46 protein-coding genes (2 of these 46 running past the window's edge) are annotated in these 57671 nt (G+C 62.3%); 16 read left to right on the forward strand and 30 right to left on the reverse strand.

The window, feature by feature from the left end:
• On the reverse strand, nt 1-1048 hold the 5' portion of the coding sequence (locus GRB80_RS08850) for a zinc-binding metallopeptidase family protein (RefSeq protein WP_161423313.1). It extends 560 nt beyond the left edge of the window; only the first 1048 of its 1608 coding nucleotides appear in the window; its start codon is at nt 1046-1048; its stop codon lies beyond the left edge, outside the window.
• A gap of 93 nt (nt 1049-1141) precedes the next feature.
• Here GRB80_RS08850 and GRB80_RS08855 point away from each other — a divergent pair, with 93 nt between their 5' ends.
• From GRB80_RS08855 to GRB80_RS08870, 4 genes are all read left to right on the forward strand, one after another.
• The gene (locus GRB80_RS08855; protein WP_161423314.1) at nt 1142-2065 is read left to right on the forward strand and encodes a LysR substrate-binding domain-containing protein; all 924 of its coding nucleotides are present in this window, start codon (nt 1142-1144) and stop codon (nt 2063-2065) included.
• A 113-nt stretch (nt 2066-2178) separates the two neighbouring features.
• On the forward strand, nt 2179-3909 hold the full coding sequence (locus tag GRB80_RS08860; RefSeq protein WP_237561949.1) for an amidohydrolase: 1731 nt from the start codon (nt 2179-2181) through the stop codon (nt 3907-3909).
• A 72-nt stretch (nt 3910-3981) separates the two neighbouring features.
• Complete coding sequence (locus tag GRB80_RS08865) at nt 3982-5613, forward strand: 5-guanidino-2-oxopentanoate decarboxylase (protein ID WP_161423315.1); 1632 nt, start codon at nt 3982-3984, stop codon at nt 5611-5613.
• Nucleotides 5610-7058 carry an aldehyde dehydrogenase family protein gene (locus GRB80_RS08870; RefSeq protein WP_161423316.1) on the forward strand — a complete coding sequence of 483 codons (1449 nt, stop codon included), beginning with the start codon at nt 5610-5612 and terminating at the stop codon, nt 7056-7058. Before GRB80_RS08865 ends, GRB80_RS08870 begins: the two co-directional genes overlap by 4 nt.
• Here GRB80_RS08870 and GRB80_RS08875 read toward each other — a convergent pair.
• Entirely contained in the window at nt 7055-7618 is a 564-nt protein-coding gene (locus GRB80_RS08875; RefSeq protein WP_161423317.1) for a DUF1415 domain-containing protein, read from the reverse strand. The two genes, GRB80_RS08870 and GRB80_RS08875, sit on opposite strands and share 4 nt — an antisense overlap.
• Nucleotides 7619-7721: 103 nt before the next feature.
• Nucleotides 7722-8420: a deoxyribonuclease V gene (gene nfi / locus GRB80_RS08880; RefSeq protein WP_161423318.1), complete on the reverse strand. Its 699-nt coding sequence runs from the start codon at nt 8418-8420 to the stop codon at nt 7722-7724.
• 73 nt (nt 8421-8493) lie between these two features.
• Here nfi and GRB80_RS08885 point away from each other — a divergent pair, with 73 nt between their 5' ends.
• Both GRB80_RS08885 and GRB80_RS08890 read left to right on the forward strand, forming a co-directional pair.
• Nucleotides 8494-9813 carry an exonuclease SbcCD subunit D gene (locus GRB80_RS08885; RefSeq protein WP_161423319.1) on the forward strand — a complete coding sequence of 440 codons (1320 nt, stop codon included), beginning with the start codon at nt 8494-8496 and terminating at the stop codon, nt 9811-9813.
• Nucleotides 9810-13136 (forward strand): AAA family ATPase, encoded by a 3327-nt coding sequence (locus GRB80_RS08890; protein ID WP_161423320.1) that lies wholly within the window; start codon nt 9810-9812, stop codon nt 13134-13136. Before GRB80_RS08885 ends, GRB80_RS08890 begins: the two co-directional genes overlap by 4 nt.
• 175 nt (nt 13137-13311) lie before the next feature.
• Here the strand turns inward: GRB80_RS08890 and GRB80_RS08895 are convergent, their stop codons facing one another.
• The 8 genes from GRB80_RS08895 to GRB80_RS08930 form a co-directional block, all read right to left on the reverse strand.
• Complete coding sequence (locus GRB80_RS08895; protein WP_161423321.1) at nt 13312-14454, reverse strand: AlbA family DNA-binding domain-containing protein; 1143 nt, start codon at nt 14452-14454, stop codon at nt 13312-13314.
• Nucleotides 14455-14671: 217 nt separating this feature from the next.
• The gene (locus GRB80_RS08900) at nt 14672-15196 is read right to left on the reverse strand and encodes a hypothetical protein (RefSeq protein WP_161423322.1); all 525 of its coding nucleotides are present in this window, start codon (nt 15194-15196) and stop codon (nt 14672-14674) included.
• Nucleotides 15197-15375: 179 nt separating this feature from the next.
• Nucleotides 15376-16761, reverse strand: coding sequence for a hypothetical protein (locus GRB80_RS08905; protein WP_161423323.1), 1386 nt, complete (start codon nt 16759-16761; stop codon nt 15376-15378).
• Between the two features lie 499 nt (nt 16762-17260).
• A complete protein-coding gene (locus tag GRB80_RS08910) occupies nt 17261-21145 on the reverse strand; it encodes a hypothetical protein (protein WP_161423324.1) in 3885 nt (1294 codons plus the stop codon).
• Nucleotides 21146-21294: 149 nt separating this feature from the next.
• Nucleotides 21295-22314, reverse strand: a complete 1020-nt coding sequence (locus GRB80_RS08915; protein WP_161423325.1) for a nuclease-related domain-containing protein — start codon at nt 22312-22314, stop codon at nt 21295-21297.
• A gap of 207 nt (nt 22315-22521) precedes the next feature.
• Nucleotides 22522-23997, reverse strand: coding sequence for a sodium:solute symporter family protein (locus GRB80_RS08920; protein WP_237561950.1), 1476 nt, complete (start codon nt 23995-23997; stop codon nt 22522-22524).
• On the reverse strand, nt 23990-24214 hold the full coding sequence (locus GRB80_RS08925; protein ID WP_161423327.1) for a DUF3311 domain-containing protein: 225 nt from the start codon (nt 24212-24214) through the stop codon (nt 23990-23992). Before GRB80_RS08925 ends, GRB80_RS08920 begins: the two co-directional genes overlap by 8 nt.
• 57 nt (nt 24215-24271) lie before the next feature.
• A complete protein-coding gene (locus GRB80_RS08930) occupies nt 24272-25468 on the reverse strand; it encodes an amidohydrolase (protein WP_161423328.1) in 1197 nt (398 codons plus the stop codon).
• Between the two features lie 170 nt (nt 25469-25638).
• Between GRB80_RS08930 and GRB80_RS08935 the strand changes: the two genes are divergently transcribed.
• A complete protein-coding gene (locus GRB80_RS08935) occupies nt 25639-26604 on the forward strand; it encodes a LysR family transcriptional regulator (protein ID WP_161423329.1) in 966 nt (321 codons plus the stop codon).
• A 192-nt stretch (nt 26605-26796) separates the two neighbouring features.
• Here GRB80_RS08935 and GRB80_RS16525 read toward each other — a convergent pair whose 3' ends face one another.
• Nucleotides 26797-27129: a TIGR02450 family Trp-rich protein gene (locus tag GRB80_RS16525; RefSeq protein WP_309663503.1), complete on the reverse strand. Its 333-nt coding sequence runs from the start codon at nt 27127-27129 to the stop codon at nt 26797-26799.
• A 73-nt stretch (nt 27130-27202) separates the two neighbouring features.
• Here GRB80_RS16525 and GRB80_RS08945 point away from each other — a divergent pair, with 73 nt between their 5' ends.
• The 3 genes from GRB80_RS08945 (at nt 27203) to GRB80_RS08955 (ending at nt 29591) form a co-directional block, all read left to right on the forward strand.
• A complete protein-coding gene (locus GRB80_RS08945) occupies nt 27203-27574 on the forward strand; it encodes a putative quinol monooxygenase (protein ID WP_161423330.1) in 372 nt (123 codons plus the stop codon).
• Between the two features lie 53 nt (nt 27575-27627).
• Nucleotides 27628-28491, forward strand: coding sequence for an SDR family oxidoreductase (locus GRB80_RS08950; RefSeq protein ID WP_161423331.1), 864 nt, complete (start codon nt 27628-27630; stop codon nt 28489-28491).
• Between the two features lie 188 nt (nt 28492-28679).
• On the forward strand, nt 28680-29591 hold the full coding sequence (locus tag GRB80_RS08955) for a homocysteine S-methyltransferase family protein (protein WP_161423332.1): 912 nt from the start codon (nt 28680-28682) through the stop codon (nt 29589-29591).
• A 79-nt stretch (nt 29592-29670) separates the two neighbouring features.
• Here the strand turns inward: GRB80_RS08955 and GRB80_RS08960 are convergent, their stop codons facing one another.
• Together GRB80_RS08960 and GRB80_RS08965 are read right to left on the reverse strand one after the other, a co-directional pair.
• Nucleotides 29671-30345 carry an SDR family oxidoreductase gene (locus tag GRB80_RS08960; protein ID WP_161423333.1) on the reverse strand — a complete coding sequence of 225 codons (675 nt, stop codon included), beginning with the start codon at nt 30343-30345 and terminating at the stop codon, nt 29671-29673.
• 91 nt (nt 30346-30436) lie between these two features.
• Entirely contained in the window at nt 30437-33007 is a 2571-nt protein-coding gene (locus GRB80_RS08965; RefSeq protein ID WP_237561951.1) for an EAL domain-containing protein, read from the reverse strand.
• 291 nt (nt 33008-33298) lie between these two features.
• Between GRB80_RS08965 and GRB80_RS08970 the strand changes: the two genes are divergently transcribed.
• Nucleotides 33299-35254, forward strand: a complete 1956-nt coding sequence (locus GRB80_RS08970; protein ID WP_237561952.1) for a sensor domain-containing diguanylate cyclase — start codon at nt 33299-33301, stop codon at nt 35252-35254.
• A gap of 124 nt (nt 35255-35378) precedes the next feature.
• Here the strand turns inward: GRB80_RS08970 and GRB80_RS08975 are convergent, their stop codons facing one another.
• Nucleotides 35379-35645 (reverse strand): DksA/TraR family C4-type zinc finger protein, encoded by a 267-nt coding sequence (locus tag GRB80_RS08975; protein ID WP_132041297.1) that lies wholly within the window; start codon nt 35643-35645, stop codon nt 35379-35381.
• A 213-nt stretch (nt 35646-35858) separates the two neighbouring features.
• Nucleotides 35859-36956, reverse strand: a complete 1098-nt coding sequence (locus GRB80_RS08980; protein ID WP_161423335.1) for a YkvI family membrane protein — start codon at nt 36954-36956, stop codon at nt 35859-35861.
• 330 nt (nt 36957-37286) lie between these two features.
• Here GRB80_RS08980 and GRB80_RS08985 point away from each other — a divergent pair, with 330 nt between their 5' ends.
• Nucleotides 37287-37568 carry a DUF503 domain-containing protein gene (locus tag GRB80_RS08985; RefSeq protein WP_161423336.1) on the forward strand — a complete coding sequence of 94 codons (282 nt, stop codon included), beginning with the start codon at nt 37287-37289 and terminating at the stop codon, nt 37566-37568.
• A gap of 104 nt (nt 37569-37672) precedes the next feature.
• On the opposite strand, the gene GRB80_RS08990 is transcribed toward GRB80_RS08985, so the two are convergent.
• From GRB80_RS08990 to GRB80_RS09015, 6 genes are all read right to left on the reverse strand, one after another.
• Nucleotides 37673-38137 (reverse strand): hypothetical protein, encoded by a 465-nt coding sequence (locus GRB80_RS08990; RefSeq protein ID WP_161423337.1) that lies wholly within the window; start codon nt 38135-38137, stop codon nt 37673-37675.
• A 23-nt stretch (nt 38138-38160) separates the two neighbouring features.
• Complete coding sequence (locus tag GRB80_RS08995) at nt 38161-39030, reverse strand: PhzF family phenazine biosynthesis protein (protein ID WP_161423338.1); 870 nt, start codon at nt 39028-39030, stop codon at nt 38161-38163.
• Nucleotides 39023-41428: an EcoAI/FtnUII family type I restriction enzme subunit R gene (gene hsdR, locus GRB80_RS09000; RefSeq protein WP_161423339.1), complete on the reverse strand. Its 2406-nt coding sequence runs from the start codon at nt 41426-41428 to the stop codon at nt 39023-39025. The genes GRB80_RS08995 and hsdR overlap by 8 nt, the downstream gene beginning before the upstream one ends.
• A 118-nt stretch (nt 41429-41546) precedes the next feature.
• Nucleotides 41547-42554, reverse strand: a complete 1008-nt coding sequence (gene rhuM / locus GRB80_RS09005) for a virulence RhuM family protein/type II toxin-antitoxin system death-on-curing family toxin (RefSeq protein ID WP_161423340.1) — start codon at nt 42552-42554, stop codon at nt 41547-41549.
• Entirely contained in the window at nt 42551-43723 is a 1173-nt protein-coding gene (locus GRB80_RS09010) for a restriction endonuclease subunit S (protein ID WP_161423341.1), read from the reverse strand. The genes rhuM and GRB80_RS09010 overlap by 4 nt, the downstream gene beginning before the upstream one ends.
• The gene (locus GRB80_RS09015; RefSeq protein ID WP_161423342.1) at nt 43720-45192 is read right to left on the reverse strand and encodes a class I SAM-dependent DNA methyltransferase; all 1473 of its coding nucleotides are present in this window, start codon (nt 45190-45192) and stop codon (nt 43720-43722) included. Before GRB80_RS09015 ends, GRB80_RS09010 begins: the two co-directional genes overlap by 4 nt.
• A 199-nt stretch (nt 45193-45391) precedes the next feature.
• Here GRB80_RS09015 and argE point away from each other — a divergent pair, with 199 nt between their 5' ends.
• On the forward strand, nt 45392-46546 hold the full coding sequence (gene argE, locus GRB80_RS09020; RefSeq protein ID WP_161424292.1) for an acetylornithine deacetylase: 1155 nt from the start codon (nt 45392-45394) through the stop codon (nt 46544-46546).
• A 49-nt stretch (nt 46547-46595) separates the two neighbouring features.
• Nucleotides 46596-47333 (forward strand): glutamine amidotransferase, encoded by a 738-nt coding sequence (locus tag GRB80_RS09025; protein ID WP_161423343.1) that lies wholly within the window; start codon nt 46596-46598, stop codon nt 47331-47333.
• Nucleotides 47334-47491: 158 nt separating this feature from the next.
• Here GRB80_RS09025 and GRB80_RS09030 read toward each other — a convergent pair whose 3' ends face one another.
• On the reverse strand, nt 47492-48475 hold the full coding sequence (locus GRB80_RS09030; protein WP_161423344.1) for a DMT family transporter: 984 nt from the start codon (nt 48473-48475) through the stop codon (nt 47492-47494).
• Between the two features lie 113 nt (nt 48476-48588).
• Complete coding sequence (locus tag GRB80_RS09035; RefSeq protein WP_161423345.1) at nt 48589-50289, reverse strand: DEAD/DEAH box helicase; 1701 nt, start codon at nt 50287-50289, stop codon at nt 48589-48591.
• 448 nt (nt 50290-50737) lie between these two features.
• On the opposite strand from GRB80_RS09035, the gene GRB80_RS09040 reads away from it, so the two are divergent.
• Nucleotides 50738-51190: a YaiI/YqxD family protein gene (locus GRB80_RS09040; protein WP_161423346.1), complete on the forward strand. Its 453-nt coding sequence runs from the start codon at nt 50738-50740 to the stop codon at nt 51188-51190.
• Between the two features lie 46 nt (nt 51191-51236).
• Here the strand turns inward: GRB80_RS09040 and hslR are convergent, their stop codons facing one another.
• A complete protein-coding gene (hslR, locus tag GRB80_RS09045) occupies nt 51237-51623 on the reverse strand; it encodes a ribosome-associated heat shock protein Hsp15 (RefSeq protein WP_161423347.1) in 387 nt (128 codons plus the stop codon).
• Between the two features lie 41 nt (nt 51624-51664).
• Nucleotides 51665-52336: a GMP/IMP nucleotidase gene (gene yrfG, locus GRB80_RS09050; RefSeq protein WP_161423348.1), complete on the reverse strand. Its 672-nt coding sequence runs from the start codon at nt 52334-52336 to the stop codon at nt 51665-51667.
• Between the two features lie 73 nt (nt 52337-52409).
• Between yrfG and nudE the strand changes: the two genes are divergently transcribed.
• A complete protein-coding gene (nudE, locus tag GRB80_RS09055; protein WP_132041284.1) occupies nt 52410-52991 on the forward strand; it encodes an ADP compounds hydrolase NudE in 582 nt (193 codons plus the stop codon).
• Nucleotides 52992-53008: 17 nt separating this feature from the next.
• On the opposite strand, the gene GRB80_RS09060 is transcribed toward nudE, so the two are convergent.
• The 4 genes from GRB80_RS09060 to GRB80_RS09075 all read right to left on the reverse strand — a co-directional run.
• The gene (locus GRB80_RS09060) at nt 53009-54094 is read right to left on the reverse strand and encodes an oxidoreductase (protein ID WP_161423349.1); all 1086 of its coding nucleotides are present in this window, start codon (nt 54092-54094) and stop codon (nt 53009-53011) included.
• A gap of 60 nt (nt 54095-54154) precedes the next feature.
• Complete coding sequence (gene ilvD / locus GRB80_RS09065; protein WP_161423350.1) at nt 54155-55999, reverse strand: dihydroxy-acid dehydratase; 1845 nt, start codon at nt 55997-55999, stop codon at nt 54155-54157.
• A gap of 99 nt (nt 56000-56098) precedes the next feature.
• Nucleotides 56099-56659, reverse strand: coding sequence for a hypothetical protein (locus tag GRB80_RS09070; protein WP_161423351.1), 561 nt, complete (start codon nt 56657-56659; stop codon nt 56099-56101).
• A 19-nt stretch (nt 56660-56678) separates the two neighbouring features.
• Nucleotides 56679-57671, reverse strand: the 3' portion of a protein-coding gene (locus GRB80_RS09075; protein WP_161423352.1) for a TRAP transporter permease. It continues 831 nt past the right edge of the window; only the last 993 of its 1824 coding nucleotides appear in the window; the start codon falls outside the window, past its right edge; it ends in the stop codon at nt 56679-56681.

Genomic DNA, 57671 nt, shown 5'->3' on the forward strand with positions numbered 1-57671 from the left:
CGCCCAGCCGGGGCGGTCCAACCCGTTCCAGATTGCGGTAGGTCAGCTCGGCCAGGGCGTGGTTGGGCAGACCGGGGCGCGACTTGGCCACCCAGTGGCGCTCCACGCGACAGTGAGTCAGCCCGGCGACATGCTCGGCAATATGGTCGAGCCCGCGCACCACATGCTCGGCCTGCTCGACCGACGCCACCCGGATGAAGTACTGAATCTCGGCCATCTGGGCGGGCAGATTGTCGGCGGTCGCCTGCCCAGCGTTGAGGATCGCCTCGTTCATCGACCAGTTGAGGCCACTGGCCAGCACATGCTCGCGCAGCGCCTTGGCATTGAGATACATCTGGGTGACCGCATCATTGGCTCCCGGCGCTCGCGCGCTGGCGTGGGAGGCGGCGATGGGTGATTGCACCGCGCTGGTCAACCAGGTCTCGGGGCTATCGCACACGAAACGATAGATAACGCCGTAGGCGGCACCGCAGTGGGTATCCCAGCGGGTGGTGTTACACAGCGGCAGCATGTAGAAAGGATGGAAGCTGATCGCCGCATCCAGGTCATCGTAGTACCCCCGGGCGGCGTGAATCGGCTTGGAGCCACGCACCTTCTCCGCCGGCTCACCGAAGAATTTCAGGGTGCCGCCGATGCCCTGCTCCTTCATCAGCGCCTGCACGGCCAGAAACCCGCCCAACGAACCGATACCCAGCGCCGAGTGTGGATCGGTATGCCCGCCGGCCCAGGGACTCAGGCCATCACGGGGCCGCTGAACCACATCGGCCGCCTGACAGTTGCCTGGCACGGCGTCATACTCGGCATAACCACCCAGCGTGGGCCCCTCGCCATTGCTCCAGGTAGCGCAGAAGGCGGTAGGCATACCGCCCGAGCCCTCTTCGACGGTGAAGCCATGCTGGCGCAGTAGATCCACGTAGAAGCGCGCCGAGCGGTACTCCCGCCAGGCCGTCTCGGCGTAGTGCCAGATCGTCTGGTTCCACTCCGACAGCCTCGGCATCAATGCCTCGACCCCCTGAATGAGCGCCTCGCGTTGAGCGGGTGTGGTCATCTGACTTCCTCGATCGGGAATGATTGATTTGCCAATCACTATAGATAAAAATCCGCTCATCAAAAGCCAAAATTAATCACCCGATTGGTTAAAATGACTCAACAAAAAATCTCGCACCTGCCCTCCCTTCAGGCGCTGCGCGCATTCGAAGCGCTGGCCCGACTAGGCAGCCTGACAGAGGCCGCCGACTACCTTAGTCTCACCCGCAGTGCCATCAGCCATCAGCTTCGCCTGTTGGAAAGCCAGCTTAATCTGCGACTCTACGAGCGGAGGGGGCGCGGGGTCATTCTGACACCGGCAGGCCAGCTCTATGCCGGCGAGGTACGCGAGGTGCTGCAGAGCCTGGAGCGTATTCATGCCAACCTGCCCGACCAGGAGTACAACGGACACCTCCATGTATGCATGCCGCCAGGCTTCGCTTCCAGCGTTATCAGCCGCCATATCAACGACTTCTATCGCAGCTATCCGACGATTCGTCTGCACCTGAGCACCAACCGCGAGGACGAGACGGTCCACCAGCCCAACTTCGACCTGTTTGTGGTGTTCAGCAAGGGCATTCACAGCGATCACCACGTCGAACGCCTCACCCAGCCCACCTACCAACCGGTATGCAGCCCCAGGCTGCTCAACGAACTGAACATCTTGCATCCTCGGGACCTCAACCGTGCCACCCTGCTGCACCTGCACAGCGCTCACGACTGGCAGCTGTGGCTCTCCGGACGCACCGGCAAGCATCCGGTCAAGGTAGATTCCGGGCTCTATTTCTCGAACATTCTGCTGGTGCTCCAGGCGGCCATCTCGGGTCAGGGCATTGCCATCGGCGACGATGTGGTGTGTGGCGAGAGTCTGCGCCAGGGTCAACTGGTACGCCCCTTCGGTGAAAGCATCCCCGGCGATCGTGCCTATTATCTGGTGACGCCCCACAGCCGGCTCGAAGATCCCAATGTCCAGGCCTTCAGCGAGTGGATAAAAAGACGGCTCAGCGGCCTGCTCAGCGCCTCTGCCGTGATGCCGTAAGTTGCATTGCCACACGCCAACATCGCTCACCTATGACGCAAGAAATTACCACCTCATGGCCATATCAGGTGGTTTATGGTGAATCCTACACGACAATCAACGAGGTGATAGCGATGTTCGACCCATGGCGTTCCAGCCACGCTCCCGCCCCGCGTCATGCCGATATCGTGCTGACCGGCGGCGCGATCTACACCCTCGACCCTAGTCGCCCCTGGGCCGAGGCGCTGGCCATGGCGGGCGGACGGCTGTGTGCCATCGGCGACGCCAGCAGCATGGCCGAGTGGATCGGACCCCACACCCGCGTGGTAGAACTCGGCGGTCGCTTCGTCATGCCCGGCCTGCACGACATGCATACCCACCCCGACCTCGGTCTGGCGGCCAAATATGACGACACCCTCACGATCGGCGTCGAGGACCCCACTCCTGAGCAGGTCAAGCAGGCGATTCTTGACTACGCCGAGAGCCACCCCGGGGACGGCTGGATCCATGGTGCCTACTTCGTACGCTATACCTTCCGCCAGGCGGGCCTGGTGCCGGGGCGGGCCTGGCTCGACAGCGTGATGCCCGACCGGCCGGTGGCGCTCCTCGATCGCATGTGGGGCACCATGATGGTCAACAGCAAGGCGCTGGCCCTGGCCGGCATCGACCGTCACACCCCGGATCCGCGCAATGGCTACATGGAGCGCGATCCACTTACCGGCGAGCCGACGGGGCTGATGATCGACGGTGCCTACGCGATGATCCACGCCGCCATGCCACCGACACCGGTGGCCGCACTGCGTCAGGCCTATGAGGAAGGACTGCATTTCCAGACCAGCCGGGGTGTCACCGCCACCAAGTACGTGCATGTCTGTGAACAGCGCCTGACCGCACTCAAGGAGCTCGACGATACCGGCCGGCTTAGCCTGCGTGTCGAGGCCGCTATCAGCTGGCAGGACGACATCTTCCCGGTGGCACGGCGTTGGGAGCTGCTTTCTGGTGAGCGGCACTACTACGCCAGCAGCCGACTCAGTGCCAACGCCGTCAAGTTCCACTTCGATGGTACCGTGGAGCCACGCTCCTCGTTTCTGCTCACCCCCTGGGAGAGCGACGATGACTGGCGTGGCAAGATCAACCTGACCCCCGAGCACCTGCGTGACATGCTGATCGACATGGATCGTCGCGGTATCCGTGTCATTGCCCACTGTACGGGCGACGGTGCCTCCGACCTGTTCCTCGATGCGGTGGCGGCCACGCGACGTGCCAACGGCCCCGGGGTGCGTCACCAGTGCGCCCACAGCACCATCCTTCACGATGCCAACCTGGCGCGCTTCGCCGAACTCGACGTGATTGCAGAGTTCTCTCCCGCCGCCTGGTACCCCTCGCGCTTCACCTCCGGGGCGCGCGCCGGCTATGGTGCCGAGCGACTGTCACGCGCCTATAACCTGCGCGGCGTGCTCGACGCCGGCGGTGTGGCGGTATTCGGTACCGACTTCCCGGTAGCCTCCATCGATCCCTGGCTGGCACTGGAAACTCTGGTGACTCGGCAGAACCCCTGGGAGCCGGGCGAGGAGCGCTTTGGCACCCCCATTTCCCTGGAAGAGGCGCTGCGCGTCGCTACCCTCAACGGCGCCTACGCCATGGGGCTGGAGCAGGAGAGTGGGTCGCTGGAGGTGGGCAAGTCGGCCGACCTGATCGTGTTGGATCACAACCCTTTCGCCCGTGAGGTGCGCGGTAACCTGCACCGCACCCAAGTCGAGCTTGGTTTCCTGCAGGGACAGCCGGTATACGATCGCTCCGGCGAGCTTGACGCCCATGGCCTCACCGCCACCTGGCAGGGTGAATCGCCCACGCTGCAGCCTTGACAGTCGGCCCCGCCTGCCGCGGGGTACGACATTCGCCCCCTTGTTACCTCTTCTGTCCCTCGGAGTCATGACATGACCTGTGCTGAACTGCTGCTTCGCCTGCTGCGCGACCGCTATGGCATCGACACCCTCTTCGGTATCCCCGGCGTGCATACCGTCGAGCTCTACCGTGGCCTGAGCCACAGCGGCGTGCGCCACGTGACCCCGCGTCATGAGCAGGGTGCCGGCTTCATGGCCGACGGCTACGCCCGCGCCACCGGCAAGCCCGGGGTATGCCTGATCATCACTGGCCCCGGCATGACCAACATCACCACCGCCATGGGCCAGGCACTGGCGGACTCGGTACCGATGCTGGTGATCTCCAGCGTCAACCGCCGCGACACCCTGGGGCGCGGCCAGGGCCGTCTGCACGAGTTGGAGAGCCAGTCGAACCTGGTGGGCAACGTGGCTCGTTTCAGCCATACCCTGCTCGACCCGGACGGTCTGCCCGAGGTTCTGGCCCGCGCCTTTGCCATCTTCCAGGGGGCCCGCCCGGGGCCGGTGCATATCGAGATTCCCATCGACCTGTTCGATGCCCCCGTCACCCCACCCACCCACTGGCCCGCCCCGCAGCTGCACCCTGCCGCCCCGGACCCGGCCGGCCTCGACGTTGCCGCCGAGTGGTTGCACGCTGCCGAGCGTCCGTTGGTGCTGCTTGGCGGCGGCTGTGTGGCGGCCCCTGAAGCCGCTCGAGAGCTGGTCACCCGCCTCGATGCTCCCACCGCCACCACGGTCAACGCCAAGGGGCTGCTGGGCGATGCCCATCCTCTCGACCTGGGCGCCACCACCGGCCTGCCGGCAGTGCGCGAGCTAGCCCGGGAGGCCGATGTGATCCTCGCCGTCGGCACCGAGCTTGGCGAGACCGACTACGACGTGGTGTTCGACGATGGCTTTACCCTCAACGGCCGACTGATCCGCATCGACGTGGACGCCCAGCAACTGGTGCGCAACCAGTCACTGGCGCTGGGGCTGGTCAGCGACGCCGCCCGTGCCCTGGAGGGGCTGCTCTCCCGGGTGCCCGATACCCTGGCGCGAGATGGCGTAGTGCGTGCCACCGCGGCTCGCAAGGCTCTCGCTCTTCATCAGGAGCCACTGCTCGCCCCCTTTGTGCCGCTGTGTGCCACCCTCCGCGAAGCGCTGCCCGACGCAGTCTGGGTGGGTGACTCCACGGCACCGGCCTACGCCGCCAACCACCTGCTGTCACTGCCCGCGCCACGTCGCTTCTTCAACGCCTCCACCGGCTACGGCACCCTTGGCTACGGCCTGCCGGCGGCGCTGGGTGCTCAGCTCGGCAAGCCTGAGCAGCCGGTGATCGGCCTGGTGGGCGACGGCGGAGTCATGTTCAGCCTGGCGGAACTGGCCACCGCCGTGGAAGAGCGGCTGCCGGTGGTGATCCTGCTGTGGCACAACCACGGCTACGAGGAGATTCGCCGCTACATGGATGAGCACGGCGTCGAGCGGCTGGGCGTGGATATCCAGGCGCCCGACTTCCAGACCCTGGCCCAGGGCTTCGGCTGCGCCGCCACCCGCGTGTCCAGCCCCGCCGAGCTGGGCCAGGCACTGCGTGAGCGCCCGCCCCAGGCGCCCTATCTAGTAGAGATCGACGCCGCGGCCTGGTGCCGTCAGCTCGAACTACCGCCACCCGCTGCTCAGGAGGCCCCATGACACGTCTCGACCAGCAGTTTATCGACAACCGCTGGGTGACCTCCCGGGCCCATCGCTGGCTGCCGGTCACCAACCCTTATAGCGAGGCGCAGATCGCCGAGGTTACCGCCGGCCACCCGGCCGACGTGGACGCCGCCGTGGACGCCGCGCGTCGCGCGCTGCCCGCTTGGCGCGCGCTCCCCGGCGCCCAGCACGCCGATTACCTGGAGGCCATCGCCAGCGCCCTGAGTCTGCGCCGCGAGGCACTGATCCTCGCGTCCGTCACCAATAACGGCAAGGTGCGTGGCGAGGCTGCCATCGACCTGGACGACGCCATCGCCTGCTATCGCTACTACGCCGAACAGGCTCGCCAGCTGGACGCCCGCCAAGGCACGCCGGTGGCGCTGGCAATGGCCGGGGCCGAGGCACGCTGCTATCACGACCCGGTTGGCGTGGTGGGACTGATCACGCCGTGGAACTTCCCGCTGGTGACCAGCGCGTGGAAGATCGCGCCGGCGCTGGCCGCGGGCTGTACGGTAATTTTCAAGCCTTCCGAGGTGACGCCACTGCCTGAACTCGCCCTGGCCGAGATCGCCATGGAGATCGGCCTCCCGGCGGGAGTGCTGAACCTACTCAACGGCGACGGCGAGGGCATCGGAGCCCCGCTCAGCCGCCACCCAGGGGTCGACAAGCTATCGTTCACCGGTAGCAACACGGTCGGCGAGGCGGTCATGCAGGCCGCCGCCTCTCATACCGCCAACGTCTCGCTGGAGCTGGGCGGCAAGTCGCCGATCATCGTGATGGAAGACGCCGACCCCGAACAGGCCGCCGACTGGGTGATGGCGGGCATCTACTACAACGCCGGCCAGATCTGTTCGGCCACCTCACGCCTGCTCGTCCATGAAGCACTTGCCGAGTCACTCTACGCGGCCCTGGCCACACGCATCGACGCCCTGACGCTGGGCGACCCGCTGCAGGCAGAAACCGATATTGGGCCACTGACCCGCGCCCAGCAGCGCAGCAGCGTCCAGCGCTACCTCGATATCGCTCACCAGGAAGGGCTAGTGGCGGTACGCGATGGACGCCACCGCACGCTGCCCGACACCGGCTTCTTTATCGCCCCGACCCTCTATCGCGACGTGCCGGTTGCAAGCACCCTGTGGCGTGAAGAAATCTTCGGTCCGGTGCTGTGCGGACGCAGCGTCGTCGACGAGGCCGAGGCCATCACCTTGGCCAACGACAGCGACTTCGGCCTTGCCGCCACGGTGATCAGCGGCGACGCAGAGCGCGCCCGACGCATCGGTCGCCAGCTGCAGGCCGGCAGCATCTGGTACAACAGCGAGCAGCTGGTGCTGCCACAGACCGGCTGGGGCGGCTTCAAGCGCAGTGGCATCGGTCGTGAGCTCGGCCCGTGGGGGCTTTCTGCCTATCTCGAGGTGAAGCATCTCATCGGGCCCAGCGACTAGGTGTCTTTGATCTGCCCGCGCAGCCTGGCGAGGGCCGTGCTGAGTCCAGCATGGCCCTCCTCGCGTAGCGCCGTCACATTACGCTCGGGTATCGCCTCGGGGTCGGGGTAGCGGGCAAGCGCCTGCTCGAGGCCCGCCTCACGCAGCAAATGCAGCATCGGCAGGGGCGAGCGATTGGTATAGTTGGCGGGATCTTCCGGCTCGGCATCGGCGAAGCAGTAGTCCGGATGAAAGCTGGCCAGCTGATAGACTCCTTCATAGCCTTGGTCCACCAGCAGCGTCTCGGCTATCTCGAGAAAATCCAGATAGTCATCGAAGGCCGCTAGCCCCGGTGTCAACACCAGCAGGGTCGTCTCGATGCCGGGCGTCTCGTCGAGACGCTCACATTCGGCCACCAGCGCCAGCAGGGCGGGCTCCCAGTCGCCGGCATCCTGTACCACATAGCGGATGGTGTCGCGGGCCACCTCTCGGCCGGCAAAGGGGCAGATATTGCGGGCGACCACGAAGGTCTCCACCCACTGGCGGGTCGCGGCAATGGGATCAACGGTTGTGGGACACATGGCAAGCTTCCGGCAGCAGGAGGAGACCCGCCATGGTCCGCCGAACTGCATCGGCAGGCAAGTCGACCGAGACCAAGCCACCTGAGGACGAATCGAGCCTCGCCTAGCGCCGCTTCTGGTCGCGACGCGAGGCCAGACGATCCGCCAGCCGGGTCGGCTCCGGCAGCTTGGTACGCCGCAGACACGCCGCCACCCACCCGAGCGCCGTGGGCAGCGAGACCCTGTGGCCGATGGAGACGAAGATCGGCTTCACCCTGGGCCGCGAGCGCAGCACCGCCGCGATCACCTCATCGTCAGGACCGTCGACCAGCGGCGTCCACTCTCCCCGTTCGGCGCCCGGCTCGGCGTGACGACCGCACAGCCGCGACTTGGCCACGCCGATGGTGGGCAGGTCGAGCCACAGCCCCAGGTGACTGGCCACCCCGAGCCGCCGGGGATGCGCGATGCCCTGGCCGTCCACCATCACCAGATCCGGTCGTACGCTCAATCGCTCGAATGCCTCCAACGCCGCCGGCACCTCACGGAACGACAGCAGCCCTGGGATATAGGGCATCCGTGTCGGCTCGCGATGGACCACCCGCTCCACCAGCGAGAGTTCACCTCCCTCCTCCGGCGGCCAGGCCAGCACCACCACGGCGGCTCGGGTGATCTCACCGCCCTGCTCGAAGCCGATATCGACGCCGGCGAGATGGCGCACCTCGGCCAGGCGATCCTCCCGCTCGACACGCCCGGCCAGGCGTTTCTGCAGGGCGATGGCGTCCTTCGGCGACAGATTCCAGTCATGGAGTGGGGTCGTCGTCATCAGTACTCCTGAACAGCCGCTGTGAGTCACGTAGACTAACGCCTTCGGGACGCTGGATGGAAAGGGAGAGACCATGAAGTTGATTCACACCGCCGACTGGCACCTGGGCCAGAGCTTTCACGGCCAGGAGCGCCACACCGAACACCGCGCCTTCCTGAACTGGCTGCTCGACACCCTGGAGGAGCGCCAGGCCGACGCCCTGCTGGTGGCCGGCGATATCTTCGATGTGGTCAATCCCTCGCTGCGTGCCCAGGAGCTGTTGTTCCACTTTATCGTCTCCGCCCACGAGCGGCTGCCGACCCTGGATATCGTCCTGATTGCCGGCAATCACGACAGCGGCAACCGCATCGAGCTACCCGCCCCGCTGATGCGTCGTCTACGCACCCACGCCCTGGGCCGGGTCAGCTGGCTGGACGACGGCACCCTCGACGCCGAGCGCCTGCTGGTGCCGCTCACCGATTCTTCGGGTGAGACGCGTGCCTGGTGCCTCGCACTGCCCTTCCTGCGCCCCGCCGAGGTGACCGGCGCGGCGCTGGCGAACGACGACGACGGCCCCGACGATACCCCCAACGACTATGTAGCCAGCATCACCCGGGTACACCGACAGCTGATCGATGCCGCCGGAAAGTGCCGCGAGCCTGGCCAGGCGCTGGTGGCCATGAGCCACGCCCACCTGCACGGTGCCGCGGTGTCCGAGGCCAGTGAGCGCCCCATCGTGATCGGCGGCGAGGAGTCGATCTCCGCCGCCCTGTTTCCGGACTCTATCGCCTATGTTGCCCTGGGCCACCTGCATCGCGCCCAGCAGGTCGGCGAAGCACGCATCCGCTACAGCGGCAGCCCCCTGCCGCTGGACTTCAGCGAGGTGGCCTATCCCCACCAGGTGGTGGAGGTGGTGCTCGACGACGAGACACTGGCCGCCACCGAGGCACTTCCCGTGCCCCGCCCGGTGGCCATGCACCGCGTCGGTCCCGCGCCGCTGGAGCAGGTGCTGGCCGAACTTGAGGCCTTAGAGGACGCTCCCGCGTTATCAAGAGATCGCTGGCCCTGGCTGGAGGTGCGTGTGGAGCTCGACTCACCGACTCCCGACCTGCGTGCCCGCGTGGAGGCCGCCCTCGAGGGAAGGGCGCTGCGTCTGCTGCGCCTCGAGCGGCGCCTGCCCCGGGTCGGAGACGACGACCAGAAGACCCGAGCCGACCTGGAGACCCTGGGCCCACGCAGGCTATTCGAGCACACCTGGGAGAGGCGCTGGGGCCAGCCACCGGAGGAGGACGTGCTCGCCGACTTCGACCGCCTGCGTCAGGACGTGCTCGACGCCGATGACACCTCGGACGACAACACGTCGGCCGACCGCACATCGGCCGAACAGCCATCAACCGGGGAGGCGCATCAATGAGAATCCTCGCCCTGCGCCTGGAGAACCTGGCCTCCCTGCCCGGCCCCCTCGAACTCGACTTCACCACGCGCCCCCTCAGCGAGGCCGGCCTGTTCGCCATCACCGGTCCCACCGGGGCCGGCAAGAGCACCCTGCTCGACGCCCTGTGCCTGGCGCTCTACGGCGGTACACCGCGGCTGCGCCAGGCGCCGGCCCGGGACAGCCAGGTCGAGGACACCGCGGACACCAAATTGACCACCAGTGATCCGCGCACCCTGCTGCGCCGGGGCACCGCCTCGGGCTTCGCCGAGGTCGATTTCCTGGGCCGCGACGGACACCGCTACCGTGCACGCTGGGCGGTACGACGCGCCAGGGAGAGGGTCACCGGCAAGCTGCAGAAGGCCGAGCAATCGCTGCGCGACCTCGAGGATGGCCGCCTGCTCACTACCCAAAAGCGTGAATTCGATCGTCTGCTGCCGGAGCGCCTGGGGCTCACCTTCGACCAGTTCACCCGCGCCGTGCTGCTCGCCCAGAGCGAGTTCGCCGCCTTCCTGCAGGCCGACGACAACGCCCGCAGCGACCTGCTGGAGCGCCTGACCGGCACACGCGAATACTCCGAGATCTCGATGGCCGCCTACCACCGCGCCAGCCAGGCAAGAAAGGGAGTGGAGGCGCTGGAAACGCGACTCGCCGAGGACCTGCCCGCCGACGCCGAGGCCCGTGCCGAGCTGGAGCACGCTGCCCAGGCCAGCCGCCAGGCCCTGAACGAGCTGCAGCAGCAGGCGGAGTCACTCAAGGGCAAGCAGCGCTGGCTCCATGAGGACGCCCGGCTGCACGAAGGCTATCGGGACGGTCATGCCGAGCAACAGGCCGCCGAACATGCGTGGCAAGCCCTCGCCGAGCAGCGGGCCGACCGCGAGTGGCGCCGGCTGATCGCCCCACGGCGCCACGCCCTCGTCCGTCATGCCGAGCTGCCCGACGAGATCGCCGAACTGCAGTCGACCCACACCAGGACCGTCACGGCTCGCGAGACCGCCGACGCCGAGCAGCAGACTGCCTGCACGGCGCTCGAACAGGCCGAGCAGGCCATGAACGAGGCTCGTGAGAGCTACCGCCGCGCCGTGCCCGAGCTGTGCCAGGCCCGCGAACAGGCCCAGAGCCTGGCGACTCTGGATCAGCGCCTCGAGGAGCTGGAAGCGGCACGCGACAAGCAGCAACGACTCGCCGACGACATCACCGAGCAGCACCGCCACGCCCAGGCCACCCAGCATAAGCGTCAGCGCCAGCGCGACGAGTGGCAGGCAAGGCTGCACGAGCTGATGGGCACTCACACCGACCTCGACGCCGCCCGCCAGGACTGCCAGCAGGCCCATGATCGGGCGGCCCAGCGCCATCTCGCCCTGGAGGAAATAGTCAGCCGCTGGCAGGAACTCGCTCGCGCCCGGCAGGCCCATCAGAGGCTCGCCGCCCAGCTGGGTCAGGAGCGCGACCGCCGTGACAAGCTGCTGGCCGAGGGTCAGGCCGCCCGTGAACATCTCGACCGTACCCAGGCACACTTCACCACCGTCTCCGCACTGGTCGAACGCAGCCGCGCGGTGCGCAGCGAGAGCGTGGTACGTCTGCGCGAGGCCCTCGAGGAGGACACTCCCTGCCCGGTCTGCGGCGGCCTCGACCACCCCTGGCGGCATCACCCGCCGTCGACGCCGGAGGCGGCCCAGCTCGAGGCCCAGCAGCAGGAGGAGACCCGCCAGCTGGAGGAGGCGCGCAGCGCCCTGGATACCGCCCAGCAGCAGCGCGATGAGCTGGTCGGCGACTATCGCGCCCTGGAACGCTCCCTCAAGCAGCTGGAGCGCGACCTCAAGGCCGCCGAACAGTGCCGCGACGACACCCTACAGGCGCTGACCCAGCATTCGCTTTACGGGGAGCTCGAGGCCATCGACGAACCCGACCGCGACGCCTGGCTAGAGGCCCAGCGCCGGCAGAGCGAAGAGCAGCGTCAGCGGCAGCGCCAGTCGCTGGAGGCCCTGAACCGGGCCAGCGCCGAACTGGCCCCGCTGGAGAAGGCCCTCCACGAGGAGCAGCTCGCGCTGACCCGCCTGGAGACCGAAACAACCAGCGCCACCAAGCGGCTGGCCGAACTCGACGCCCAGCTGCCTCCGCTGCGCCAGCAGCGCGACACGCTCGCGCGGGCCCTTGCCGAGCGGCTCGGCGAACACGCCTCGCCCGACGCCTGGCAGCAGCGGCTCGACGCGCACCTGGAGAGCGCCCGCCAGGCCTATGACGCCGCCCTGGCTCGGCTGCATCAGGCCCAGCGTGGGCAGCAGCGGCTTGCCCAGCAGACAGAGCACGAAGCCAGACAGCTGGAGCAGCAAAAGCGGGAACAACAGCGCCTGACCCAGGAACTCGACGCCTGGCGCCAGGCTAACCCCGGGCTGAGTGATGCCACCCTGGCACGGCTGCTGGCCCAGGGCGACGACGCGGCTCGCGACCAGGAGCGGAGAATCGAGGCGGCCGACGCCCAGCGCCAGCGCGCCGCCGCCACGCTGGTGGAGCGCCGCACCGCCCTGCTGAATCATCGTCGCGGTCAGGGGCTGGTCGAGGACGAGAGCCGGCAAGAGGGCCGACAAGAGAGCGACCAGGCACTGCTGGACGAGGCCGTGACCGCCGAGCTGCAGCGACGCCATGAGGCACTGGAGAAGGCCCAGACCGAACTCGCGCCCAGGCTGGAAGCGGCCCAGAAGGCACGGGACGAGGCCACCTTCGCACTCAACGATGACGACCGTCGACGCGAGCGCCAGCAGGCCGGGCAGAGCGAACTGGAGGCAGCCCGCGCCGAGTTCCGTCGCTGGGGGCGTATCAGCGAGCTGATCGGCTCCGCCGACGGCAAGGTGTTCCGGCGCATCGCCCAGGCCTACAACCTGGAGCAGCTTCTCGAGCACGCCAACGCGCATCTGGCGGGCTTGAGCCGCCGCTATCGACTGGTACGCGGCGGCAGCGAGCTGGGCCTGCTGGTGGAGGATCTGGACATGGCCGACGAGCGCCGCTCGGTGCACTCGCTCTCCGGCGGCGAGACCTTCCTGGTCTCGCTGGCCCTGGCGCTGGGGCTCGCCTCCATGGCCTCCGGCGAGCTCACCATCGAATCGCTGTTCATCGACGAGGGCTTCGGCAGCCTCGACCCGCAATCCCTGGCGCTGGCCATGGAAGCGCTGGATGGCCTGCAGGCGCTGGGCCGCCGGGTGGGCGTGATCTCCCACGTGCAGGAGATGCATGAGCGCATTCCGGTACAGATCCAGGTGGAACCTCAGGGCAACGGCACCAGCCGGGCGAAGCTCGTGAGCCAGTAAGGATGAAAGCGGGCTCGCTGACGTTGATAAACTCATCGTCAGCGAGCCGGTTTTCGCAGTATCGAATTGTCAGCTTTCGGCCAGAAGCGGACAGCTAGTACGCTCGACGACTCTCTTGTAGATACCTACTCGACAGCCAAAATAACAGGAATTTCGCATAAGTCTGTGTCCACGATTACTGGGCCAGATCACCCGAGGCATAAAGGTCCGACACACCAGCTACCGTCACTGGGCCAGCAACATCAAACGAATGTTCGATCAATAGCGGGGCCGGTATCTCGTTGGCTAAGATGCGAACCTGAAGCACATAGTTGCCTGGGCCTGATGGCAGGATTGCCAGATCCTCCTCAGCGCGAGTCGTTTGGCCTGGCCGCATCGTTTCTATTGTTACGTGCGCCACCGGTTCGCAACCTCGTTCATCCACGCTCACCCGCTGATTGGCACGTTCGAATATATTTTGCATGTTGGCAAGGTGGCCGAAACCAGACGAGTCAGGTTCCTCAGGCATATGATCAGCACGAAGTAGCGAAACGGATTCACCCTCCGGACAACGGCACACCATTTCTATGTGTGTGTCCCCGAGAGAGAAGTCCGATTGGTTAGTCAGGGATAACCTCACCTGGATCACACGCTTCCAGTTGGCACGATAGTTGGCGACGTCCCGCAAGTAGTTTTTGTTGACATGCTGATATGAAACGGAAAACATGTCGCTTCGCCTCACCGAATAGTCTGGCAAGTCGTCCGGAAAGTTCAGGAATTCCCTTTCGAAGGAGTGTGGAAGGGGCTGGTTGTCCGGTGTTTGAAATAACAGCTGGATCTCGGCTTCGCCCCTCACCATATTGGCCGCCCCCATCATCGCTATCTCTCGAGGTGAGGCTATCCCAGTGGCGCTACCCCGGCGAACATAGACCGTATCCTTGGACAATTTACCGTAGTCCTTCTTGAGGTAGAACGGCCGTTGCTGCTGCGGAATGGAGATCACAGCAATATGCTGGCCATCGAACAAACGTTCCTCGTAGCGAAAGGTCAGTTTAGTCTCTAACTTCCCGTTCACAAACTCCTGGAGACGGGCATCGTCGATAACGCCTTCTGGAGACAACCCTACTACGTCTGCCGGATGGGGTGGGTTCTCCTTGAATCCCAGCAGGATGTATGCAGTGCTATCTCGATGCGTGTTGGCTAAGGCGAGAATGTCCTTCAAAATCTCTGATTTCTCTTCGTCACTGGCCTTGGCGAACGGGTAGCGTTCGGCTTTGTAGTCCAGATCAGAACCTTCTCCTCTATAACGTAACTCCTCAAGAAACGCATCGGTGAGCATTTGTTTCCTCCCCTCTAACCACACTGCTGCCCGTAAGTGCTGGGTGAATCTCCACTAGTCCATCAGCGTATACTCAATTTCCCAATTCGGCCAAGAGCGGTTGTTCAGAGAAAGCTCATACAATGCCAACGGCAGGGGCGCAAAGTAAGGAGCGTCCCTTGACCGCATTTGATACTGATTGAGCCTTCTCCCCAGCCGTCGGCTTTGCTACCCACATCTATATGAGCTCGCAGTGTACTCGGCGTATCACCTCTGATACATCGCTAATCACGTCGCCGCAATGCTGGACGAATGCATCATCAACCTCGACCAATGTCGATACCTCTGATACATCACCCTCGAAGAAAAAAGACTCGTCTGGTAGCTTTATTCTGAAAGGCAGCGCCTTAGCCTTCGCAACAAGAGCATCGTAACTTCGACCACGACCATGCTTGAGCACGTTGATAGCAAGATAAAGGTCGTCAAAGCGTTCTTTAGTATCTATTTCTCCTTCGTCACCCAGTATCTTCTTGGCCCTATCAAACCCATTAGAACAGCCAAGACCATCTTGCAGATTGGCTTCAAAAATAGAAAACATCCCAACCGCCAAGATCGCTTTTTGAAGCTGTATCATTGTAAGAGCTTTTACTAACGAGGTGGAGCTGCTTGTTTGGAGTTTTTCAACCGTACTCTCGTTTGCCTCCCTTAGAGCTTCAAGAGTAAAAGCTGCGCACCTATCAACGAGTTCGGTAAAACCATGCATAGTAACTCCAAAATAGGCAAGTCATTTTTAAAGCGGTGCACCAGCACAGGGGCCCGCACTGTCAAGCTAGTTGGAACCTCAGCGGCTGTTAGACTCTGAACCATGTGGGGCGTGACGAGGTTCCGATGAAGTACTCCGACGAGCGCCGAGAAAAGGAAAGGAAAGGAAAAAGGTGCTCCTTATTCTAGCCTCTCTCCCCACTCACATCCAGGACCGTTGAAGGCGAGCTGATCGAAATCCCACTCCCATTCACAGTTTCCCAACGTCTTCTCACACTCATCTTGCTGGCAGAGGGTAATGACTGGATGGGCTTGTTGAATCCCTGCCTGTAATGTCAGGCCTGCGCTTAGCGAGGGTCCAAAAGGATCGGAGTGCCACCCCAGGGTCGTGGTTCCCGCCGCCTGTATATAGGGGCCGGCAAGTCCGTAAAGGATAACCTCGAGTTGCGGCACCAGTTTGCTGGTTGTCTCGACGTCAGTGTATAACGAAGGATCGGGAACATGAAAGGCTGGTGGGGTGAGTTCGGGGCCGGTAAGGCTCCAGCTACCCTGTGATCGGCTAACTTGTCGCTGCAGGTGGTGTTTCAATAGTATGGGATCCTGCTGCTCGAGTTCAGCGCTCGCGTTAAGCCCATAGGTTAAGCTGCCCCCTGCCCGAGCAACGATCGGTAGCCAGCCCACCCTGAATACCTTGGGGCGAGATCGCCCCTTCCAAAGCAGCCACTCCTTATCGACCTCGTTATCCGCGCGCAATTTCAGGCTGCCCGCCTGACAGATCTCAGCGTCGAGTTCGGCGTGTTCCGTCTGGCCGTTATCAAACATCAATGCATATGTCATATGAAGCACTGCACTGTAGGCGATGTCGGCATTGACGCCATACGGAAGTTCAATATTTTCTACGGTATCAACTTGGAAGCGGCCGGGAGTGCAGTGCATATTGGCTGTATTCCAGCTGACCTTTCGGTAATGACCACCTTCCTGGTAAATATAGGACTCCAAGCCGAACATCTCTTCTCTTGACCTGATCATCGTACTTGCCTCGACAACCAAGGTGCCCTGCTTGATGGCATCGGCTAACACTGCCCGTTCCAGCCGAAGCTGCCAGCCGTCGTCAGTTTCCTCCAAGGCGTTAACGTGGTGCAGCAACCCATCCCAGGCTAATCGTTCTTTTGCGTTTGGCTGCCACAGCGTGTCATCCCAGAGATCGTGGTACAGACTCTCCGGTGGTGTCACCGCAGCAGCCAGAATGTTGCCACTGTTCAATCCTTCAAGCGATAATGGGAGCCTTTCGAGATACAGAGTCAGAAAAGGGCTTCCCGGTTCCGTCTCGTCTTGCCCGCTGACAAAGGAGAATAGTTCTTCCGATTCTTCATTTGTCAAGTACACGACATGGTCGAACAGTTGAACCTCGTCATCTTCTGCTGAGTAGAGGTCAAGATGCTGTGACTCGTCACTGCCATCATGAAAGGCGGTCGCCAGTGGGCTGAATGAGACCTGAAGTGAGAGAATCAGCAGGCCTATCATGCGTTGGACGGGAGCAAGCCAGTGGTAGTCTCGAGGCGACATTGTGGTGCCTCCCAAGTGGCGAAAATAGTCTGATCAGTGTAGTCCGAATTGCTGGATAGTCGACTGGCTCAGGAGAGAGAAAGGAAAAGATTCATGCAAATGTATGAGTCGCCTGATGTCCGTGATAATGGCTGCAGCGGGCCCTATGTCCTTGTGTTTCCGCTGCTATTGTGAGTTGATAGGGGTACGTCCTCTATTTCTTTGAATGCGAGTTTTCTCTGTAGCAAGGATAGGGGTTAAGGACAGCATTCGGCCAGAAGCGGACATGCAAACTGTGATGTGACGGTATTCACCTGACAGTCGGCCGCCGAAAGCAGCGGCGCATTAAGTATCCTCCGAAAAAGCCGCAGGATACTTACTCGAACATGGGGTGAATGAAGATCTTAACACCTTCCACTATTGGATTATGAACCCGTACTCTTCCTGATTTACTTCACGCACCTCGTTTTGATAGCCATACCGCCCCATTAACGCTTAATAACCAAAACCACCCACCGCCTCATGCTCGATAATACGCTTCTCGATTTCCATCTCGTCTTTGTTCTTCAATAATTTGCTGCCCTATCCTTGACACTATCTGATCAACCCACCGATGGACATAAGTACTTTTCGACATAGCTCTTAATTGGAGCAATTGGTCCCGCTCACTCTCAAGCTTGTTAGCATATGAGCCAACCCAGCTGCCTGTGGTTAGTCTAGTACACAGAACATCAAGCCTGTCTGGTCGATCCACATGAGAGTCGACAAATTCCACAAAACATGGATCCCAATTACGTTCATCATCGACCTTGATAAAGAGCTGAATCCAGCCCAAAATAAAAGGAATTCGTCCTTCTTTATCTTCAATCATCCACGGTATGTAGATATCTTGCGGAATACTATTAAGCACACCTGGCTTTGAAGGGCTTCCACTATTCGCACCAAATAAGCTTTCTAGCCTGTATCTGGCCCTACTATCTGAGGCCACCCGTATTTCATGGTATTTCTCCCAAACCAGGCAGGGCGAGCAAGAAATCAGACGGCGGAGTATCTTTTGTGCATAATCATCAAATGCGAGTTGAACACCGAACTCTTCAACAGCAGTTACGCTGATAATGAAGTCCACCAGCTGAGCCTTGAAGTGGTCATCGATACGGCCACTATCCAGCAGTTTCTCGACTAAAACACACCAGAGGTACCAATCCATGGCTGAATAGCGCCCTTTATCGAACAAAGCAGGATTAGTTACAGATTGAGCAAGGCTTTCCAACAGCCATCCTTCTTTAGGATTGGAACCATACAATACGCGGCCTAGAAAATCGATTGCTGCCCATGCTCCTTGCTCGCCCTTTGTCTGCAACGTGCTAATCAATTCTTCGATTAAGGTGTGATCAATTTTCTGGAGAAGCTCACTGAAGGCAAATGCTGAAACTTGATGCGGCTCGGCCGTATCGTTTTTTACAAACTCAACTGCGCGCCGCATGAGCGCATCATCTAACCCTACAGCGGCAATAAATTCAATTGATGACTTACTCAGACTCTGCGCACTAAGCGCGAGCTCTAGACACTCTAGAGCTTTTTTTCTATCCGTTTGTGCTGCGCCAGAAATGACATTTCGCACAAGGTTAGAAATGACGACAATGTCTCTATCCGCAGACGCCATTTCTAAAACGTATCTTAGCAGTCGGTCAGGATCATTGACGTGCTTCGCAATGCGAACAATGGCTATCCAGGCTGAATTCGTCGGCTTAGCCAAAAACTTATCCACTAACGGAAAGAAATATTCTGCATGATTCGGGCTTGCATCTACAAGCTCGTTGATCTTGTTTAATCCATAATCGTGATCGTTATCACCACCAGGGCTATAACAAACATCCGGATCATGAATATCGGTTGCCCAGCCACTGCTGTAGTAATACATTTGTTCGATTTTATCGATGGGAAGAAGCTCATCGTAAAAAGCACGAAGTTTTTCACGATGCTCATAGCATGCATCATTTCTATCAAAATACAACCATTCATTTACCATGAGCGCTGCATTATTCCACTGAGGATAAACTTCACGAAGTCGGGCTATCATGGCTTTAACTTCATCAAGCATTGGTTCAATAGAAAACAGACTCCTAAGATGTGAACCAATATTGTTTAATGTAATTTCTCTGCTTGGGTCGACGGCACTAAGGGCAATTTTTTCGAGGCGTGTTAAAGCAGCACGGTAATAATCGAAAATCTCTTCGTATGTTTTGGGCTGCCAGTCTTCCAAAGCTTCTCCAGCCCCAATATGTTCCGATCCTCCGGATCTAGAAAAATGCCCCGATTGAAGCATGCGATCCAACGCACCAACACAGAGCTTACGGACCCGCTCGTCTGTGTTAGCTAAGCCATCGTCCAGTACTAATAGCTTTTCTTCCGGCGTGGCCTCTGTTCCAGACAGATAAAGCTGAAACAAACCTATGAACTGACCGGAAGCATTATTGGACCAACCCTCATTTTCTGCTGCACCTAGTTTTAAGAGCAGCCTTGCTGCGGGATCAAACGTTTGACGGCGGAACACCAACTTCTCTAATGCCCAAATTGTATAGCGTCTACCTGAATCAAAGGCTGCAAGCTCATCGATTGAATTACTCGCAAGTAGGCTATCCAAATGCTCCATCGTTGCATCAGGGGCAAGATGAACAAACCGATCAAGAAGCTTTGACCCAAATTCGCTATCCAATGCTGTCTCGTCAGGCAATGCCTCGGCGAGTAAAGCGCGGGCGAAGCTTGTCACTTTATCTGACCACGACACCCAACGCAGACGTCCGACCATCTTCAGCTTCATCTCTTCACTGAGCGAACGGAATAGAATTTCCAGTGCGCCCGAAGGATTGCTTTCCAACCACTGGTTTGACAAACGCATAGCGAGGGGAAGAGGCTGGACCTCGCCATAATCTCCCTGACGAAACAGGACACCCCGCTCGGTAAAGCGACTTAACTCCCGATACATTTTTTGCCCAGTCTTACTGCAATAAGACGCAATTTGTTCGAGTTCGTGAGCCGCATCGTTCTCTAATCCAACGATTGTGAAAAGGCTAATAAGTTGTAGGCTTTCAAAAGCTGACAGGTCTTCTTCGCGCTCACCCCAAACGAGCCGGGATATCAGAGTTTCAACCGAACTCAGCTTTTCGTCGCCATCTTCTAAAGCTCGAGATGCAAAAACCGCCATTCTTGGAAACCCTTGAGACATATCACGGATTAAGGAAGCATTCCTGCTACTTGCCTCTTTGTTTGTTGCCTCAGCGATATGGCTGATCAATGCGTTTGAAGCAGCATTAAGCTCAACTATTAGATTTTGGTGTATGCCATGAGACTTGGTTTCCACTCCTATCGTCATAAGATGACAGCGGGAACCTTCTCGATGTACTGTTTCACTCAGCCGCGCATGAATTTCATCGGGACAATCATCCACAATGATAAGTGCTCGGGATCTGGTGTCGGCAATTTCACGTGCAATGTTGAGAAGTTGATCTTTGACGTCCTCGTATATGCAGTAGATTATCTGGCTTTCATCAAGGATGTCCTGAGGAAAAGAAGATTGGCTTGCGATAAGCTGATGTACGAGACGAGTCTTTCCGTATCCTGATGGCCCGATCACACGAACAGCATTTCCCCGCGTGAGTAAAAACGTAGATATGATCTCTCGAATTTCATCAAAAGACTTTTCTTGGGAAATCGAGGTATCCTCATTTCGCCAAGTTTGAATTTCCCTTCCCTTGGCGACGAACCTTGTGTCATCACTTTGCTGAAACTCAATTTGGGAAATCTCTGGAGTGCGCCCCCAATCTTCGAATGTTTGAAAGCCACCAAGATAAACATCTCGCAGCAAAGCGTTGAGCCATAAAGCGACCGATGGATGCGTATTTGACCACGCGGCAAGCCTGTTGCAATCATATATTTGGATCGACGATAGCAGGGATGGGTCATTTCCTGTCTCGCAGATCCCCTCCTGAATTGCTTCAATACGGCGATCAATTTTGGTGCCAACTACCGGCGTGTTCGTCACAATGAGATATGCACCGCTTTTTGACAATGCCTCCTCTATAGCTTCGTTAATGCGTGGATTGCCAGAACCTTGAGAGGACTTTGACTGAGTTTCTGACTTAAGCCCGGAAGGAGAAGTTCTTCCTTTCTTACATTGAAAAACAGTAAAGCGGCTTTGCAGCCAATCCGTCTCATTTGGCCCGCCAGTCCACGAGACCCGTGCATCGTCACCACCATCAGGAATGGTTATTTGCGCAGGAGCTGTACCGGAACGTAACGGGATCGAATTCTTGTTTAACTCAGCATAAATCAATCTTCGGAGGAGGTTTACAAGCTGCTCTTGATCTAGTCGTTCGATTTGGCCGGCATTGATTTCAAATATCATTGTTTTTTCACTTCAGCTGCCTATGAAACAGTGATAAATTAAAGCACCATTTGCATAGAGAAAATGTTTTCGCTTATTCTCTATAATTGCTGCTCATTACCCTTAAAATGTCCGCTATGGGTCGGAAGCTGTCATATCAGTACCCCCCCCTATTCCTGCCGAAAGACCAGAAACTGCTGCGTACATTTACGACAAGTTCCGGTGTACTCCGGGCCATCCTTGGACACGCGTACGCTCTTCCAGCCACAGGCGGGGCAAGACTGCTTCATCGAGGTGTTGGTGCTGCAGTGGCCGCACTTCACGTAGTAGCCGTACTGGCCATACAAGCCGGTGAGGCTATTGGCCTCGCCGCACTGCTTGCAGGTCATCAAGCCTTGGACCTGGGCAGGGGGCTCGGTCGGTGAAGAGCTGGTATCTGGCGTCGGCGCAACCGAATAATTCGGCACGGGCTCGGCAACGGAAGCGGAAGCGGCCGGTTCTGGCGTGACAGGGGCGCTATCGCCGTCTCCCCTGGCAGCGCTCACCTGGGCGGTATGTTCGAGCAGAAAGTTACCGATATTGTCCAGCTCTCGCTTGGAAAACTTGGGCTTGGCTTTTAGATACTCCGTGAGGGTATTGCCTACTACTTCTCGAATCTTCTTGGCTAGGAACTCTGTCTTGACCACCCTATCGGCAACATCCTTGGGCATCTTGTCCCGATGTAGAATGGCGGTGCTGGAGACAGCACAGAGCACCTGCCAATCGCGCCCGCCTACCTTGCCCTGTATGCCCAATATCTTACCAAGCAACTTCCCGACGTTATCCCTGATCAAATGATGCAAGAGTTGCTTTTGTAGCTCCGCCTGACGGATCGGCGACGGAATCCCCATCCAGTTGCCCTGATAGCTGCGCGACCACTCGCCGGCGGCATTGACTGTCACCTCACCGACGATGCTTTTGGACTCGACGATGATGAAACCGTAGGGGTGAAGAATCAGATGGTCGATCTGCGCTCGCTCACCGCGATGTTCGATACGCAGGTCGTTAATGACGTGGATCTGCTTGTGCTCGCCGAACTCGCGGCGTAGCTGAAAAGCGACGTCCTGTTCCTGCTTGTGGCCGTAAAAGGCGCGCTCGTCGCCGCCACGGCTGCTTCCGTATAGCGAGGCATCCTTTTCCTTAAGGATCATAGATTTATTCCTTAACACCCGCCCGACTAGCGGGCGATCACTAATAATTTGCAAGATTTTGTTACGGGCCAGCTTGACACCGAAGTGGGCTCAGAGCCAATTGTGCGAAGGTCTCGCATTTAACAGGTAATGCCATATCGCGAACCTCAAGAGCGAACAAAAAAGGCCAACTCCCTTAGGAGCTGGCCTCGTCAGCAGTAGTTATGATCAGACTGACGTGGAAAGACTCTCCACCGGGGAGCGGGATCCACTGCCCTTGCGCACCAGGCTGATGGCGACGAACAGCGCGGTGTTGACGACCAGCCCGCAGAAGCCCGGATGCCAGTCGAACGGCGCCGTACCGCCAAACTGCAGATAGAGTGTCACTACCGAGCCCACGGTCAAGCCAATGAAGGCGGCCGTCTGGGAGGCGCGTCGCCAGAAGAGTGCACCCAGCAGCATCGGCAGCAGCTGCACGATGATGCCGTAGGCTCCCAGCAGCAGGGAGACCAGCGACCCCGGGTTGGCCAGCGCCAGCAGGTAGGCCGCCAGTGAGATGGCGACGACGCCGTAGCGCGTGAAGGAGAGCGCCTTTTGCTCCGGCCAGTCACGCAGGGTGGGGTGGAACTGGGCAATGTCGCGAACCAGGATCGTCGCCGAGGTGTGGGCCAGGTTGGCGGCAGTGGACATGGCCGCCGCCAGTGCCCCGGAAAGGGCCAGGCCGATCACCCAGGCCGGCAGGTCTGCCAGCTCTACCACGATGGTCAGCAGCACCTTGTCGGGGGAATCCAGCGGCGTATCCTTCAGCAGCACCACGCCGGCGAAGCCGATGATCAGCAGCGGCACCAGCAGGTAGCTGTAGAGCGGATAGAGAATGAACACCCGCTTCAGGGTGCGCTCGCTGCGCGCGCTGTAGAACTTCATGAAGATGTGGGGCCACATCACGCAGCCGAGCGCGCTGACCAGAATGGCGGTAGAGAAGGCGCCCCATCCCATGCCGCCGGCCCCAGGCATGGTGAGATACTCGGGCGCCTCACTCTTGATTTGCTGGAACATCTCGCCTACGCCACCGAAGAACTGCTCGGCGGTGGTTAGCCCCAGCGCCCAGGCGATGACGACCATCATCAGCCCCTGGAGCAGGTTGGTCCAACCGATGCCTTGCAGGCCGCTGGCGTAGACATAGGCCGCAACAACGCCGCAGGCGAGCAGACTGCCCAACCAGAAGGGAATCATGCCCGAGGTAGCGGCCTCAAAGAGCATGCCCGCGCCGGCGATCTGGATAGTCAGATAGGGAATCATCGCCAGTACGCTGATCACCCCGATTACCAAGCCCAGCACGTTGCGCGGCGTCGGGTAGCAGGCCGAGAGGAACTCGGCCTGGGTGAGGAAGCCGTGCAGACGACCAAGCCGTGAGATGTGCGGGGCGATCAGCCACCAGACGATCACCGCCAGGGTCAGGTAGGCGACGATGTAGATGGCCGGTGCGCCCTTGCTGTAGGCCCAGCCCGGGGCACCCAGGAAAGCGAAGGCCGAGAACACCTCTGCCCCTAGAATGAAGAACAATACAAGAAGGCCCATGTGCCGGCCTCCCGCCACATACCCCTCTAACGATGAAGACTGCCCCTGGCGAGCGCGTAATCCAACCAGCAGGACGATACCCAGGTAGCCCACCGTCATGGCGGTGATCAGTATCGAATCACTCATCATCTGTGGCCTCCTGTCCTTCCTGGCGATAGGTAATGATCAAACCAATGAACATCACGAATACCCACGCCACGTACCAGAAGATGAAGAATGGTAGCCCCATGATAATGGGGTCTATTCGATTAGCGATCAGCGCACCGGGCCAGACCATGGCGAGAGTGCAGATAGCAAAGTAAAGCAACATGCCTTTGGAGGGCAGCCGTTTAAGGTTGGACATCGTGATTAGCTCCCGTTATGCACGGATTTTTCGTTGTTGTGATGGCGTACGTTGTCGTCACGACACGCCCTTCAAAGCACCGAGCCCCAGCGCGGCGAGCAATCTGCACCCGGTGGGGATGATGGCATCGTTGAAGTCGTAACTGGCGTTATGAAGAGGTGGCGTTTCATCGCCAACCGCGGTTCCAAGGAAGAAGTACGCCCCCGGGCACTTTTCAAGCATGAAGGCAAAATCTTCTCCGCCGAGACTCGGCTTAACCTCGGTTTCCAGGGCACTCTTGCCAAGAACTTCGGCTACAGTCGCCTCGACGAAGCGCGCGGCCTTCTCGTTATTTATAGTTGCCGGAAAGATCCGCTCGTAATCGACCTCGACCTCACCGCCATAGGTAGCAGCGACCCCGTCGCAGGTCCGGCGAATGGCGTGCTCTATACGGTTCTGGGTGGCCTCATCGAGGGTGCGCACGGTGCCGCTCAAGCGGACCTCGCCCGGGATAATGGCGAAGCCGTCGAGCTCGCCACCCCGGATACCACACAGGCTAAGAGCCGCCGGCGACAGAGGATCAGCATCCCGCGAAACCACACTGTGCAGGGCCTGGATCAGCGCGCCAGTCATGCGTACCGGGTCGATGGCGAGATGCGGGTTGACACCGCCATGGCCTCCCTTTCCCTTGACGCGGATATTAATCTTGTCAGTGGCCGCCATGATGGGCCCCGGGCGGACCGCGACCTGTCCCTGCGGCAGGGCGGGCCAATTGTGCAAGGCGAAGATGGCATCCATCGGAAAGCGCTCGAACAGACCCGCCTCCACCATGGCACGACCACCCCCCAACCCCTCCTCCGCGGGCTGGAAGACCAGGTACAGGGTGCCGGCGAAGTCACGATGCTCGGCCAGATAGCGCGCCACGCCCAGCAACATGGTGGTGTGGCCATCGTGCCCACAGGCATGCATGACGCCGGGCGTCGAGGAGACATGGTCGTGCTCGCCGAGCTCCTGAATCGGCAATGCATCCATATCAGCCCGCAGACCGACGCGCCGGCCGTTGTCCTCTCGTTTCCCCTTCACGGTGGCCACGATGCCGGTACCACCGATGCCCGCTTCGAAGGGCAGGCCCAGGCGTGTCAGCTCATCGGCGATAAGCGATGCGGTGGCATGCTCCTCGAAGCCCAATTCTGGGTGGCGATGCAGATCGTGGCGCAGCGTGGTGAGGCTCGTGTGCTCCGCGTCGAAGAAGGAGGGATCAATGAAGTCGGTCATGGGTTATCGCTTGTTGTGTATGACGTCTTTGAGTATGGGCAGCGAAAATGTATAGATAAAATAGTTTTATCTTTCTCTTTCCATGCTATTAAAGTATGGAAAGAGAGGGCGGCGACGGCACAGCAAAGCGTTTGGTCCGCGTTATCCGTCAGTCAGAAGAGGAAGACAACATGGATTTCAAACAGCTGCGCTACTTTCTCAGCGTCGTGGAGGAAGGGGCCATCTCGAGTGCCGCCAAGCGGATCCCCATCGCACAGCCGGCGCTGACCCGGCAACTCAAGCTGCTCGAGGAGACCGTCGGGGCGACCTTGCTGCTGCGCTCTCGGCAAGGCATCAGGCTGACGGCAGCGGGCGAAGCCTTCCACATCGAGGCGAGCCGGTTGTTGCGCGAGTTCGAGCAAGCCAAGGAGAATGCCCGACGCATCGCCGCGGGGCAGCTCGGCCAACTGCGCTTGGGCGTCACCGTCATGCACCTCTGGGTGCCCCAGGTCGTGCAGCTGCTCAACACCTTTCGCGAGCAGTATCCCGACGTGACGCTCAAGGTCATGTCCCTGCTCTCCGCACCGCAGATCGACGCGCTGAGGCGTCAGCAACTGGACGCCGGGCTGCTGTTTTTTCCGCCACCGGATGATGCCGACCTGTGCAGCCACGAGCTCTACAGGGATCGGCTGGTACTGGTGGCAAGCGCAGGATCGCGGCTGGCCAGCACCCCCCCACAGCGGCTGGCAGATCTGAACGGTGAGGACTTCATCTGGTTCGAACGCAGCGCCTCACCCGCCTATCACGACAAGCTGATCCATGCCTTTCAGCGGCGTGGCTTCACTCCCCATGTCGTTCAGGAAGGCACCGACAATGCCACCATGCTGTGCCTGGTCGCCGCGGGCATGGGCTGCACCATCCTTCCAGAGATGACCATGTCGGGAGCGCCCGCGGGGGTGGTCTGCCATTACCTGGAGGATCTCGATCTACCACTGCCGTTGAAGCTAGTGTGGCGGCGCGACGCGAGCCTGCCAGCGGTACACCGTTTGATCGATGTCGCCACCCGCATCCTGGCGACGAACAGCGGGGGCATGGCGCCCTGGGCGGGTCACACGGGTCAACCGGCCTCCTCCTCCACGACGCCAAGCGACTCGTGACGCCCCTCCGACAGGTTCGGTGGTTCAGGGCTCGCGCAGCGTCTCGTAGTGCTCGACGCTCCCCAACACTCACTGATAACGAAGGTTGCCCACATCGACCGCCTCAGCCTGAGTAGAGACCAGCTGGGTCTAATGCACGTAGCCGATCACCAGGTACTTACCTGACGCATGACCTGTGATGTTCAACAGGTGCTACTTCCATCCATGAAGCCATTGATCCGCATCTTTCAGCTCGGTCCACTCGATTGGGTACTCATTTCTGGAAAGAACTGCCTCCAAAGTACAGGAAATCACAGAACCATCCTCATCATATTCAACCTCGGTCACCATAAAGTGCTTTTCTCGATTTAACGGGGTTACGGCTGTCCACTTGCTGTTTCTCAATTTAGCTGGATTGATTCTATTCATGAAAGCTCCAACGCTTGGGTTGATCGTGAGGCCTCGGATCATGTTCTCTACGTCATGCTCCAGCGCACCGTCGTGTTTAGGCCTTCCATCCCTGAGTTCAAGCAGTAAGCGCGGCATGCGGCACTCACGATTATGCCGTCGAGGCGGTCGATGGTATCGTCTGCGCACCTCTCACCACAGGACACCACCGATGTCACAGAAGATCTACTGCATTGCCAGCTTCAAGCCCAAGCCCGGGCGGGAAGACGCCGTGTTTCGCGCCCTCCAGGCGCTGGAGCCCAACGCCCACCGCGAAGACGCCTGCCTGCACTACACCGTGACCCGCCAGATCGACAATCCCTTCGCCCAGGGCACGAGCTACCCCATCGTCTTCCACGAGGTATGGGCCAACCGGGCGGCCTTCGAGGCTCACTGCCAGCGCCGCGAGATCCGCGAGTTCTTCGCCACCCACCTGGAGGCTGAGGACGGCGATATCGAAGACGCCAACGTCTGCGTCTATACCGACGAGCCGGCCGACTTCGACGCGCCGGAGCTGGGTTCGGCCGGGCTCAAGGAGGGGTGACATGGGCCGGCGTCTCGGACGGATCACGCTCGCCGGTCGCTAGGGAGAACCCCATGGCCCTGACTCAAGAGACCCCGACACGCAGCATCCTGATCACCGGCTGCTCGAGCGGTATCGGCCATGCCGCGGCTCATGCCCTGGCGGCCCGGGGCTGGCGGGTGTTCGCCACGGCCCGCGCCGAGGCGGACGTGGCCAGGCTCGAGGATGAGGGCCTCGAGGCCCTGAGGCTCGACCTCGACAGCAGTGCCTCCATCGAGGGCACGGTGGCGACAATCCAGGAGCGCACCGGAAACCGGCTGACGGCACTGTTCAACAACGGTGCCTACGGTCAGCCCGGTGCGGTGGAGGATCTGTCGCGGGAGGTACTGCGGGCCCAGCTGGAAACCAACCTGCTCGGCACCCACGAGCTCACCACGCGGGTGTTGCCGATGATGCGTGCCCAGGGGCACGGGCGCATCGTGCACAACAGCTCGGTGCTGGGCTTTGCCGCCCTGCCCTATCGCGGCGCCTATGTATGCTCCAAGTTCGCCCTCGAAGGCCTGACCGACACCCTGCGTCAGGAGCTTGTCGGCAGCGGCATCCATGTCAGCCTGATCCAGCCGGGGCCGATCACCAGCCGCTTTCGCGACAACGCCTATCGCGCCTTCAAGGCCAATATCGACCCCAACCATAGCGCCCATGCGGATACCTACCGCCAGGTGGAGGCGCGCCTGGCCAGCCAGGATGGCAAGGCCCCCTTCACCCTGGGTCCCGAGGCAGTGGTCAAGAAGCTGATCCATGCGGTGGAGAGCAATCGGCCGCGGCCGCGCTATGCGGTCACGCTGCCGACTCATCTGTTCGCGGCACTCAGGCGTGTACTGAGCACCGGCGGCATGGATCGGGTGCTGCTGCGCTCGACCCGGGACGAACGCGAGTAGAGAGCCTCTCCCCTCACCAGGGAGCAGGCGCTCATCGCGCCCTGATCATGCCCCGGAAGCTCTACTCATGGCGTTCCGAGCACCTCTCGGCGGCACTAGCCTTGAGCGATTCCCCCTGAACGGCTAGGGTCATCGTCCCGACCCATCGCCAGCATCGCGCTGGCCATTCACGAGAAGGACTGCGCACCATGAGCCCCGAACAACATCGCCTGATACTGCTGGATGGAGGAATGGGGCAAGAGCTCAGGCGGCGCAGCGAGCATCCCGCCACGCCGCTGTGGTCCGCCCAGGTCATGCTCGACGAGCCCCACCTGGTGACCGCGGTGCATCGCGACTTCATCGCGGCCGGGGCCCGGGTCATCACCACCAACAACTACACCGCCACGCCCCAGCGCCTGGCTCGCGACGGCGACCCCGCCCTGTTCGATGCCCTGCATGCCGCCGCGCTCGGTGCCGCCCACCAGGCGCGGGAGCAGAGCGGCCGGGCGGTACGCATCGCCGGCTGCCTGCCCCCGCTGGTGGCGAGCTATCACCCCGAGGTGGTCCCGGACGATGCCACCTGCCGGCGTGACTACCGTCGTCTGGTAGAGGTCCAGGCCGATGGGGTCGACCTGTTTATCTGTGAAACCATGACCCTCACCCGCGAGGCATTGGCCGCGACCCAAGCCGCGGTAGCGCGCGCCCTGCCGGTATGGGTCGCCTTCACGGTGGATGATGCCGACGGCAGGCGCCTGCGCTCAGGCGAACCGCTGGCCGAGGCGGCACAATCAGTGGTGGCAGCGGGGGCCTCGGCCGTGCTGATCAACTGCTCGGTGCCCGAGGCAGTCACCACCGCCATGGACGAACTCGCCGACCTTGGCGTGCCGTTCGGCGGCTACGCCAATGCCTTTACCTCGGCCGCGGATCTGACCCCCGGCGGTACGGTGGATGGGCTCGAGGCTCGCCTGGACCTCGACCCCGCGGGCTATGCCGCCCACGCCTGTGGCTGGGTCGAGCGGGGAGCCACGATCGTGGGTGGGTGCTGCGAGGTCAGCCCGGCACATATTGCCCATCTCGCCGAGCGCCTGAGCGCGCAGGGCTATCGCCTGTTACCCGACTGAGCGAAGAGCAACGCCCTCAGTCGGCTGGCGCGACGCCCCCTTGAACCCAAGCAATACGCGCCAGTCGACTCCGCCGTGGTTACCAGGGCAGCGTCTCGCCATTGCTGTGCCAGAACCCGCCGCTGTTCTCCAGTGTCAGCGCCTCAATACGCTGGGCGATGCCCGTGGCGGCCTCCTCGGCGCTGATCATGCCGCCGAAGTTGACCATGCGCGTCTGCACATAGCCCGGATGAATCTGGGCCACGGCGATACCCCGCGGCTTGAGATCCACGGCCAGCGACTTGCCGAAGGCGTTGAGCGCCGCCTTGGAGGCACGGTAGCCATAGCGCCCGCCGGAATCGTTATCGGCGATGGAGCCCATGCGGCTGGTGATATTGGCGATCCTGGTGCCCTTCCCCAGATTGTCCAGCAGCATCTCGGTCACGCGCAGCGGTGCATAGGCATTGATCTCCATCTGCGTGCGGATGGAGTCGAAGTCGAGTTCGCCAAGCGCCTCATCCTGCAACAGGCCGGCGTTATTGATCAGCAGGTCGAGGCGGCGGCCCGCCAGCTCCTGCTTCAACCGTGCCACGTCCTCCTTACGGGTCACGTCGATGCCCTCGATCAACGTCTCGGCGATCTCACGCAGCTCGGCCACCTCCTCGCCGCCACTGCGGCACACGCCGATCACCGCCCAGCCGGCGGCATGGTAATGGCGAGCCAGGGCGAGTCCGACGCCACGGTTGGCACCGGTGATCAGTACGCTAGCTGACATATCAACTCCAGAGCAGGAAGTGTGGGTACATGACTATAGGTGGGGCCTCAGTCCCGCACTTCAACCCGGACCAGTACCCCTTTGATGCCGCTCAGGCCGAGGCGGGAAGCCGGTCGGGCAACTGCATGACGGCCTCCCTCGGCATCGGCCTGGCGAAGTAGAACCCCTGCAGCAGGTCGCACTGGCGACGATCGAGGTCCTGCTGCTGTGCCTGCTCCTCGATGCCCTCGGCGACTACCAGAAGACCCAGATGGTGGGCCATGGTGATGATGCCCTGCACGATAGCGGCATTGTTGCGGCTAGTGGTGATGTCGTGGATAAACGCACGGTCCAGCTTCACCTTGTGGATCGGCAGGTCACGTAGATAGCTCAGGCTCGAGAAGCCGGTGCCAAAGTCATCCAGGGCGACCCGCACCCCCATGCCCTTGAGAGCCTCGATCAGTTCGATGGCTGACTCGGCCCCGTTCAGCAACACGCTTTCGGTGATCTCCAGCTCCAGTAGCTCGGGGGGCAGGCCGGCGTCGTCGAGCGCCGATTGAACATCGGCCAGGAAGCCGCTGCGCCGAAACTGCAGCGAGGAGATATTGACGGCTACCGGCAGATCACGTCTGCCTGCCCTGCACATGATCGCGGCATCCCGGCAGGCACGCCGCAGGACCCAGCGGCCCAGCGGGATGATCTGTCCCGTCTGCTCGGCGAGGGGGATGAACATCCCTGGCGCGATCATGCCTTTCTTCGGATGTCGCCAGCGAATCAGCGCCTCGAGCCCACGTAAGCGACCGCTGACCGCCTCCACGATAGGCTGGTAGAAGAGCTCGAACTGGTCGTCATGCAGGGCGGTATGCAGATCGTGTCTCAGCAGCACCATGTCCTCGGTGACCCGCTGGATATCTCCCTGATACCAGTGCCAGGTATTGCGGCCCTGCTGCTTGGCGCTGGTGACCGCCAGATCGGCACGCTGCATCATTTCAAAGGCCTGTGCCAGGCTCTCGCCATTGCAGGCGATACCGATACTGGCACTGATGTGCAACGGCCTCTCTTCAATCACAAAGGGGGTGGACAAGGCATCAAGTATCTTCTCGGCCATCTCGATAGCGGCCTGGGGCCTATCGAAGTCAGGAAGAAGCAAGGCAAACTCATCGCCGGTCATGCGGGCCGGGGTATCGCCTTCGCCTATCCACTGTCGGAGTCGTGAGGCGATCTCGATCAGCAGTTGGTTACCGATGTGGTGGCCCAAACCATCGTTGATCGCCTTGAAGCCATCCAGATCGACATGCATCACCACCAGCAGCGTCTGGTCCTGCTGCGCCTGGTCGAACGCAGCCTCCAGCCGCTCATCGAAGGCGGACCGGTTAAGCAGACCGGTCAGTGGGTCATGCGTCGCCTGATACGCGATCAGGGCTTCCTGCTTACGCTGCTGGGTGACATCCTGCTGGATTCCGATGTAGTGGGTACAGATGCCGCGGCCATCGAACAGTGGGCTCAGCGACAGGTGGTTCCAGAAGGGGGTGCCATCCTTGCGGTAGTTGAGCAGCGTGGTCTCGATCGGTTGCCGTGCGGCCACGGCGTGACGGATGGCGGTGACGGTATCTCCACAGGTTGCCTGCCCCTGAAGAAACCGGCAGTTACGGCCCAGCGCCTCCTCAGATGTGTAGCCGGTCAGTTTATGGAAGGCGGTGTTGACATAGACCAATGGCATATCTGGCCGTGTGGCATCAACCATTAATACGCCATTGGGTGTCGCCTGAATACCACGCTCCAGCAGCGTCCGGTCCGCTTCCTGACGCTTGCGGTCGGAGACGTCCTTGCAGATGGCATACATGCCGACGATGCCTTCGGCCGACGTCACGGGAAAGGTGGTCACTTCAAGGGGGAACTTGCGGCCCGCGGCATCACACCCGCGCATTTCATTCTGCCGCGACTCACCGACCAGAGCCGCCTCGAAGGCGGCCTTGGCCGCCGGGCGATCATGGGACGACAAGAGATCGGTGTAGTGGCGCCCCTGCAGCGTCTCCTCGGTGTAGCCGGTGAGCCGTTCCAGCGCCGCGTTGGCGCGCTTGACGCGGCCATCCAGGCCGAACTTGTAGACTCCATCGGGATGGTTGGTGAACAGGGAGTGATGCCATACCGCCAGGCGGGAGAACTCCTGGTTTTCACGGTCGCGCATGATCGCGAGTGCTGCCAGAGAGGCGGCCTGCCTCAATATGGCCTGACTGGCTGGAGAGGGCGCCGCTGGCTGGCGATGGTAGGTGGCGAAGGTGCCCAGCAGCAGCCCCTCCTCGGTCAGAATCGGCGTCGACCAGCAGGCACGCACACTCTCCAGCCGAGCGGCATCACGAAAGGGCTTCCAACGCGCATCCGTCAGAATATCCTCGGTGACGGTCAACCGTCGTCGGTAGGCCGCCGTGCCACAGGTGCCGATCTCATCTCCGATACTGAGGTCCTGCAGGCGCTGGATATATGCCCTCGAAAACTGCGAGTTGGGCATCATGCTCAACGTATTGCGCTCGGGATCGTGGCGCATGACCGACACCAGCGCGTCGGGCAGCAGTCGACTGATCCACGCGGCGATCGTCTCGAGCGTCTCCTCGAGGGGTACCTGATGCGCGATCAACTCGTGGATATCCTGCTGCGCCTCCATCAGCGCCTGTGGGTCGGGCAAACCGCAGCCTCCATGCTCTCGAGGGGGAATGATTATTCTTGTCGCCAAGCCGTGCCGCAAAATGATGAATGAGCAAGATGATATGAGCAAGGGAAACCGTTGCAGAGGTATTGCCCACGATAACAGATGACGCTGCAGCCCTTTTACCTGATACTGCGCTCCGTAGGGTGGCAGTCCCCAACTCTCTATTTCTCGTGCCACTCCCCTCTGGCCCCTGCCGGATACCGCCACTATCTGGCCTGACTCGAGACTTCACCATTGATCGTCAAAGCTCTCTGGGCCCGACTGGGCATGGCCACTTTGCTTCCGGTGACCCTGGTCACCATGACGCTGACGCCGATCTTCACCTCTCACCTCGACAATCAAATCGACAGCAAGCGTCTGGCGACCGAGGCAATACTGACCTCCGAGTATGACAAGCTGCTTCAGGGCATGAACGAAAGCTTCAACCAGATATTGGCCATCTCAGAATATCCGATGCTGCGGCGTTTTCTGGAGAGCCAGGTAGCGTCTCAGCCTCCGGAACGAGACACCGAGACTCAGCAAGACTGGCGGCAGCTAGAATCGCTATTCGAGACACTACTGACCCACTTTGGCCGCTATACGCGAATGGCCGTGATCGACAGCCATGGCCAGGAGTGGGTCAATACAACGCAGGCTTTGCTGCTGCCTCGACCGAGGGTCATTGACCATGACGCCAACCCCGCCTTCCAGAGGGCCATGGCGCTAAAGCCACGCGATCTCTATATTTCCTCGCCACGCCTTGGCGCCACCAGGGAAGATGGCTCACCCGCGAGGCCCGTCATCGATATTGCGGCACCGATCTTCGATCATCAGGGGGAGCGCCTCGGAGTGCTGCTGTTTACCCTCGATTGGTCACGTATCACCGCATCTCTCTCACGCGTCTCGCTGGAGGAAGGCGCCAGAGTTCTGATGGTGGATGCTCAAGGCAGATCGCTGCTACCCGAGGGCGATGGCGGCGTGAAAGATCGCTTCGGTCACTCATTGGCGAGTGAGTGGCCCGCCATCTGGGCAACCATGGCGCCCAACCAGCAGGGGGTCATCACCCTGGAGGAGCATCTTCTCGGCCTGCGCACTCATGACATCCGCACTCATCACTACCGTAGCCAGGCCGTGACGATCGTCAGCGACGCCGAAACCCAGCCCTGGCACCTCGGCATCTTGACACCGCGGCCCAGCCTGATGAGTCAACTCATCAAGACCCCTACGCAACTGCTGGCCATCGTGCTGGTCTATCTGCTCTCGGTGGCCTTCGGCATCTTCTGGGTGCTCAATGAACATCGACTGCGCGGGCTGCGACAGCGCGCCCTGGCGTTTTCCCGCAAAGCCTATCAATACGCCGGCGAGGTTCAGGACCTCTATGAGCACGCCCCCTGTGGCTACCACTCGCTGGATAGCGATGGCCGGGTGATCAAGATCAACCTCACCGAACTCGACTGGCTGGGCTATCGAGGTGACGAGGTGATCGGCAAGCGCTACTACCGCGATTTCGTCACCGCTGAGACCCGTGCGGCTTTCGATGCGGCCTTCCATCAGGTGCTGGGGCAGGGAAAGGAGGGGTCCGCCGAGTGCGAGCTTCTTCGCCGTGATGGCAGCCATCTGCCGGTCGCGATCAAGGCCACCGCCCATGTGACCGAGGATGGCTTTCAGTACTCCCGCGCCATGGTGTTCGACCTGAGTGAGCGCAAGAACCTGGAGATGCGACTGGAGCGGCAGGCCTTGACGGATCCCCTGACCGGGCTCGGCAATCGTCGCTACCTGGAGAATCAGGCGGCCATGGAGATCGCCCGTGCCGAGCGCAACGGGGCCCCCCTGGCCCTGATCGCGATAGATCTCGATCATTTCAAGCGCATCAACGATGCCCATGGTCATGACGTGGGTGACCTGGTGCTGCAATCTTTTGCCAACACGGCTCAACAGCAGCTGCGTGCCGGCGATGTGCTGTGCCGTATGGGGGGTGAAGAGTTTGTGGTACTGCTGCCGGACACCTCACGTGACCAGGCGCTGTTGATCGCCCAGCGACTCCGCGAAGCGATTGCCGCGACACCCGTCGAGGTGGGTCACCTGGCCCCGGAGAGCGGAACGCTTGCCTATTCCGCCTCGCTGGGCGTCACACTGGTCAGTGCCGGAGAAAAAACGCTGCGCCCGGCAATCAAGCGCGCGGATCAGGGGCTCTATGCCGCCAAGGAGGCCGGGCGTAATCGCGTGGAGTGGGAGGAAGCATAGTTAGGAAAAAGCATACTCAGGAGGAAGCATGGGTGGGAGAAAGCACAAGTGGAAGAAAACCTAGGGGCGCTGACGTGGCGCCCCGACCGGAACGCTCATAAGAAAAGCGCCACCCATCGGCTCATCACCTGAGCTGGCTGTCCTTGCTGGCCCGCCGATTGATGGCAGCGACATCCACCCCCTTGGCTTCCAGGCTCGACTGGCAGGCGACACAAAGCTGCACACCCGGGAGTGCCTTGCGTCTCCCCTCCGGGATGGGTGCATCACACTCCACGCAGAACTCGGCGCTATCTCCTTTGTGCAAGCTGGTGCGTGCCCTCTCGACCGCCTCCTCCACGGTGGCGTCAATCTGATCCTGCACGGCTCCATCTCGAGTCCAACCACCGGCCATGATGCATTACCTCCATATCGCTACATAAGCCATTGAGTGCCCAGCACGGGAAGGCAGGGCTGGGTTCTCATCAACGACGCCACCCAGCAATCCCAAGATATGAGAAAGGCCGACCACGGGCAACCGTGGCCGGCCTGGCACTCCGGGTAGAACGGCACCCCACCGCTGGCGGCACCACAGCCCCGGCGTCCCTACGGACACCGGGCAGAAACATCAGCGGCTGGCGGAGCTCGCCAACTGCGCCTTGCTGCGCTGGCGTGTGCTGTACCAGCGAATGCCCAGGGCAACGATCAGGATCAGGCCCACCACGCCCAGCATGGGATAGACGGTGCCGATCAGGGTGCTGAACCCGAACTGGCTGAGCACCAGCCCCACCAGGGTGAAGATGACGCTGAAGAGCTTGAAGCGGCCCGACTCGGGCGCGGCGAAGCGGGCGCTAAAGGCGAAGAACATGCCCACGGCGGTGCTGTAGATCATGCAGATCAGCGCCACCGACATCACCATGGCCACCACCGGCGAGACCGCCGTGGCAAGCATCAGCGAGGGCATATCCACGCCGGCCAGGCGCTCGAGATTGGCGAACAGCCCGATATTGAGCAGGAAGATCAGCACACCGAGCCCCACGCCGCCGAGAATGCCGCCCAGGGAGGCCTCTCGTGTATCGCGAGTCAGGCCACCAATCACCGAGAGCATGGGGAAGCCGACGGCGATATTGAAGGAGGCATAGAGCAGAGCGCCGATAAACCAGTGCGAGAACGACCAGCCATCACTGATGGTGGGCACCTCGGCGGCCGCGGCCTCCAGTGTCTCCAGAGACGCGCTGCTGGTGAAGAAGGAGTAGACGGTGATCGTCAGCACCAGCAACAGCAGTACCGGCATGATAAGGCTGATCAGGTTGATGATGCCGCGAACGCGCAGACACAGGGTCAGGATGACCAGCACACTGAGTAGCACGCCGCCAAACAGCGGTGGCAGGCCGTATTGCTGGGCGAAGATGGAGCCGCTACCGGCCAGCATCACCACCCCGACACCGAACAGGAAGAAGGAGAGCACCAGGTCGATGACCAGCCCCGCTCGCTTGCCGAAGAGCGCCTCCAGCACCTCCTTGTGAGAGCTCGCCTGCATGGTGGAGCTCATCCGCGCGATCTGCATGCCGAGAAAGGCGAACAACAGGCCGCTTACCAGGGTGCCGGCGATGCCGATCGCCCCATAGCCGGTGAAGAACTGCAGCACCTCCTGTCCCGAGGCGAAGCCGCCACCGATGATGATCGACATAAAGGTCATGGCGATCAGGAAAGGCTGTTTGCTCATGGAAAGACACCTCAATACAAATGGCTTCTATGGCCCGTCCCAACCGCGGGCCGGCTCATCGGAAATCAATACAAGCACTCCGCCGGGTCCATCGCAGACGGACCCGATTCGGGAGCACTGGCGTTGCTGTAATGATCAGATGCGCGGGAGTATACGATAGGAAACTTAGTTTATTATCGGGAATATAGGCGCCAATCAGAAAAAAATAACCCGCAATACGCCTTTGGTCTCATTTTACTGATTTTACTATGGTATTCAGGGACTAGAGCGGCCATCCACGCCATGACGTATGGTGGCTTGCCTCCCTTTCACGGTACGAATGGAGACCCCATGCACCTTGGTATTCTCACCCTGACCATCTCCCTGCCCGGTTGCCGTTCCCTGAAGGAGAAACGCCAACGCATGGGTGGCCTGCACGAGCGCTTCGGGCGCAACCCCGCCATCGCCGTCTGCGAAAGCGGCGAACTCGATCGCCTGGACGCCAGCGAATGGACCTTCGTTGCCGTCGCCCCCGCCAAGCCCCAGGTAGAGGCCCTGCTCAGCGAGATCGAAGACAAGATCCAGCGCACCGTGGATGGACGAGTGATGGAGGCGACCCGAGAGATGCTGTAACGGTGCTGTGCGGCGTGACTAACGGGCAGCGATGTTACGGCGATACTTCATCGACGCAAGGCTGGCATCGCGGGCCATCGTCTTGCCGATGACCAGGGGCCGGCCTAACGCCGGTCACCGAAATACTTGACCCGGCGGTACACCGCCGTGACGGCTCCTCCGCCCAGCATCATGCCCAGGCCCGCCACCACGACGACCAGCGCGTCATGGGCCACGGTGCCGGTGGCTGAGTACACCCCCACCAGCATGCCGATATGGCGTACCACCAGGTAAACGCCGATCAGGAAGGTGCCGGCGCGCACCAGGTCGTCATCCCTGACCCGAGCGCCGGCATCGTCATCTGCAACGCTACTGCCATGCAGCCTTTCTGCCAGGCGGCCGGCAAGGCACCAGAGCAGCACACCGCCCACCACCGGCACGCCTACGGTGGCCAGGAAAACCGGTAGCAGCTCGGCTGACCAGAGCTCTCCCGTATTGGGGCCCAGCAGCGCCGGCAGCACCGAAAACAGGGTCTTCAGTAAGAGATAGAGGCCCATCAGGCGGATCAGCAGGATGGAGAAGGGTTTCATGGTGGCTCCCGATCATTGGGTCATCAGCCTGGAAGGTGCAGCGAACCGCGCCCCACGATGACGGCCTCTCCCGCAATTCGGATGGTCAGATCATCTTCAGCGCGCTCGGCTTCGGCAAGGATGCGGCTCGGGCGTCCCATCTCGATGCCCTGCTCGATCTGCCAGCGCCATCGACCAACTCGCCTGTTCTGCGCCAGGTGCCCAGCCAAGGCCGCCGCCGCACTGCCAGTCGCCGAGTCTTCGCGCACGCCACCCTCGGTAGAAAACATCCGAGCTCTCACGACGCGTGATGCACCAGTCTCTTTACCGACCACATAGAGATACACCTGATCGTGGCCGCTGGGTGAGACCCACTCCGCCCAGGCACTCGGCGAGGGTCGTGCCCTCTCCAGGGCCTCCTGTGACGCAAGCTCGATCAGGTGATAGGGCAGCCCACAGGAGGCGAGCACCGGTTCACTCAGGGTCTGCTGCGCTGCCAGTCCCAGCAACTGGGCGACGGCGGTCTGGTTCAAGGTGCTGCTCGAGATGCTGAACGGCGCCGCCGTGGTGAAACTGGCCAGCGTCCGATCGAACTCCACGACCAGGGGGCCAACGCCGGCGTCGAGGGTGAGCGATCTATCACGCTCGGCCATGCTCAGTTCCACCAGCAGGTGTGCCGTACCTATCACCGGGTGGCCGGCGAAGGGCAGCTCCCGGGTGGGGGTAAAGATGCGGACGGGATAGCGGTGCCAGCCGGTTGCCTCACCGACGAACACCGTCTCGGAGAGATTCAGCTCGTTGGCGATGGCCTGCATCGTGTCGGTCGCGAGGCCTTCCGCGCGGGGGAACACCGCCAGCGGGTTGCCGGCGAAGGCGCGGTCGGCGAACACATCGAGGAGGAAGTACTCAGCCATACAGCCGCTCCTGGAATCCGATGAAGACCTCGCGGATATGCTCGACGCTGCCCAGCTCGGCGATGGCTTCGGTGGGCGTGTGGTATTTGAGCTCGATCAGTCGGGGCAGCTTGTCCTGGGCGAGCTCGCCGACGCCGTCCTGGATGTAGTGGCCCAGCACGAAGCCGAGGAACTCCCGCTGGCGATAGTCGTAGCCGGAGAGGAGCCGTTCGCGGTGGGCGGCCACCCGCTCCTCGCGGCTGAGCGGCGGCAGCGCGAAGGCGATGTAGGCCAGCACGTCGAAGAGGTCACTGTTCTCGGCATCCACCAGGCGACCGATCTCCTTGAGCTGTTCGACGCCGTACCCCCTCTCGGCCAGGCTATCCAGAAGGCCCTGGCGAGTATCCGGTCGGCTCCAGAGCTCGCGCAGCGTCTCCTCATCCTGAAACAGCGCCGGCAGGTCGCCATAGAGCCGGCGGATGAAGTCGGCGGCGCTGATCGGCGTGCCGTCCGGACTCCAGAAGGTGGTCGCGCTCATGTACTGCAGCTGGCGCACCTTGCCCGGCGCCAGCTCGATCTCCACGACCGAACGTCCACCCGGGCCGCCCTCGCACAGACAGGGCGCTTCGCCGCACACCGGGCAGGGCGCCGGCACCTCGGGCTCGCAGGTGCAGGGGCGGTTGCCGCACTCCCCGCAGGGCTCGGGCGGTCGCACCACGCAGACACAGGGCGTCTCGCCGCAGCGGCCGCACGGCTCGGGGGCCGCCGGCTCGCCGTCCCACTCCGGGTCGCTGAAGTGCTCGTAGGCGCGCACGAAGTCGAGGATGGTGAAGTGGTCCTTGCCGTCGAACAGGCGCGTGCCGCGGCCGATGATCTGCTTGAACTCGATCATCGAGTTGACCGGGCGCATCAGCACGATATTGCGGATGTTGCGCGCGTCCACGCCGGTGGAGAGCTTCTGCGAGGTGGTGAGGATGGTGGGAATGGTCTTCTCGTTATCCTGGAAGCGGCGCAGGAAGCGCTCGCCCTCCGCGCCGTCGTCGGCCGTTACCCGCACGCAGTAGTTGGGGTCCTGGCTCGCCTTCGTCTGGTTGATCAGGTCGCGCACCGCCAGGGCGTGCTCCTGGTTAGCGCAGAACACCAGGGTCTTCTCACGCGGATCGATCATCTCCATGAACACCTGCACCCGGTACTGCTCACGCGCCTGGATCTTGATGAGGCGATTGAAGTCGGCCTCGGTGTAACGCCGGCCCTGCTCCACCTCGCCCTGCACCACCTCGTCATCCGGCGTGTAGACGTAGTCATCCAGGGTGGTAGCGATCTGGCGCACCTTGAACGGCGTCAGGAAGCCGTCGTTGATGCCCTCCTTCAGCGAGTAGACGTAGGCCGGCTCGCCGAAGTAGGCGTAGGTATCGGTGTTGGTGGTGCGTTTGGGCGTGGCGGTCAGGCCCAGCTGCACCGCCGGTGAGAAGTACTCGAGGATGGCGCGCCAGCTGCTCTCGTCATTGACGCCGCCGCGGTGACATTCGTCGATGATGATCAGGTCGAAGAAGTCCGGCGGGTAGTCGCCGAAGCTGGGCGCCGGGTTGCCCTCCCCGTCGCGGCCGCTCATGAAGGTCTGGAAGATGGTGAAGAACAGGTTGCCGTTCTTGGGTACCCTCCCCTGCTGGCGGATCGCGTCCGGCGCGATGCGCACCAGGGCATCCTCGGGGAAGGCGGAGAAGCTGTTGTAGGCCTGATCGGCGAGGATGTTGCGGTCGGCCAGGAAGAGGATGCGCGGCCGGCGTCGGGTGGCCTCATCGCCCCGCCAGGCGGCCAGGTTCCAGCGGCTGTGGAACAGCTTCCAGGCGAGCTGGAAGGCGATGGCGGTCTTGCCGGTGCCGGTGGCCAGCGTCAGCAGCACGCGCTGGCGCCCGGCGGCGATGGCCTCCAGTGCCCGGTTGATGGCGTTGTGCTGGTAGTAGCGCGCCTGCCACTGGCCGCCGTTATCGTGGAACGGCACCTGGCCGAAGCGTTCGCGCCAGGGATTGGGCTCGGGGAAGGTCTCGGCCCAGAGTTCATCCGGCGTGGGGTAGCCAGCGACCGGGCCTTCCTCGCCGGTGTGCATGTCGACCCGGTAGAGGCCCAGCCCGTTGGTGGCGTAGGCGAAGCGGGTCTGCAGCCGCTCGGCGTAGCGCTTGGCCTGGGCCAGGCCCTCGGTGACCGGCAGGTCGCGCTTCTTGGCCTCGATCACCGCCAGCTTCTGGCCCTGGTAGAAGAGCACGTAGTCGGCGATGTCGCCGCGGGTGCGCTGCCCTCCACCCTGCAGCCGCCCCAGGGTGATGACCTCGCGCCGCACCCGGCTGCCAGCCACCCGGCCCCAGCCGGCTTCCTTGAGGGCGGGGTCGATCAGCTCGGCGCGAGTCTCGGCTTCGTTCATCGGTCAATCCTTGTCCGGACGGTGCACGATCTTGAGCCTTCCAGCTCGGTAACACTTCACAACATATGGGTTTCTGCCGAGCAAAGCCAGTTTAGGCATTTGCGGATCAGCCGGACCTTCAGGCGTCTGCCGGGCTGGCCAGCATGTTCATGACCAGACGCACCATGGTCGCCTTGTTGGCGGGATCGGACTCGGCGATCAGCAGCGTCAGGGCGGCGAGGCCCACGTCGTTGACCACCACCTCGCCGTGGGCATCGAGCAGGCGATCGTTGCGGTAGAGAAAGTCGACGAAGAGGTAGGCCGCACTGCGCTTGTTGCCGTCGGCGAAGGGATGGTTCTTGACCACGAAATAGAGCAGGTGCGCCGCCTTGGCCTCCACCGAGGGATAGGCCGGCTCGCCGAAGACGGTCTGGTCGAGATTGCCGAGCAGCGCCTCGAGGCCATCGCCGCGCTCCCGGGCGAACAGCTCGGTGGCCTCGCGCTTGGCGATCAGCTCGGCCTTGAGCGACGCCAGCGCCGTGCGGGCCTCTTCCAGGGTCGGCAGCCGGCCGCCGGCCTGGGCATGGGGCTCGGTCAGCAGGCCCTCATCGTAGCGCTGCAGCAGCAGGAAGGTCTGGGCGTAGCGGGTGACGATATCGACGAGCCCCCGGCCGCTGGCGGCATCCAGGGCCGGGCTGCCGGCGGTCTTGCGCACCAGCGCCATGGCGGCCTCCAGCTCGCGGGCGTTCTCCTCGAAGCGCTGACGGTTCAGGGTCCAGCCTTGGGTGAGGTGCTCGCGCAGAACCCGGGTGGCCCATATCCGGAAGCGGGTCGCCCGCGCGGAGCTGACCCGGTACCCGACCGAGATCACCGCATCCAGGCTATAGTGCTTGCGCTTGCGTTTGACCTCTCGCCGCCCCTCCTGGCGAACTTGTAAGAAATCCTTACAGGTTGCCTCCTCCTCCAGTTCGCCATCCGCGTAGACGTTCTTCAGGTGCATGGTGATGTTCTGGGGCTTGACGTCGAACAGGTCGGCCATCTGTGCCTGGGTGAGCCAGACCGTCTCATGCTCGGCATCCAGCCGCACCTCGACAGCCTGATCGGCCTCCTGGTAGATGACGATGGGCGCCTGGCCGCTGTCGCTCATGCCGTCGCCTCCTCCACCGCAGCCTCGGCTTCACTGGCCGTCAGCTCGCCGGAGAAGGCTTTCTGCAGCAGGGACTGCTTGAGCTCAGTGAGAGCGGTGAGTTTCTGCTGGTAGGTTGACTCAACTCGACTTACTTCAGCACGAATAAATGTAAGCCGCTCAACAATCTTCCATTGCTTATCCAGATCAGGGAGAGGCAGCATTAGCTTCTTACAGTCTGGCACCCTCATATGCTGCACGGTTGATCCAGAAGCAAACGAATGGATTTGACGCTGCATATAAGGCGACTGAAACGCATAAATAAGGAAGTCTGGCAAAAGCTTTTTCCGATCTGCTCGATATGAAACCAGCCGTTGGCCGAGAAAGACCTTTTCCTCAGTATCGAGAATCCCAACTTCACCCATGGGAGCCTCTCTAGTCAGTATGACATCTCCTGATATCGGGACCTGTCGACGAGTCCACTTCTCATACACCTCCTCGGTGACGTACTTTACCGCTTCCAAGTTCACAAATCCATTGCGAACATTGGTAGTGCGGATCATCTTGTACGGTGTTGGTTCATCCACCTTGGGCGCAGTTTTATTGATACAATCAATTACCGAATCGCATGCGGAGTCTATCCTAACCTCTCCATAAATATTTTTAACTTCTTCAAAAGCTTTGCCAAGAAAAGAGGTAAATAACTCATGCACATTGACGAGATTTTTTTCGGTATTGGCAACGACTGTATCGATCCCTTCGAAGGCCTCATCGAGGATGGCGACGATGCGCTTTTGCTCCTCAAGAGAAGGGACGTCGACCTCCACCTCTTTTAACAGTCGATAATGACGAGCATACCCTAAGCCGCTCAGCGGTCTACCCAGCAGATAACAGTACAAGTAGCCGGCATCAAGGAATGGCTTAGGATTGAGAATCTTGACACCATCGGCACCTACGACAAAATCAAAATCAACGAGCTTTAAGACTGTCGTATGATCACCAAAAACAATGATCGGACTATCAATGCGCACAACGTCTCTTGGATCATCCCAACGCCCATTTACCAGCCCTTTTTCTTGGGAGACGATGGGGTATAATCCAGACTGAAGAAATTTCCTCTTGGGTATTTTGGTTGCTTTTGGCGCTTTATCAAGGCACTCAGGGAGCTTTAATTTCTTCCATTGACTCATAACATCCCCCGAATCCCTTCCAGGATTTCCTCGGCCTCGCGGTCGAGCGTCTCGATCTCATTGATGATCACCTCGGGATCGCGCAGCGGCGCTGCCTCGGCCCTGTTGGGGTTCTTCACCGAGAGATCGAAGGTCTCCTGATCCAGATCATCGACGCTGACCTTCCACGAATTCTCGGAGTCAGCGAAGGTCGCCTGAAGCGACACGAACTCGGCCAGGTCATCGTCGTTCAACGGGTTGGTCTTGCCCAGGCTGCGGCCGGGGTCGAGCTGGTAGTACCAGATATCGCGGGTCGGGGCGCCCTTCTCGAAGAACAGCACCACCGTCTTCACGCCGGCGCCGAGGAAGGTGCCGCTGGGGCAGTCGAGCACGGTGTGCAGGTTGCAGTTCTCCAAGAGCTCCTGGCGCAGGGCCCTGGAGGCGTTGTCGGCGTTCGACAGGAAGGTGTTCTTGATCACCACCGCGGCACGGCCGCCGGCCTTCAGCCGCTTGATGAAGTGCTGCAGGAACAGGAAGGCGGTCTCGCCGGTCTTGATCGGGAAGTTCTGCTGGACCTCCTTGCGCTCCTTGCCGCCGAAGGGCGGGTTGGCGAGGATCACGTCGAAGCGGTCCTTCTCCTGCAGGTCGGCGAGGTTCTCGGTCAGGGTGTTGCTGTGCACCAGGTTGGGTGCCTCGATCCCGTGCAGAATCATGTTCATGATGCCGATGACGTACGGCAGGCTCTTCTTCTCCTTGCCGTAGAAGGTGTGGTGCTGCAGCGCATCGAGCTGATCGGTGGTGAGCGCACGCGGCTCGTCGCTGTTGAAGCCGTAGCGCAGGTAGTCGTGGGCCTCGCAGAGGAAGCCCGCGGACCCGGCGGCACCGTCGTAGATCCGCTCGCCGATCTCCGGCTTGATCACCTCGATCATGGCGCGGATCAGCGGGCGCGGCGTGTAGTACTCGCCGCCGTTGCGCCCGGCGTTGCCCATGTTCTTGATCTTGGCCTCATAGAGGTGCGAGAGCTCGTGCTTCTCGGCCTGGGAGCGAAACTGCAGGCTGTCGACCAGCTCCAGGGCGTCGCGCAGGCTATAGCCGCTCTGGAACTTGTTGCGCACCTCGCCGAAGATCTCGCCGATCTTGTACTCGATGGTATCGGGCCCGCTGGCGCGCTCGCGAAAGCCCTGCAGGTAGGGGAAGAGCTCGCGGTTGACGAAGTCGAGCAGGTCGTCGCCGGTCAGGGCGCGATCGCGATCGAGGTTGCCGTCACGGTCACGAGGGGCGGCCCAGCTGGACCACTGATAGGGCGTGGCGATGATGAAGTCGAAGGCCTTGCCGGCGAAGCTGGCGTTGATGGCGCGACGCTGCTCCAGGTCGTCCAGGTACTTGAGGAACAAGAGCCAGGAGGTCTGCTCGGTGTAGTCCAGCTCGGTGGCGCAGCCGGCCTCTTTCCACAGCACATCGTCGATGTTCTTGAAGGTCTGCTCGAACATGGGGAGTCGCGGTTCCTTGCGATGAGAATCGTGGGGACAATGCTACGCCGCGCCTTACGCCCGGGCCAATCGCGCAGCGCTGACGCACACCATCCAGGGGAGACGGGCAAGGAGGTACCACCTTCGGCCCGCCCGGCGGGCATGGTAATCTGTCACTGGATACAAGAAGTTGCCCCTTCGTCTAACCCAGGAGTACGCCATGACCGCCGCCGAGATGCTCGACCGCCTGGTGGGCTTCCCCACCGTGTCGCGGGATTCCAACCTGGAGCTGATCGCCTTCGTCGAGTCGCTGCTCGACGAGCACGATGTCCCCCATTGGCGAGTGGAGAGCGACGACGGCCGCAAGGCCAACCTGCTGGCGCGCATCGGCCCCAACGTGGCCGGCGGCGTGGTGCTTTCCGGCCACACCGACGTGGTGCCAGTGGACGGTCAGCCCTGGTCGACCGATCCCTTTACGCTGACCGACAAGGGCGACGGCCGACTCTACGCCCGCGGCACCTGCGACATGAAGGGCTTTATCGCCTGTGCGCTCAGCGAGGTACCGCGCTGGATGCGCCTCGAGCTGGAGAAGCCGATCTGGCTGGCGCTCTCCTATGACGAGGAGGTGGGCTGCATCGGCGCGCCACGCATGATCGAGAGGCTGATGGCCGATCACCCGCGGCCCGCGGCGGTGATCGTCGGCGAGCCGACGCTGATGCATCCGGTGGTGGCCCACAAGGGGGCCACCAATCTGCGCACCACGGTGACCGGCCGCGCCAGCCACTCCAGCCAGGTCAACCAGGGCGTGTCGGCGATCCATGTGGCGGCGCGCCTGGTGACCCATATCGAGGACGTGATGGCCGACCTCAAGGCCGAGGGTCGCATCGACGAGGCCTTCAACGTGGTTCACTCGAGCCTGCATGTGGGCAAGATCCAGGGCGGCACCGCGATCAATATCATGGCCCGGGAGTGCACCTTTGAATGGGAGATTCGCCACCTGCCATCGGACCGTTTCGAGGAACTGGTCGAGCGGGTCAACGCCTATGCCGTCGAGCTCGAGAGCGAGATGCAGAGGCGCGCCCCGGAGGCGTCCATCGTGACCGAGGCACTCAACGAGACGGTGCCCGCCCTGGCCGATGATAACAACGCCGAGGTACTGGCCCTGTGCCATGCGCTGCTCGGCGAGCGCCCCGCCGGTGCGGTGGCCTACGCCACCGAGGCGGGCCAGTTCCAGCGTCAGGGACTGCCCACGGTGATCTGTGGCCCCGGCAGCATCGCCCAGGCTCACCAGCCCGATGAGTATATCGAGCATGAGCAGCTCGAGGCAGGCGATCACTTCATGAAGGCACTGGGCGAGCGCCTGCAACGAAAGTAGAATATGGCGGAGAAATGCACCACTTCACTCCCTACTATCAGGAACCATCATGCCCCGCCTGCTGATCGTCAAGACCGGTGATAGCTTCCCCGAGGTAATCGAACACCATGGTGATTTCGAGGCGCTGTTCCAACGTACGCTGGCCCACGCCGGCTTCGAGGCCGAGGTATTCGACGCGCGCCATGAGCCGCTTCCGGAACTGAGCGGCATCGATGGTCTCTACATCACCGGCTCCCATGCCATGGTCAGCGACGCCGAGCCCTGGAGCGAAGCGCTCAAGCCGTGGCTGCTGGCCGCCCGAGAGCGCAACGTGGCCATGTTCGGTGTCTGCTATGGACATCAATTGATGGCCGCCGCCTTTGGAGGAGTGAGCGACTATCACCCCGCGGGGCGCGAATCGGGTACCCACGAGGTGACGCTGACCGAATCGGGACACGAGGATCCGTTGCTGGGCACGCTGCCGGCACACTTCCCCGTGCAGCTGACCCATGCCCAGTCGGTGCTTGAGGCACCCAGCGGTGCGGTGGTGCTGGCCCGCAACGCCCACGATGCGAACCAGGCGCTGCGTTATGGTCCGCGCCAGTGGAGCGTGCAGTTCCACCCGGAGTTTACCCCAGAGGTAATGCGCGCCTACCTCGCCCGCCAGGTCGACAAGCTGCGCGACCAGGGTGAGGATGCCAATGCCCTGATGCGTGGCGTCACTGCGACACCGGAGGCGAGTTCATTGCTGGTAAGGTTCGCCAGGACGGTGGCCAAACGCGAAGGCGCCGTAGCGGAAACCAACTGATCGCTGAGAGTTCCCGCCCGACACAGCCCTGAGCCAACATAGCCCAGACGCGCCTTCCCACAAGGTGACGACACGCGAAGGTGCGAAGAGCGCCCTTCCTTTCAGCTTCCAGCCGCGAAGCGGCGCTCTTCAAGCTTCAATCTCCCGAGGCCACCGCCTCAGTGGCGCTCACCTACCGGCGGTGCAAGATCACCGCGCTCGAGGCTCTCTTCCGCGGCCTCGTCACGCAGGCGCCGGGTGTCTGGAGCCCCCTCGGCAGCCTTGCGGCGCTGACGCAAGAGGTCACGCAGCGAACTGATCAACATGGCGGCGACGATCATGCCCCCGCCCACGAAGGCCAGCGGCGCCGGTACCTCGCCGACCCACCACCACACCAGCAGGGTGCCGACAAGGGTCTCGAGCAGCATCACCAGGCTGACCTCGGCACCGGGCAGATAGCGCGCCCCGGTCTGGATCAGGAAATAGGCCAACGGCAGCAGCATTCCCATCAACAGCAGGCGCTGCATATCATCATCGCCCGGCAGCTGGGCTCCGCCCATCAACGCCGCGGGCACCAGCATCGCCAGACATCCCAGTGGCAGCACCACGGTGGTATCCAGGCCACGCTTTCCAGCACCGGGGCGGGAGCTCGCCACGCTGGTGTTGATCGCGATGGAAACAGGGATGATCAGCGCCACCGCCAGCCCCAGCAGACTCCCCTGCCCCACCTCACCGGCGGCCATCAGGCTGGCACCGGCAATACATACCATGATCACCACCCAGGTCTGGCGGCGCAACCGCTGCCCGAAGAACAACATCCCGATCATGCCTGCCGCCAATGGCGCCAGATTGAGCATGACCAACACATTGCCCGCCGAGGTCAGGCGGGTTGCCACCACGAAGGCCCAGGCGCTGGCGGCAAAGGCAAGCGGGCACCATAACGCCGCGGGACCGCAGGCACGCACCGCCTGACCCAGGCGCTCGCGGTAGCGTGCGGTGGCGATCAGCAGCAGCACCACACCCAGCATCAGCCCGCGCCAGAACATGAAGGTGGCCACATCTACCGAAGTGTCCTTGATCAGCAGCGCATCCGGCGAGAGCAGCAGCACACCGCTCATGGTGATCAGATAGCCGCGCAGGCGAAACGGCAAACGCTTCCACATGAATGCATCCTCCCGATGCTCGGAGTTATCGAGTTCACTAACGACGACAGGCCGGAGCTGGGCTCCGACCTGTCGTAAGGTGGAATGCCGCCCTGCGGGCGGCAGTCGAGGCGTTACGCGCGCGACTGGCGGCGAATCGGCGCCTGGCCATCATCGTTGCGACGGCGCGGGGCACGCTCGGGAGTGCCACGATCCTCGCTGATCTCCAGCGGGCGGCCGGCGACACGAGCACGCGCCATCTTGGCCAGGATGCTGGACGGCAGCGAGCTGGGCAGCTCGACCACGGAGAAGGCGTTGCGGATGTCGATGCGCCCGATACGCGCGCCTTCGATACCGCCTTCGTTGGCCAGGGCACCGACCAGCTGGCCGGGTTTGACGCCGTCCTTGTGACCCACGGCGACACGATAGCGGGTCATCCCCTCGCTGGGCGCACGATCACGCGGCCCACGGCCCGGCTTGGCATCGCGCGGGGCACGCTCCTTGCGGGGCGCTTGCAGGCGACCGATGGGCGCCTCGTCGGCACGCGCCAGACGGGCGAAGGCACAGGCCAGCTCGACGGGGTCGTAACCCTCACCGACCAAGCGCTCGACCAAAGCCTGCTGCTCCTCGGCACCAGCGGTCAGGGCGGCAATCACCTTCTGATGGAACGCCTCGTCGCGGTGCGCGCGAATGACCGCCTCGTCAGGCACCGCCATCTCGCTCATCTTCTGGCCGGTGGCCTGCTCGATCCAGCCCACCTTGCGGCCTTCACGGAAACCGACGAAGGTGATCGAGGTACCGGTACGCCCGGCACGGCCGGTACGGCCGATGCGGTGGGTGTAGGCCTCGGAATCCTGGGGCAGATCGTAGTTGAAGACGTGGGTGATACGCGGCACATCGAGGCCACGGGCGGCGACATCGGTGGCGATCAGCACGTCGACCTTGCCGCGCTTGAGACGCTGAATGGTGCGCTCGCGCAGGCTCTGGTCCAGATCTCCCGAGAGGCTGGCCACATTGAGGCCGCGGGCGGAGAGCTGCTCGGTCAGGGTGGTACAGGCGGCACGGGTACGCACGAAAACGATCGCACCGTCGACCGGCTCCACCTCGAGGATGCGAGAGAGCGCCTCCAGCTTGGCACCGCCGTCGACCCGCACCAGGTGCTGCTCGATATTCTCTCCGGTGGTGGTACGCGACTCGATGGCGACCTTGACCGGATCCACCAGATAGCGGTTGACGATACGCTCGATCTCGGCGGGCAGGGTCGCGGAGAAGAACACCCGCTGGGCTTCCTTGGGGGTGTCGGCCACCACACGCTTGACGTCATCGATGAAGCCCATGCGCAGCATCTCGTCGGCCTCGTCCAGCACCAGGGCGCTGAGACCATCAAGCTTGAGGCTGCCGCGATCCAGGTGATCGATGATCCGCCCCGGGGTGCCCACAACGACCTGGGCGCCACGCCGCAGCGCGCCCAGCTGCTCGCGATACTCCTGGCCGCCACACAGGGTAGCCACTTCCAGGCCCTGAAGGTTCTGTCCATAGCGGCTGAAGGAGACGGCAACCTGCTGTGCCAGCTCGCGGGTCGGCGCCATGACCAGCACCTGCGGCTCACGGCGAGTCAGCTCGAGTCGCGAGAGCAGCGGCAGAGCGAAGGCCGCGGTCTTGCCGGTACCGGTCTGGGCCTGACCCAGCATGTCGCGCCCTTCCAGCAGAGCCGGAATGGTCTCCATCTGGATCGGCGATGGGGTCTGGTAGCCCAGGGTCTCGACGGCAGAGAGAACAGCAGGCAGCAGGGCAAGATCACCGAAGTTCGGCGAGGCGACGGAAGAAGAGGTCATTGATCACACCTTGGTAAGCCGGGATCACCGGCGTAAATTCATTGGCGTCCCTGACGCGAGCGAAAAGCGGTCAGGCGCGCTGCGGCCAGTCATGGCAGTCAGCACGGGACATCGGAGTCGGGGACGCCGGTCGCACCTGGCATCGGGTCAGCGCCATCGTCGATGGCAGTGAGCCCCTGTGGCGACCGTTTGCGCCGATCACGCCAGAACGGCGGAATCTCGGTTGGCGCTCCATCTACACAATTCGAACGCTTGCGGCATACAGCGATGGTCGCTGGGCCTGGCGTTGCGGCGCCCATCTTCTGTTCGGTCGATGACCGTCAGCGATGGCGTCGTACATGATGGTGGGGTCAGCACATGCGAGGAGGGCGCATGCTACCATCGTCGACCTAGCCTGGCCAGTCTTTTTGGTCTTTCTCTTTATGTGCTGCTCAACCGAGGAGATATCATGCCCAGTCTATGGGTCGATGCCGATGCCTGCCCCAGGGTGGCTCGCGAGATCATCGTGCGTGCCGCCGAGCGAACCGCCACGCCGACCTGGTTCGTGGCCAACCATGCCATACCCCTACCCCGCTCACCGGTCGTCAAGGCGCTGGCCGTCAGCCACGGCTTCGATGCCGCCGATGACGAGATCGTCGAGCGCCTGGCGGCCAACGATCTGGTGATCACCTCGGACCTGCCGCTGGCCATGGAGGCCATCGAGCGCGGTGCGAAGGTAATGACCACCCGTGGCGAGACACTCGACGCCAATAACATCCGCGCGCGAGTGCAGATGAGGGATTTCATGGAGACCCTACGCGCCAGCGGCGAGCATACCGGCGGCCCCAAGGGGTACTCCGACAGCGACCGTCGAGAGTTTGCCAATGCGCTGGACAGATGGCTGGCCAAGGCGCACCGGTAATCCCTTTCGATATCCAGGTCGCCAGTCGCGAGGCGGAGCCTCCCTCTTAATCCCCCTGATTGCGCTGGAAGCGCTGGATCTCGCGACGCTGCTTCTTGTCCGGGCGCTTGAGGGGGTGCTGCATGACCTGATTGGTCAGCCGGCGCGCCTCGGCCTCCTGCTCACGGCGGCGGGCACTCTCCTCGGTCTCGCGATAGAGTTCGCGTGCTTCGGGGGCGCCGCGCCGCTGGTCGGAGAGCGCCATCACCTCCACCTCCCAGATATCCCAGCCCTGGGGCACGCGTACGATGGCGCCGACCTCGACGTTCTTGCTGGTCTTGGCCCGACCTCCGTTGTAGTGCACCTTGCCACCCTCGATGGCCTTCTTGGCCAGGCCGCGGGTCTTGAAGAAACGTGCCGCCCATAGCCACTTGTCGAGCCTGACACTATCCATGGGGAATCCTCCTAGCTGTCGGCCACGAGCCCACCCTCCGTTCAAGGGGTCAGGGGCGGCTCGTTGCCAGGCAGAATGGTCGCGAAGGTGTCCAGGGTAATGAATTCCTCCAGCTCGCGTTCGGGCCGCTGACTGTTGGGCTGCTTGATGCCCAACAGATGACGAATGCCGAACTGCCGGGCGCTCTCCAGTACCCGTGGGTTGTCGTCGATGAACAGGGTGCGGGCCGGCACGAAGGGCTCGACCTCCTGCAGGCGCGTCCAGAACACCTGCTCCTCCTTGGGCGCACCGAAGTCGGCCGAGGAGACGATGGCATCCAGGTAGGGCTCAAGACCGGTAAGCGGCAGCTTGAGTGCCAGACTGGCGCGGTCGGCGTTGGTGGCCAGCACGACCCGGGGGTGAGCCTGCTTGAGCCACCTGAGGAAGTCCAGGGCATCGCTGCGCAGGCCGATCAGGTGTTGAATCTCGCGCTTGAGGGCGACCACATCGACGTCGAGCTCGCGGCTCCAGTAGTCGAGGCTGTACCAGTTGAGTGTCCCCTGCTCGCCAATGACCTTCGCGCGCACCCTCTCCTGGGTGGCTTCATCGAGTTGATGCAGCTCCACATAGCGACGCGGCAGATGCTCGAGCCAGAAGTGGCTGTCGAAGTGCAGGTCCAACAGGGTGCCGTCCATGTCCAGCAGAACGGTATCGATGGCGCGCCAGTCAATCATAAGAGGTCCGGGTCGTGGCTTGCGGGAGGTGATATGGTAGCAGGCAAGTTCCTACCCAGAAACGGAGCCACCGATGACTTCGCCCGACTGGCCGCAGAAGCCCGCCATCCTCGACCGCCGCTCGGAGGCCAAGAGCCGCCTCTTCCATGTCGAATCGCTCGATCTGCGCTTCTCCAATGGCGAGGAGCGCACCTTCGAGCGTCTGACCGGCAGCGACAGTGGGGCCGTGATGATCGTGGCCATGCCCGATCCCGAACACGTGCTGCTGATCCGCGAGTATGCCGCCGGCTTCGAGGAGTATGTGCTGACCCTGCCCAAGGGACTGGTCGACCCGGGTGAGGATATCATCAGTGCCGGCAACCGCGAGCTGATGGAGGAGTGCGGCTTCGGTGCACGACGCATCGAACCGCTGGTGGAGCTGTCACTGGCCCCCAACTACATGCGCCATCGCATGCAGGTGCTGCTGGCCACGGATCTCTATCCCAAGCGCCTCCCCGGTGACGAACCCGAACCGTTGATCGTGGAGACCCACGCCCTCGAGGAGCTGCCCGCCCTGCTGGCCCGGGAGGACTTCCATGAGGCCCGTGCCATCGCGGCGCTCTATATCGCCCGGGATCGCCTGCGTAGCGAGGCAGAGGGCGGCGCGATCTGGTAGCCCGCCGATGAGGCGACTCAGCGGCGATGCAGGCGCTGACGCAACTGGCTGTTGCCCTCCTTGAGCCGCAGCCAGCGCGCCTGCCGATAGCTGTCCAGCCCCACCTCCAGCAGCTCCATGACCTGCAAGGCGCTCTCCAGCGAAACGGGCGGTGGCCCGCCATGCAACAGCATCTCCACTACCCCGGCGTAGAAGGCCGGGTAGTCCCCCGGCAGGTTGAGGTGCTGCTGCACCTCTGGCACATCCTCTTCATCGGCCACCAGGCTCAGCTGCCCCGGCTCGGGATCCACGCCCATGCCAGGCATGACCGCCAGTGACGCCTGCAGGTGGGCCTCCTGAGGATCCTGACCAAACTTCACGTAGCTGCCACGGGTACCGTGCACGCGGAAACGCGGGGTAGGGTCGGCCACCAGCGAACTCGCCAGCAGGCTGACCCGTAGTCCGTCGTACTCCAGCAGGCAGTGGAAGTCATCATCCACTTCGGCGCCGTCACGCACCGTGGCCAGCTCCAACAGGATCGCCCGCGGCATGCCGAACAGCTGCACCACCTGATCGAGCAGGTGTGGCCCGAGGTCATACCAGATCCCTGCGCCCGGTCGATGATTATCACGCCAGCGCTCCGTCACCGTGGGCCGGAAACGATCGAAGCGAGACTCCAGCGATACCACTCGCCCCAGGCTGCCCGCATCAATCAGCTCCTTGAGCGTCAGGAAATCGCTGTCCCAGCGGCGGTTATGAAAGACGCTCAGGCTTCGGTCAGCGTTGTCAGCTTGGGCGCGCAACATTCGCGCCTCGGAGAGCGTCACCGCAAAGGGCTTGTCCACCACCACATGCTTGCCCGCCGCCAGGGCGGCCTTGACCAGGGGGTAATGAGTATCGTTGGGAGTGGCGATGACCACCAGATCGATGTCACGCCGATCGAACAGCGCCGCCGCCTTGGGCAGCACTTCCATCCCTGGCAGGTCGGCATGAACCCTGTCGGCATCCGAGCTGACCACGGCGGCCAGCTGCATGCCCTCGGTGGCATTGATCAAGGGGGCGTGGAACACCTGGCCCGCCAGGCCATACCCGACCAGCCCGACGCCGAGCGTTAAGGTCTTCATCGCAGCTCTCCTCGCTGGAAACGCGACGCCCCGGCCGTGGCCGGGGCGTCGTGGGGTGGTTCAGTCGAGCTTGCTCAGATCGCGTACCGCGCCCTTGTCGGCGGAGGTGGCGAGCAGTGCATAGGCCTTGAGCGCCGCGGAGACCTTGCGGTCGCGCTGGATAACCGGCTTCCAGGCATCATTGCCTTTCGCCTCCATGGCCGCACGGCGACTGGCCAGCTCCTCATCGCTGAGCTTGACGTTGATCGCACGGTTGGGAATATCGATCTGGATGATATCCCCCTGCTCGACCAGGCCAATGGCACCGCCGGCGGCAGCTTCCGGTGAGACATGCCCGATGGAGAGCCCCGAGGTACCCCCGGAGAAACGGCCATCGGTAAGCAGCGCGCACGCCTTGCCGAGTCCCTTGGACTTGAGATAAGAGGTCGGGTAGAGCATCTCCTGCATGCCGGGACCGCCCTTGGGGCCTTCGTAGCGGATGACGACCACATCGCCCTCCCTCACCCGGCCGGCGAGGATATGCTCCACCGCCTGATCCTGGGACTCCACCACATGGGCCGGCCCCTCGAAGACCAGGATCGACTCGTCGACCCCGGCGGTCTTCACCACGCAGCCGTCGACGGCGATATTGCCCTTGAGAACGGCCAGACCACCCTCTCGGGAGAAGGCATGCTCGAGGTCGCGGATACAGCCGGTGGCGCGGTCGCCGTCGAGGCTCGGCCAGCGAGCGCTCTGCGAGAAGGCCACCTGGGTTGGCACACCGCCGGGGCCGGCGCGATAGAACTCCACCACCTCGGGGCTCGGCGAGCGCATGATGTCCCACTCCTCGAGCGCCTCGGCTAGGCTATCGCCATAGACGGTAGGCACGCGGGTATCCAGCACCCCGGCGCGGTCGAGCTCGCCGAGGATGGCCATGATGCCACCGGCCCGGTGCACGTCCTCGATATGGTACTTCTGGGTATTGGGCGCCACCTTGCACAGCTGCGGCACCTCCCGCGACAGACGGTCGATATCCGTCATGTCGAAGTCGATCTCGGCCTCCTGGGCGGCGGCCAGCAGGTGCAGGATGGTGTTGGTGGAGCCACCCATGGCGATATCCAGGGTCATGGCGTTCCTGAACGCCGCCTTGGCGCCGATGGCACGGGGCAGCAGGTGCGCCTCGTCGCCCTCGTAATAGCGCTTGGCCAGCTCGACGATGCGGTGACCGGCGCTCTCGAACAGGCGACGACGGTCGGCATGGGTGGCCACCACGGTCCCGTTGCCCGGCAGCGCCAGCCCCAAGGCCTCCATCAGGCAGTTCATGGAGTTGGCGGTAAACATGCCGGAGCAGGAGCCGCAGGTGGGACAGGCACTGCGCTCCACCTCGGCCAGGGTCTCGTCATCGACGCTATCGTCGGCAGCCATCACCATGGCGTCGACCAGGTCCAGGCCATGGTCGAGCAGCTTGGTCTTGCCGGCCTCCATGGGCCCGCCGGAGACGAAGATCACCGGCACGTTGAGGCGCATGGCGGCCATCAGCATTCCCGGGGTGATCTTGTCGCAGTTGGAGATGCACACCAGGGCATCGGCACAGTGGGCGTTGACCATGTACTCGACGCTGTCGGCGATCAGGTCGCGGCTCGGCAGCGAGTAGAGCATGCCGTCGTGGCCCATGGCGATGCCGTCGTCCACGGCGATGGTGTTGAACTCCTTGGCCACCCCGCCGGCCTTCTCGATCTCGCGGGCCACCAGCTGTCCCATGTCCTTCAGGTGCACATGCCCCGGCACGAACTGGGTGAAGGAGTTGGCCACGGCGATGATCGGCTTGTGGAAGTCGTCGTCCTTCATGCCGGTGGCACGCCACAGGGCGCGGGCGCCGGCCATGTTGCGGCCGGCGGTGGTGGTGCGGGAACGATACTCGGGCATGGTGTTCTCTTCTCTTCTTTCAGCGGCCGCCTGTGCCGGCGGCTCGGTGTCCAGGTCAGCCGACGATTTTGGCACGCGGCCGGCCATCAGGCCAGTGACTCAGGCAATGACCAGCGGGTGGTTGTCGGGCAGTGGCCGCGTGCCGTAGAGCACCCAGACATCCAGCGCAGGACCCAGCTCCTCCACCAGGCGCAGCGCTTGGGAATGCCGCTCCAGCGTCTCGCGTGAACAGATGCCGGCATCGATCTCTCCCGCCAGCAACGCATCGGCTACATCCACGATGGTGGCGTAGTCGCGCTGCTCGGTGAAGGTGGAAAGATCCGTGTAGTGACGCGTGGCCGGCTGGAGCCCGATCGACACCGGGGCGGCCACCTCCGCGCGCGCCAGCAGCGCCAGTGGCTGGCTGCCGGCAATGAAGGTATCCACCGGAAAGGCACGATGCATGGTACGCCCCACGCAGTCGGCATGGCTGAAGTGGGCGCTACACTGCAGCACCCGGTCGACGCGACCGTCCAGCAGGGCATCGAAGGCCTCCGGAAAGGCCTCGAAGAGAGACACTTCGACATCGGCGTCCCTCGCGAGCATGCCATGCTTGTCGAGATAGCGCCCAAGCACCAGCGCATGGTTGCTGCCCTCGGGGCCCAGGGTGGCGAAACGCATCCCAATCTCCTTGAACACGCTAGATCATGAACACGATGACCGCTCCGGCCATCACCAGCAGCAGCCGCACTCCTACCCCCCGGCGTGCGATCACACCATAGGAGATGGCCGCCAGGCCTACGCCGATCTTGAGCATGTCGAACACCGCCGCCCCAGGGGCGGACGCCAGCCGGATCACTTCGGGGTTGGCCACCATGGCCAGTGGAATCAGATAGAGCCCGATGCCCAGCGACATGGCCTTGAAGGCTACCCTGAGCCAGCTCTCCCCGACCATGCCGGCGGCGATAAAGACCCCGCCACAGACCGGCGGCGTGATGGTCGAGAGCAGCGCGAACCAGAACACGAAGAGATGCGCCAGCAACGGCTCGAGCCCCAGCGAGATCAACGCCGGACCGGCAACAGAGACACAGATCACATAGGCCGCCGTGGTAGGCACCTCCATGCCCAGCACCAGACAGGCCAGGGCGGTCAGCAGCAGCGCCGGCCACAGCATGTCGTTGGAGAGGGCCAGGATCCCCGAGGTGATCTTGACCCCCAGCCCGGTCATCGCCAGCACGCCGATCACCAGCGATGCGCAGATGATAATGGAGCCGATCACCGCCACCTGACGGCCCGCCGTGACCAGCGCCTCCGCCAGCCGAGCGGCGAAACCTCGCAGCGAGAAGCTCAGGGAGGCGTCGAGGAAGAGCAGCGCCAGGCCGGCGAAGATCGCCAGGCTGGCCGCGTACTGGGGCGTGTAGCCACCCACGAAGATGCGCTCCAGCAGGGTCACGAAGGGGACGGCGAAGAACAGCGAGGTGATCAATACCTCGCGTCCCGAGGGACGGTCCTTCTCGGCCAGCGGCTTGAGGTCGTGACGTGTCGCGTAGGCGTTGATGCCCACCCACACGGTGGCGAAGTAGAGAATCGCCGGCAGCATCGCCGCCGCCATGATCTGGGTATAGGGCGTACCGGTGAGCTCCACCATCACGAAGGCCCCGGCCCCCATCAACGGCGGCATGATCTGCCCTCC

It is taken from the genome of Halomonas icarae (genome assembly GCF_009901955.1).
Taxonomy (GTDB): domain Bacteria; phylum Pseudomonadota; class Gammaproteobacteria; order Pseudomonadales; family Halomonadaceae; genus Halomonas; species Halomonas icarae.

Bases quoted from the DNA above. Each gene is read 5' to 3' on its own strand.
- GRB80_RS09015 (WP_161423342.1), bottom strand. From the start codon at position 45,192: ATGTTCGAGCAGACCTTCAAGAACATCGACGATGTGCTGTGGAAAGAG.
- GRB80_RS08875 (WP_161423317.1), bottom strand. From the start codon at position 7,618: ATGTGTCCCACAACCGTTGATCCCATTGCCGCGACCCGCCAGTGGGTG.
- GRB80_RS08950 (WP_161423331.1), top strand. From the start codon at position 27,628: ATGGCCCTGACTCAAGAGACCCCGACACGCAGCATCCTGATCACCGGC.
- GRB80_RS08855 (WP_161423314.1), top strand. From the start codon at position 1,142: ATGACTCAACAAAAAATCTCGCACCTGCCCTCCCTTCAGGCGCTGCGC.
- GRB80_RS08960 (WP_161423333.1), bottom strand. From the start codon at position 30,345: ATGTCAGCTAGCGTACTGATCACCGGTGCCAACCGTGGCGTCGGACTC.
- GRB80_RS09060 (WP_161423349.1), bottom strand. From the start codon at position 54,094: ATGAAGACCTTAACGCTCGGCGTCGGGCTGGTCGGGTATGGCCTGGCG.
- argE (WP_161424292.1), top strand. From the start codon at position 45,392: ATGACCGCCGCCGAGATGCTCGACCGCCTGGTGGGCTTCCCCACCGTG.
- hslR (WP_161423347.1), bottom strand. From the start codon at position 51,623: ATGGATAGTGTCAGGCTCGACAAGTGGCTATGGGCGGCACGTTTCTTC.
- GRB80_RS08995 (WP_161423338.1), bottom strand. From the start codon at position 39,030: ATGGCTGAGTACTTCCTCCTCGATGTGTTCGCCGACCGCGCCTTCGCC.
- GRB80_RS08885 (WP_161423319.1), top strand. From the start codon at position 8,494: ATGAAGTTGATTCACACCGCCGACTGGCACCTGGGCCAGAGCTTTCAC.
- GRB80_RS09040 (WP_161423346.1), top strand. From the start codon at position 50,738: ATGCCCAGTCTATGGGTCGATGCCGATGCCTGCCCCAGGGTGGCTCGC.
- GRB80_RS08935 (WP_161423329.1), top strand. From the start codon at position 25,639: ATGGATTTCAAACAGCTGCGCTACTTTCTCAGCGTCGTGGAGGAAGGG.
- GRB80_RS09070 (WP_161423351.1), bottom strand. From the start codon at position 56,659: ATGCGTTTCGCCACCCTGGGCCCCGAGGGCAGCAACCATGCGCTGGTG.
- GRB80_RS08990 (WP_161423337.1), bottom strand. From the start codon at position 38,137: ATGAAACCCTTCTCCATCCTGCTGATCCGCCTGATGGGCCTCTATCTC.
- GRB80_RS08860 (WP_237561949.1), top strand. From the start codon at position 2,179: ATGTTCGACCCATGGCGTTCCAGCCACGCTCCCGCCCCGCGTCATGCC.
- nudE (WP_132041284.1), top strand. From the start codon at position 52,410: ATGACTTCGCCCGACTGGCCGCAGAAGCCCGCCATCCTCGACCGCCGC.
- GRB80_RS08865 (WP_161423315.1), top strand. From the start codon at position 3,982: ATGACCTGTGCTGAACTGCTGCTTCGCCTGCTGCGCGACCGCTATGGC.
- GRB80_RS08890 (WP_161423320.1), top strand. From the start codon at position 9,810: ATGAGAATCCTCGCCCTGCGCCTGGAGAACCTGGCCTCCCTGCCCGGC.
- GRB80_RS08925 (WP_161423327.1), bottom strand. From the start codon at position 24,214: ATGTCCAACCTTAAACGGCTGCCCTCCAAAGGCATGTTGCTTTACTTT.
- GRB80_RS08980 (WP_161423335.1), bottom strand. From the start codon at position 36,956: ATGAGCAAACAGCCTTTCCTGATCGCCATGACCTTTATGTCGATCATC.
- GRB80_RS08870 (WP_161423316.1), top strand. From the start codon at position 5,610: ATGACACGTCTCGACCAGCAGTTTATCGACAACCGCTGGGTGACCTCC.
- rhuM (WP_161423340.1), bottom strand. From the start codon at position 42,554: ATGAGCGACAGCGGCCAGGCGCCCATCGTCATCTACCAGGAGGCCGAT.
- hsdR (WP_161423339.1), bottom strand. From the start codon at position 41,428: ATGAACGAAGCCGAGACTCGCGCCGAGCTGATCGACCCCGCCCTCAAG.
- GRB80_RS08910 (WP_161423324.1), bottom strand. From the start codon at position 21,145: ATGATATTTGAAATCAATGCCGGCCAAATCGAACGACTAGATCAAGAG.
- GRB80_RS08985 (WP_161423336.1), top strand. From the start codon at position 37,287: ATGCACCTTGGTATTCTCACCCTGACCATCTCCCTGCCCGGTTGCCGT.
- GRB80_RS08975 (WP_132041297.1), bottom strand. From the start codon at position 35,645: ATGGCCGGTGGTTGGACTCGAGATGGAGCCGTGCAGGATCAGATTGAC.
- GRB80_RS16525 (WP_309663503.1), bottom strand. From the start codon at position 27,129: ATGCCGCGCTTACTGCTTGAACTCAGGGATGGAAGGCCTAAACACGAC.
- ilvD (WP_161423350.1), bottom strand. From the start codon at position 55,999: ATGCCCGAGTATCGTTCCCGCACCACCACCGCCGGCCGCAACATGGCC.
- GRB80_RS08970 (WP_237561952.1), top strand. From the start codon at position 33,299: ATGGCCACTTTGCTTCCGGTGACCCTGGTCACCATGACGCTGACGCCG.
- nfi (WP_161423318.1), bottom strand. From the start codon at position 8,420: ATGACGACGACCCCACTCCATGACTGGAATCTGTCGCCGAAGGACGCC.
- GRB80_RS08930 (WP_161423328.1), bottom strand. From the start codon at position 25,468: ATGACCGACTTCATTGATCCCTCCTTCTTCGACGCGGAGCACACGAGC.
- GRB80_RS08920 (WP_237561950.1), bottom strand. From the start codon at position 23,997: ATGAGTGATTCGATACTGATCACCGCCATGACGGTGGGCTACCTGGGT.
- GRB80_RS09025 (WP_161423343.1), top strand. From the start codon at position 46,596: ATGCCCCGCCTGCTGATCGTCAAGACCGGTGATAGCTTCCCCGAGGTA.
- GRB80_RS08900 (WP_161423322.1), bottom strand. From the start codon at position 15,196: ATGCATGGTTTTACCGAACTCGTTGATAGGTGCGCAGCTTTTACTCTT.
- GRB80_RS09035 (WP_161423345.1), bottom strand. From the start codon at position 50,289: ATGACCTCTTCTTCCGTCGCCTCGCCGAACTTCGGTGATCTTGCCCTG.
- GRB80_RS08895 (WP_161423321.1), bottom strand. From the start codon at position 14,454: ATGCTCACCGATGCGTTTCTTGAGGAGTTACGTTATAGAGGAGAAGGT.
- GRB80_RS09010 (WP_161423341.1), bottom strand. From the start codon at position 43,723: ATGAGTCAATGGAAGAAATTAAAGCTCCCTGAGTGCCTTGATAAAGCG.
- GRB80_RS08915 (WP_161423325.1), bottom strand. From the start codon at position 22,314: ATGATCCTTAAGGAAAAGGATGCCTCGCTATACGGAAGCAGCCGTGGC.
- GRB80_RS09030 (WP_161423344.1), bottom strand. From the start codon at position 48,475: ATGTGGAAGCGTTTGCCGTTTCGCCTGCGCGGCTATCTGATCACCATG.
- GRB80_RS08905 (WP_161423323.1), bottom strand. From the start codon at position 16,761: ATGTCGCCTCGAGACTACCACTGGCTTGCTCCCGTCCAACGCATGATA.
- GRB80_RS08945 (WP_161423330.1), top strand. From the start codon at position 27,203: ATGTCACAGAAGATCTACTGCATTGCCAGCTTCAAGCCCAAGCCCGGG.
- yrfG (WP_161423348.1), bottom strand. From the start codon at position 52,336: ATGATTGACTGGCGCGCCATCGATACCGTTCTGCTGGACATGGACGGC.
- GRB80_RS08955 (WP_161423332.1), top strand. From the start codon at position 28,680: ATGAGCCCCGAACAACATCGCCTGATACTGCTGGATGGAGGAATGGGG.